This window comes from Microbacterium sp. (assembly GCF_046295495.1).
Lineage (GTDB): Bacteria > Actinomycetota > Actinomycetes > Actinomycetales > Microbacteriaceae > Microbacterium.
Window position 1 is genome coordinate 1 of the sequence record NZ_JBKBNC010000003.1, and the last position, 52,727, is coordinate 52,727.

At 69.2% G+C, this 52,727-nt stretch carries 66 protein-coding genes (1 of these 66 running past the window's edge); 47 read left to right on the forward strand and 19 right to left on the reverse strand.

The window, feature by feature from the left end; translation table 11 throughout:
- Positions 1-412: hypothetical protein (locus ACK4LS_RS01945; protein ID WP_409712556.1), on the reverse strand; the 412-nt coding region annotated here is incomplete at its 3' end.
- Positions 409-1,521 carry a hypothetical protein gene (locus tag ACK4LS_RS01950; protein WP_409712558.1) on the reverse strand — a complete coding sequence of 371 codons (1,113 nt, stop codon included), beginning with the start codon at positions 1,519-1,521 and terminating at the stop codon, positions 409-411. The genes ACK4LS_RS01945 and ACK4LS_RS01950, both read right to left, overlap by 4 nt.
- A 135-nt stretch (positions 1,522-1,656) precedes the next feature.
- Between ACK4LS_RS01950 and ACK4LS_RS01955 the strand changes: the two genes are divergently transcribed.
- The gene (locus ACK4LS_RS01955) at positions 1,657-2,985 is read left to right on the forward strand and encodes an O-antigen ligase family protein (RefSeq protein WP_409712560.1); all 1,329 of its coding nucleotides are present in this window, start codon (positions 1,657-1,659) and stop codon (positions 2,983-2,985) included.
- 4 nt (positions 2,986-2,989) lie between these two features.
- Here ACK4LS_RS01955 and ACK4LS_RS01960 read toward each other — a convergent pair whose 3' ends face one another.
- The gene (locus ACK4LS_RS01960; RefSeq protein ID WP_409712562.1) at positions 2,990-4,603 is read right to left on the reverse strand and encodes a hypothetical protein; all 1,614 of its coding nucleotides are present in this window, start codon (positions 4,601-4,603) and stop codon (positions 2,990-2,992) included.
- Between the two features lie 152 nt (positions 4,604-4,755).
- On the opposite strand from ACK4LS_RS01960, the gene ACK4LS_RS01965 reads away from it, so the two are divergent.
- From ACK4LS_RS01965 to ACK4LS_RS02130, 34 genes are all read left to right on the forward strand, one after another.
- A complete protein-coding gene (locus ACK4LS_RS01965; protein WP_409712564.1) occupies positions 4,756-6,318 on the forward strand; it encodes a sugar transferase in 1,563 nt (520 codons plus the stop codon).
- Positions 6,319-6,438: 120 nt separating this feature from the next.
- Positions 6,439-6,654: a hypothetical protein gene (locus tag ACK4LS_RS01970; RefSeq protein WP_409712566.1), complete on the forward strand. Its 216-nt coding sequence runs from the start codon at positions 6,439-6,441 to the stop codon at positions 6,652-6,654.
- 438 nt (positions 6,655-7,092) lie between these two features.
- Complete coding sequence (gene rpsJ / locus ACK4LS_RS01975; protein WP_013584016.1) at positions 7,093-7,401, forward strand: 30S ribosomal protein S10; 309 nt, start codon at positions 7,093-7,095, stop codon at positions 7,399-7,401.
- Positions 7,402-7,409: 8 nt separating this feature from the next.
- Positions 7,410-8,069 carry a 50S ribosomal protein L3 gene (rplC, locus tag ACK4LS_RS01980; RefSeq protein ID WP_013584015.1) on the forward strand — a complete coding sequence of 220 codons (660 nt, stop codon included), beginning with the start codon at positions 7,410-7,412 and terminating at the stop codon, positions 8,067-8,069.
- Positions 8,070-8,071: 2 nt separating this feature from the next.
- On the forward strand, positions 8,072-8,734 hold the full coding sequence (gene rplD, locus ACK4LS_RS01985) for a 50S ribosomal protein L4 (protein WP_409712569.1): 663 nt from the start codon (positions 8,072-8,074) through the stop codon (positions 8,732-8,734).
- Positions 8,731-9,030, forward strand: a complete 300-nt coding sequence (gene rplW / locus ACK4LS_RS01990) for a 50S ribosomal protein L23 (RefSeq protein WP_056226248.1) — start codon at positions 8,731-8,733, stop codon at positions 9,028-9,030. Before rplD ends, rplW begins: the two co-directional genes overlap by 4 nt.
- Positions 9,031-9,054: 24 nt before the next feature.
- On the forward strand, positions 9,055-9,894 hold the full coding sequence (rplB, locus tag ACK4LS_RS01995; RefSeq protein ID WP_013584012.1) for a 50S ribosomal protein L2: 840 nt from the start codon (positions 9,055-9,057) through the stop codon (positions 9,892-9,894).
- A gap of 12 nt (positions 9,895-9,906) precedes the next feature.
- Positions 9,907-10,188, forward strand: a complete 282-nt coding sequence (rpsS, locus tag ACK4LS_RS02000) for a 30S ribosomal protein S19 (protein ID WP_013584011.1) — start codon at positions 9,907-9,909, stop codon at positions 10,186-10,188.
- A gap of 22 nt (positions 10,189-10,210) precedes the next feature.
- Positions 10,211-10,609, forward strand: a complete 399-nt coding sequence (gene rplV / locus ACK4LS_RS02005) for a 50S ribosomal protein L22 (protein ID WP_013584010.1) — start codon at positions 10,211-10,213, stop codon at positions 10,607-10,609.
- A complete protein-coding gene (gene rpsC / locus ACK4LS_RS02010; protein WP_058230882.1) occupies positions 10,609-11,367 on the forward strand; it encodes a 30S ribosomal protein S3 in 759 nt (252 codons plus the stop codon). Before rplV ends, rpsC begins: the two co-directional genes overlap by 1 nt.
- Positions 11,367-11,786: a 50S ribosomal protein L16 gene (gene rplP / locus ACK4LS_RS02015; RefSeq protein WP_409712573.1), complete on the forward strand. Its 420-nt coding sequence runs from the start codon at positions 11,367-11,369 to the stop codon at positions 11,784-11,786. The genes rpsC and rplP overlap by 1 nt, the downstream gene beginning before the upstream one ends.
- On the forward strand, positions 11,786-12,100 hold the full coding sequence (gene rpmC / locus ACK4LS_RS02020) for a 50S ribosomal protein L29 (protein ID WP_058230883.1): 315 nt from the start codon (positions 11,786-11,788) through the stop codon (positions 12,098-12,100). Before rplP ends, rpmC begins: the two co-directional genes overlap by 1 nt.
- Positions 12,100-12,426 (forward strand): 30S ribosomal protein S17, encoded by a 327-nt coding sequence (gene rpsQ / locus ACK4LS_RS02025; protein ID WP_144829716.1) that lies wholly within the window; start codon positions 12,100-12,102, stop codon positions 12,424-12,426. Before rpmC ends, rpsQ begins: the two co-directional genes overlap by 1 nt.
- 35 nt (positions 12,427-12,461) lie before the next feature.
- Positions 12,462-12,830, forward strand: coding sequence for a 50S ribosomal protein L14 (gene rplN / locus ACK4LS_RS02030; protein WP_013584005.1), 369 nt, complete (start codon positions 12,462-12,464; stop codon positions 12,828-12,830).
- A gap of 2 nt (positions 12,831-12,832) precedes the next feature.
- On the forward strand, positions 12,833-13,192 hold the full coding sequence (rplX, locus tag ACK4LS_RS02035) for a 50S ribosomal protein L24 (RefSeq protein ID WP_387055721.1): 360 nt from the start codon (positions 12,833-12,835) through the stop codon (positions 13,190-13,192).
- 2 nt (positions 13,193-13,194) lie between these two features.
- Positions 13,195-13,785, forward strand: a complete 591-nt coding sequence (gene rplE, locus ACK4LS_RS02040; protein WP_409712576.1) for a 50S ribosomal protein L5 — start codon at positions 13,195-13,197, stop codon at positions 13,783-13,785.
- Positions 13,786-13,876: 91 nt separating this feature from the next.
- Positions 13,877-14,275, forward strand: coding sequence for a 30S ribosomal protein S8 (gene rpsH, locus ACK4LS_RS02045; protein ID WP_409712578.1), 399 nt, complete (start codon positions 13,877-13,879; stop codon positions 14,273-14,275).
- 6 nt (positions 14,276-14,281) lie between these two features.
- Complete coding sequence (gene rplF / locus ACK4LS_RS02050) at positions 14,282-14,818, forward strand: 50S ribosomal protein L6 (protein ID WP_409712580.1); 537 nt, start codon at positions 14,282-14,284, stop codon at positions 14,816-14,818.
- A 2-nt stretch (positions 14,819-14,820) separates the two neighbouring features.
- Complete coding sequence (rplR, locus tag ACK4LS_RS02055; protein ID WP_409712582.1) at positions 14,821-15,180, forward strand: 50S ribosomal protein L18; 360 nt, start codon at positions 14,821-14,823, stop codon at positions 15,178-15,180.
- Positions 15,177-15,857, forward strand: coding sequence for a 30S ribosomal protein S5 (gene rpsE, locus ACK4LS_RS02060; protein WP_056226274.1), 681 nt, complete (start codon positions 15,177-15,179; stop codon positions 15,855-15,857). The genes rplR and rpsE overlap by 4 nt, the downstream gene beginning before the upstream one ends.
- Positions 15,857-16,042, forward strand: a complete 186-nt coding sequence (gene rpmD / locus ACK4LS_RS02065; protein ID WP_013583998.1) for a 50S ribosomal protein L30 — start codon at positions 15,857-15,859, stop codon at positions 16,040-16,042. Before rpsE ends, rpmD begins: the two co-directional genes overlap by 1 nt.
- Positions 16,042-16,575, forward strand: coding sequence for a 50S ribosomal protein L15 (gene rplO / locus ACK4LS_RS02070; RefSeq protein ID WP_409712585.1), 534 nt, complete (start codon positions 16,042-16,044; stop codon positions 16,573-16,575). Before rpmD ends, rplO begins: the two co-directional genes overlap by 1 nt.
- Positions 16,576-16,684: 109 nt before the next feature.
- On the forward strand, positions 16,685-18,007 hold the full coding sequence (secY, locus tag ACK4LS_RS02075; RefSeq protein WP_409712587.1) for a preprotein translocase subunit SecY: 1,323 nt from the start codon (positions 16,685-16,687) through the stop codon (positions 18,005-18,007).
- Complete coding sequence (locus ACK4LS_RS02080) at positions 18,004-18,600, forward strand: adenylate kinase (RefSeq protein ID WP_409712589.1); 597 nt, start codon at positions 18,004-18,006, stop codon at positions 18,598-18,600. Before secY ends, ACK4LS_RS02080 begins: the two co-directional genes overlap by 4 nt.
- A 1-nt stretch (position 18,601) precedes the next feature.
- Positions 18,602-19,441 (forward strand): type I methionyl aminopeptidase, encoded by an 840-nt coding sequence (gene map, locus ACK4LS_RS02085; RefSeq protein ID WP_409712591.1) that lies wholly within the window; start codon positions 18,602-18,604, stop codon positions 19,439-19,441.
- Positions 19,441-20,145 (forward strand): DsbA family protein, encoded by a 705-nt coding sequence (locus tag ACK4LS_RS02090; protein ID WP_409712593.1) that lies wholly within the window; start codon positions 19,441-19,443, stop codon positions 20,143-20,145. Before map ends, ACK4LS_RS02090 begins: the two co-directional genes overlap by 1 nt.
- Before the next feature lie 141 nt (positions 20,146-20,286).
- Complete coding sequence (gene infA, locus ACK4LS_RS02095; RefSeq protein WP_013583992.1) at positions 20,287-20,508, forward strand: translation initiation factor IF-1; 222 nt, start codon at positions 20,287-20,289, stop codon at positions 20,506-20,508.
- A gap of 58 nt (positions 20,509-20,566) precedes the next feature.
- Complete coding sequence (gene rpmJ, locus ACK4LS_RS02100) at positions 20,567-20,683, forward strand: 50S ribosomal protein L36 (protein WP_005050492.1); 117 nt, start codon at positions 20,567-20,569, stop codon at positions 20,681-20,683.
- Between the two features lie 143 nt (positions 20,684-20,826).
- Positions 20,827-21,201 (forward strand): 30S ribosomal protein S13, encoded by a 375-nt coding sequence (gene rpsM, locus ACK4LS_RS02105; RefSeq protein WP_409712600.1) that lies wholly within the window; start codon positions 20,827-20,829, stop codon positions 21,199-21,201.
- Positions 21,202-21,235: 34 nt separating this feature from the next.
- Positions 21,236-21,634: a 30S ribosomal protein S11 gene (gene rpsK / locus ACK4LS_RS02110; protein ID WP_013583990.1), complete on the forward strand. Its 399-nt coding sequence runs from the start codon at positions 21,236-21,238 to the stop codon at positions 21,632-21,634.
- Positions 21,635-21,808: 174 nt separating this feature from the next.
- Positions 21,809-22,798, forward strand: coding sequence for a DNA-directed RNA polymerase subunit alpha (locus tag ACK4LS_RS02115; RefSeq protein ID WP_076673725.1), 990 nt, complete (start codon positions 21,809-21,811; stop codon positions 22,796-22,798).
- A 42-nt stretch (positions 22,799-22,840) separates the two neighbouring features.
- The gene (gene rplQ, locus ACK4LS_RS02120; RefSeq protein ID WP_409712603.1) at positions 22,841-23,383 is read left to right on the forward strand and encodes a 50S ribosomal protein L17; all 543 of its coding nucleotides are present in this window, start codon (positions 22,841-22,843) and stop codon (positions 23,381-23,383) included.
- 80 nt (positions 23,384-23,463) lie between these two features.
- Entirely contained in the window at positions 23,464-24,321 is an 858-nt protein-coding gene (gene truA, locus ACK4LS_RS02125; RefSeq protein ID WP_409712605.1) for a tRNA pseudouridine(38-40) synthase TruA, read from the forward strand.
- Between the two features lie 68 nt (positions 24,322-24,389).
- Positions 24,390-25,082 carry an endonuclease/exonuclease/phosphatase family protein gene (locus ACK4LS_RS02130; protein ID WP_409712607.1) on the forward strand — a complete coding sequence of 231 codons (693 nt, stop codon included), beginning with the start codon at positions 24,390-24,392 and terminating at the stop codon, positions 25,080-25,082.
- Positions 25,083-25,136: 54 nt separating this feature from the next.
- Here ACK4LS_RS02130 and ACK4LS_RS02135 read toward each other — a convergent pair whose 3' ends face one another.
- Entirely contained in the window at positions 25,137-25,703 is a 567-nt protein-coding gene (locus tag ACK4LS_RS02135; protein WP_409712609.1) for a hypothetical protein, read from the reverse strand.
- Positions 25,704-25,865: 162 nt separating this feature from the next.
- A complete protein-coding gene (locus ACK4LS_RS02140; protein ID WP_409712611.1) occupies positions 25,866-27,662 on the reverse strand; it encodes a DUF4012 domain-containing protein in 1,797 nt (598 codons plus the stop codon).
- Positions 27,663-27,739: 77 nt separating this feature from the next.
- On the opposite strand from ACK4LS_RS02140, the gene ACK4LS_RS02145 reads away from it, so the two are divergent.
- Complete coding sequence (locus tag ACK4LS_RS02145) at positions 27,740-28,375, forward strand: hypothetical protein (protein WP_409712613.1); 636 nt, start codon at positions 27,740-27,742, stop codon at positions 28,373-28,375.
- Here ACK4LS_RS02145 and ACK4LS_RS02150 read toward each other — a convergent pair whose 3' ends face one another.
- Both ACK4LS_RS02150 and ACK4LS_RS02155 read right to left on the reverse strand, forming a co-directional pair.
- Positions 28,376-29,494 (reverse strand): hypothetical protein, encoded by a 1,119-nt coding sequence (locus ACK4LS_RS02150; RefSeq protein ID WP_409712615.1) that lies wholly within the window; start codon positions 29,492-29,494, stop codon positions 28,376-28,378. It abuts the gene before it with no gap.
- The gene (locus ACK4LS_RS02155) at positions 29,491-31,158 is read right to left on the reverse strand and encodes a sensor histidine kinase (RefSeq protein ID WP_409712617.1); all 1,668 of its coding nucleotides are present in this window, start codon (positions 31,156-31,158) and stop codon (positions 29,491-29,493) included. Before ACK4LS_RS02155 ends, ACK4LS_RS02150 begins: the two co-directional genes overlap by 4 nt.
- A gap of 180 nt (positions 31,159-31,338) precedes the next feature.
- On the opposite strand from ACK4LS_RS02155, the gene ACK4LS_RS02160 reads away from it, so the two are divergent.
- On the forward strand, positions 31,339-32,133 hold the full coding sequence (locus tag ACK4LS_RS02160) for a fructose 1,6-bisphosphatase (RefSeq protein ID WP_409712619.1): 795 nt from the start codon (positions 31,339-31,341) through the stop codon (positions 32,131-32,133).
- Between the two features lie 16 nt (positions 32,134-32,149).
- Here the strand turns inward: ACK4LS_RS02160 and ACK4LS_RS02165 are convergent, their stop codons facing one another.
- Complete coding sequence (locus ACK4LS_RS02165) at positions 32,150-33,235, reverse strand: hypothetical protein (protein WP_409712621.1); 1,086 nt, start codon at positions 33,233-33,235, stop codon at positions 32,150-32,152.
- Between the two features lie 138 nt (positions 33,236-33,373).
- On the opposite strand from ACK4LS_RS02165, the gene ACK4LS_RS02170 reads away from it, so the two are divergent.
- Complete coding sequence (locus ACK4LS_RS02170) at positions 33,374-34,846, forward strand: glycosyltransferase family 2 protein (RefSeq protein WP_409712623.1); 1,473 nt, start codon at positions 33,374-33,376, stop codon at positions 34,844-34,846.
- Between the two features lie 91 nt (positions 34,847-34,937).
- On the opposite strand, the gene ACK4LS_RS02175 is transcribed toward ACK4LS_RS02170, so the two are convergent.
- Both ACK4LS_RS02175 and ACK4LS_RS02180 read right to left on the reverse strand, forming a co-directional pair.
- Positions 34,938-35,888, reverse strand: a complete 951-nt coding sequence (locus ACK4LS_RS02175; RefSeq protein WP_409712625.1) for a response regulator transcription factor — start codon at positions 35,886-35,888, stop codon at positions 34,938-34,940.
- A gap of 141 nt (positions 35,889-36,029) precedes the next feature.
- Positions 36,030-37,055, reverse strand: a complete 1,026-nt coding sequence (locus ACK4LS_RS02180) for a glycoside hydrolase family 6 protein (RefSeq protein ID WP_409712627.1) — start codon at positions 37,053-37,055, stop codon at positions 36,030-36,032.
- Between the two features lie 75 nt (positions 37,056-37,130).
- Here ACK4LS_RS02180 and ACK4LS_RS02185 point away from each other — a divergent pair, with 75 nt between their 5' ends.
- On the forward strand, positions 37,131-37,451 hold the full coding sequence (locus tag ACK4LS_RS02185) for an ATP-dependent DNA ligase (protein WP_409712629.1): 321 nt from the start codon (positions 37,131-37,133) through the stop codon (positions 37,449-37,451).
- A gap of 5 nt (positions 37,452-37,456) precedes the next feature.
- Here the strand turns inward: ACK4LS_RS02185 and ACK4LS_RS02190 are convergent, their stop codons facing one another.
- Complete coding sequence (locus tag ACK4LS_RS02190) at positions 37,457-37,912, reverse strand: MarR family winged helix-turn-helix transcriptional regulator (protein ID WP_409712631.1); 456 nt, start codon at positions 37,910-37,912, stop codon at positions 37,457-37,459.
- 184 nt (positions 37,913-38,096) lie between these two features.
- Between ACK4LS_RS02190 and ACK4LS_RS02195 the strand changes: the two genes are divergently transcribed.
- Positions 38,097-38,429: a hypothetical protein gene (locus ACK4LS_RS02195; RefSeq protein ID WP_409712633.1), complete on the forward strand. Its 333-nt coding sequence runs from the start codon at positions 38,097-38,099 to the stop codon at positions 38,427-38,429.
- Positions 38,430-38,469: 40 nt separating this feature from the next.
- Here ACK4LS_RS02195 and ACK4LS_RS02200 read toward each other — a convergent pair whose 3' ends face one another.
- The gene (locus ACK4LS_RS02200; protein WP_409712635.1) at positions 38,470-38,763 is read right to left on the reverse strand and encodes a hypothetical protein; all 294 of its coding nucleotides are present in this window, start codon (positions 38,761-38,763) and stop codon (positions 38,470-38,472) included.
- Positions 38,764-38,923: 160 nt separating this feature from the next.
- Between ACK4LS_RS02200 and ACK4LS_RS02205 the strand changes: the two genes are divergently transcribed.
- From ACK4LS_RS02205 to ACK4LS_RS02220, 4 genes are all read left to right on the forward strand, one after another.
- Complete coding sequence (locus tag ACK4LS_RS02205; RefSeq protein ID WP_409712637.1) at positions 38,924-39,304, forward strand: hypothetical protein; 381 nt, start codon at positions 38,924-38,926, stop codon at positions 39,302-39,304.
- A 4-nt stretch (positions 39,305-39,308) separates the two neighbouring features.
- Complete coding sequence (locus ACK4LS_RS02210; RefSeq protein WP_409712639.1) at positions 39,309-39,827, forward strand: 2'-5' RNA ligase family protein; 519 nt, start codon at positions 39,309-39,311, stop codon at positions 39,825-39,827.
- Between the two features lie 17 nt (positions 39,828-39,844).
- Complete coding sequence (locus tag ACK4LS_RS02215) at positions 39,845-40,222, forward strand: PPOX class F420-dependent oxidoreductase (protein WP_409712641.1); 378 nt, start codon at positions 39,845-39,847, stop codon at positions 40,220-40,222.
- A 216-nt stretch (positions 40,223-40,438) separates the two neighbouring features.
- Positions 40,439-41,416 carry a helix-turn-helix domain-containing protein gene (locus ACK4LS_RS02220; RefSeq protein ID WP_409712643.1) on the forward strand — a complete coding sequence of 326 codons (978 nt, stop codon included), beginning with the start codon at positions 40,439-40,441 and terminating at the stop codon, positions 41,414-41,416.
- Positions 41,417-41,450: 34 nt separating this feature from the next.
- Here ACK4LS_RS02220 and ACK4LS_RS02225 read toward each other — a convergent pair whose 3' ends face one another.
- From ACK4LS_RS02225 to ACK4LS_RS02235, 3 genes are all read right to left on the reverse strand, one after another.
- Positions 41,451-42,416: an LLM class F420-dependent oxidoreductase gene (locus ACK4LS_RS02225; protein WP_409712645.1), complete on the reverse strand. Its 966-nt coding sequence runs from the start codon at positions 42,414-42,416 to the stop codon at positions 41,451-41,453.
- A gap of 133 nt (positions 42,417-42,549) precedes the next feature.
- Positions 42,550-43,572 carry a TerC family protein gene (locus ACK4LS_RS02230; protein ID WP_409712647.1) on the reverse strand — a complete coding sequence of 341 codons (1,023 nt, stop codon included), beginning with the start codon at positions 43,570-43,572 and terminating at the stop codon, positions 42,550-42,552.
- A gap of 198 nt (positions 43,573-43,770) precedes the next feature.
- Positions 43,771-44,385 (reverse strand): TetR/AcrR family transcriptional regulator, encoded by a 615-nt coding sequence (locus ACK4LS_RS02235; protein WP_409712649.1) that lies wholly within the window; start codon positions 44,383-44,385, stop codon positions 43,771-43,773.
- A 130-nt stretch (positions 44,386-44,515) separates the two neighbouring features.
- On the opposite strand from ACK4LS_RS02235, the gene ACK4LS_RS02240 reads away from it, so the two are divergent.
- Both ACK4LS_RS02240 and ACK4LS_RS02245 read left to right on the forward strand, forming a co-directional pair.
- A complete protein-coding gene (locus ACK4LS_RS02240; RefSeq protein ID WP_409712794.1) occupies positions 44,516-47,119 on the forward strand; it encodes an MMPL family transporter in 2,604 nt (867 codons plus the stop codon).
- Between the two features lie 88 nt (positions 47,120-47,207).
- On the forward strand, positions 47,208-47,438 hold the full coding sequence (locus ACK4LS_RS02245; protein WP_409712651.1) for a hypothetical protein: 231 nt from the start codon (positions 47,208-47,210) through the stop codon (positions 47,436-47,438).
- 88 nt (positions 47,439-47,526) lie between these two features.
- On the opposite strand, the gene ACK4LS_RS02250 is transcribed toward ACK4LS_RS02245, so the two are convergent.
- Together ACK4LS_RS02250 and ACK4LS_RS02255 are read right to left on the reverse strand one after the other, a co-directional pair.
- Positions 47,527-48,969, reverse strand: a complete 1,443-nt coding sequence (locus ACK4LS_RS02250; protein ID WP_409712653.1) for a glycosyltransferase — start codon at positions 48,967-48,969, stop codon at positions 47,527-47,529.
- Positions 48,966-49,214, reverse strand: coding sequence for a hypothetical protein (locus tag ACK4LS_RS02255; RefSeq protein ID WP_409712655.1), 249 nt, complete (start codon positions 49,212-49,214; stop codon positions 48,966-48,968). The genes ACK4LS_RS02250 and ACK4LS_RS02255 overlap by 4 nt, the downstream gene beginning before the upstream one ends.
- A gap of 122 nt (positions 49,215-49,336) precedes the next feature.
- Between ACK4LS_RS02255 and ACK4LS_RS02260 the strand changes: the two genes are divergently transcribed.
- Positions 49,337-50,029 (forward strand): esterase/lipase family protein, encoded by a 693-nt coding sequence (locus ACK4LS_RS02260; RefSeq protein WP_409712657.1) that lies wholly within the window; start codon positions 49,337-49,339, stop codon positions 50,027-50,029.
- A gap of 9 nt (positions 50,030-50,038) precedes the next feature.
- Here the strand turns inward: ACK4LS_RS02260 and ACK4LS_RS02265 are convergent, their stop codons facing one another.
- A complete protein-coding gene (locus tag ACK4LS_RS02265) occupies positions 50,039-51,892 on the reverse strand; it encodes a DUF2207 domain-containing protein (RefSeq protein ID WP_409712659.1) in 1,854 nt (617 codons plus the stop codon).
- Between the two features lie 51 nt (positions 51,893-51,943).
- Positions 51,944-52,727: the 3' portion of a transglutaminase-like domain-containing protein gene (locus ACK4LS_RS02270; RefSeq protein ID WP_409712661.1), read on the reverse strand. 11 nt of this gene lie beyond the right edge of the window; 784 of the gene's 795 nt are visible here — the last part of the coding sequence; its start codon lies beyond the right edge, outside the window; it ends in the stop codon at positions 51,944-51,946.

The window sequence follows — 52,727 nt, forward strand, 5'->3', positions numbered from 1 at the left end:
GCTCACTGGCATCCAGGCCGCGGGCGAACAGCACGAGCAGGGCGATCGCGGTGGTGCCGACGATCGCCGCGTCACCCACGACCATCGAGACCGATAGCAGGACCAGGTAGGCGACGACGGCGAAGAACTCGCGGATGAGGATGAGCGCCGTCATGGTGCGGTGCGCGGCCTTCGGCTGATCGACGAAGGACTTGATGGCCAGTCCCGCCAGACCCGCGGTGAGGATGGCGGTGCCGATGCTGCCGAGGTTGGTGGCGAAGCTGAACACGCCGAAGTCCGAAAGGCTCAGCGTGCGCGTCAGGATGATGCCGGTGATGGCCGTGCTGCCCAGCGTGACGAACTGCTGGATCGTCGCCCAGACGCCGCTCTTCATGGACCGGCGCCGCGAGAACGGCGCGGTGGACTCGCTCACGCGGTCGTCCCCGATCGCACGGTCTCGGCGAAGGCGAGCAGGCGCGCCGCACGATCGCCCCAACCCATGCCCTGCGCGGCCCTCCGGCCGGCGGCGCGGGCGTCCGCGTCGGCCGTCAGCGCCTCGGACACCGCGCGCACGGCGGCGGGCGCATCGTCGTAGAGGCGGACGTTCGTGTCGGCGCGGTGGCGGAGTTCATCGGATGAGCGCGCGACGACGCTCAGGCCGGCAGCCAGGTATTCGTAGTACTTCATGGGGCTGCGGCCCGCGTTTCCGGGGTGGTCGGACAGGGGCAGGATGCCGACCGCGTGGCGGGCGAGCAGACCGGGCGCCTCCGCGTAGGGGACTCCACCGACGAGCGAGACGTTCGAGGGCAACGGGGGAACGACCGCCGGGCGTGGGCCGACGATCGTGAACCCGACCTCGGGGAGGGCGCGGGCGAGCTCGCCGAGGAGTGCCCAGTCGAAACGCGCGTCGAGTGCCCCGAGGTACACCACGCCCGCACGGTCCGGTGCATCGCCGGGGGCGGCGAATCGGTCGAACTCCACCCCGTTCTGGATGACGGTGCTCGGGCCCGTCCACCCCGTTCCCTCGGTCACCTGCTCGAGGGTGGAGGCGGAGGTGGCGGAGATACCGTGGGCGCGCTCGAGCAGTCGCACTTCGGCCGCACGGGTGCGAGGCTCGTGATGAGCGTCGGTGGGGCGGTAGATGATCGTCGCCCGCGGGAAGTCTTCGACCACCGCGCCGAGCAGGGGTTGGTCGACGAACACGACGTCCGCGTCGCGGAAACGCGCCAGCCGCCGTCGCCGCAACGGCGCGGTCGAACGCAGCTGGAGCTCGTTGGCCGCCGTCGGTACCGATCCCAGCGGGGCGGGCACGAGGGGAACCACCTGCCAGACTCCGTCGGCGTCGACCCGCGGCGCCCGCGCGGACCGCAGGCGGGCGCGCACGTCGTCGTCGCGTTTCGCCTTCGCGACGTGCGCGAGCGAGACGGGGGTCGCCACGTGGGCGACGTCGTGGCCGAGGCGCGCGATCTCGCGGGACAGATGGTGGCTGCCGACGCGGAAGACGCCGCTGGGCGCCGTGTGACTGAGGAAGACGACCTTCACCGCGCTGTCCCCGAACGACGGCCGGGGCCAGGCATCGTGGTCATGCGGTCGAGTCTATGCGTTCACCCGCGGGGTGATTTCCGAGGGAAGCGCGATCATTCGCCCGATTCGCACGTGGTTGGGTACGCTGACGCGGTGAGTGAAGTGAAAGCGCCCGTCGTCCCTCGCTTTCCGCCGACTCTCGCGTCGAAGCTGATGTTCATCGCCGTCTGCGCGGTCCCGTTCCAGCAGGCGCTCACGATCGAGGTCGGATTCCCTCTCAAGATCAGCGAGATCACGGGCATCCTCGCGGTCGTCCTCTACATGACCAGCGAGCGGACGGGGGAGCGACGACGCTACGCGGCGGCGCCCCTGCAGTGGTCCCTGCTCGCGCTGGTGTATCTGTCCACGACGGCCTGGCTCATCATGGGTCCGCCGCGCGAGACGGCGCTCGGGTACGACCGCGGCATGAACGCCGACATGCTGCTCTACTTCGTCTACGCGGCCCTCGTGCTCGTGCTCTCGTGGTTCGCCGGAACGAGGCTCGGTCCGGATTGGATCGCGCGCGGTTTCGGCCTGGCGGTCAAGCTCGCCGCGATCTACAGCCTCCTGCAGGTGGCCCTGCACGTGGTGGGCGGCACGGCCCTGCTCCGTCTGGTGAACGGCAACGTGCAGATCGGCGCGGCCTACGGCGTCGGCCTCCCTCGCAACGGCCCCTTCCTGGAGGGCAACTACCTCGGCTTCTTCGCCGGGATCGCGCTGTTCGTCGTCCTGAAGCGTCGCGACTGGTGGGGCGTCGCCGCCGCCGCGGCCTGTCTGCTCTATTCGCAGTCCACGGTCGCGCTCGTCGGCGTCGTCGTCGGCGTCCTCGCGGTCGCGGTGCTGCGGCCGGCGGGCCGTGTCGTGGGCGTGCTCGCCTTCGTCGCCCTGGTGGGTGTCATCGTCATCTCCACCGTCGACGTCGTCGCGCTGTACATCACGCGTCAGCTCGGAAAGCTCGGTCTCATCAGCGACGCGTCACTGGGCGCGAGCATCGAGTACTCGCTGCAGAACCGCACCTCGTCGATCCAGCGCTCGATCGACATGTCGGAGGTGTTCCCGTGGCTCGGGGTGGGGCCGGGACGGTACGGCTACTGGGACGACGCCTTCAGCGACACCGCCGCGGCTATCGGCAACCGCGGCATCGCGAACAACGCCTATGCGCAGATCCTCGCCGAGGTCGGCGTGATCGCGGTCGCGTGCTTCATCGGCATCGTCGCCACGCTCATCCTGCGCAATCTGCGCTCTTCGCGCAGCGTCCTCGCGATGGCGATCTTCGTCGCGGTCGGGCTCAACGCCGCGCCCAGCTGGACGGTGCTGCCCATCTGGTTCGCCATCGCGCTGCTGGCCACCACCCCGAAGCCCCAGGCGGCGCCGACGCCCCTGATGCCGGACGGATCCCTGCGCGGGGAACCGTTCACGGCGGCCCCCGCACCCGCGGGTTAGCGCGTCACAGCGCCGTGATCACGATCTCCTGAATCTGCGTCTCGCCGAGGCCGGTCTTGTCGAACAGCAAGCGCAGGCGGAAGTGGGTGGCCCACGCCGGTGCGCGGCGATCCCACGTGCCCGCGCCGAAGACGCGTCGGTAGTTCGGCGTCTTGGCGATCGTGCTCAACGGGATCGCCGTCGCTCCGCGCGCCTGGTTCCGCAGCACGTTCGGCACGCCCGCCGTGCCCTCCCCGCGGATCGCGACGAACGACTCGATCAGCTCGAGCGTGCCGCCCGAGGTCGTGGAGCCGAAGGTGATCGACATGGCGTAGACCTTGCCGTAGACGATCGGCACGTCGAAGGCGACCGTTCCGGGCTTGGTCGTGCTGACCCGTTTGATCGCGAGGTTGCCCGACGCGATGCGCAGCGTGATGCCGGGGTTGGCCGTCCGCGAGGTGCGGTCGGTGTTGTTGACGTAGGCCTCGACGACGGTGCTCTGGCTGAAGCCGCCGTCGACCAGCACATTGGCCTGCGGGCTCGGCATGAGCGCCCCCATCGACGATCCGGAGCCGCCCCCGTCGTAGAGGACGGGATCGCTGATGGTGATCTGCCCGGTGCCCCCGCAGAGATAGCCCGAGGTCGTACTCGTGCGCATGAGTCCCGTGCTGATGAGGTGGATGCCGCCTCCCCAGCTCGCGTTGCGCGTCTCGAAGATCGTGGACGCGACGGGGTCCTCGTGGAAGAAGATGTGGCCGCTGGTGATGACGATCTTGGCGCTGGAGTCCGCGCCCGTGACGAAGTGGGCGTCGGGGGAGCGTGCACCGGTCTCGTTGAACTCGATGTGGGGGGCGTCGATGAAGACACCGCCGGAGAGCGCCTCCACAGCACGGCGGCAGAAGTCGATCGAGGTCGAGACGAGGTGGAAGTTGCCGTTGGGGTTGGAGTTCTGCACGGCGAGGTCGCACGTGCCGATGCCGCCGCCGATGAACTTGATGTTCTCGCCGTAGTTGCGAAGCCCCGCGGGCATCGAGATGCCCACGTTGCACCGGTAGACATGGCAGTTGAAGAAGCTCAGGAGGAAGGCGTTCGAACGGAATTCGATGCCCGTCGCGAAGCCCGAGAGCTCGAGGCCGAAGACCCCCACGCCCCGCACGTCGGTGGTCGACCCGCCCTCGAACACGACGCCGGCGGCGGAGGTCGCGCTCGAACCCGGACCGAGGATGCGCAGACCCGTGACGGTCGCACGCGTGTTCGGATAACCGGCGTTGCTGCTGCCGGTGAAGACGAACGCGGGCTTGTTCTTCACGGTGCGCGCGTCGACCGTGCCCTGCGTGAAGTCGAGGGAGATGTAGGAGGTGTCGACGGTGATCGTGTCAGTGATCACCATGCGCCGCGACACCGTCAGGCGCACCTCCTCCCGCGCCGAGACGAAGCTCGACAGGGCGAGGCGCAGTCGGGCCTCGTCCGTCATGCTCGAGTCCCCGAACTCGAGGACGTTGCGCACGCCGTGCACCTGCTGTTTGGTCACGACGTCGGCCGGATCCGCCGCTGCGGCGCGTTCCGTCGGATTCGCGACGGCGACGGCCGTCGCGGCGGCGGCGATGCCGAGTAATGCTCGGCGACGAGTGGTGTGCATTTCAATCCCCCTGGGCATGGGGGGAGCGTAACGTGAGCCGGTCGGATTCACACAGCATTCTCTTAGCACGTGGAGGAGACATTCGGAGAGCCGTCATGGCATTCCTGGACCCCGACGTATACTCGGTGCTTCCGCCGACAACATGGGGGCACATGGTGACGCGTCACTCTGCACACGTGCGAACGCACCAAGAGGAATCCCCTTCCGGCGGGGCCTCCGGGCGGAGCGCGTCCACCGGCAGTGACCGCTCGCCCTTCGGCTCGGACGGTTCCGGTGAGCGCACAGCGGCACGGCGCACCCCGCGCTGGCCCGAGCGGTATGCGAGTCGACTCTTCTACAGCGACGTCATCGTCCTCGCCGTGTCCTTCTCCGTCTACGCGCTCCTGGCCCTCCCCGAGGTCAGCGAGCCGGTCGCCTGGGCTGGCGGGCCGCAGATCTCCTACGGCCTGGCGCTGGTCATCCTCGGCGTGATCTGGCTCATCTGCCTCGACGTCGTGGACTCCCGCGACCGACACACGGTGGGGGACGGTTTCGCCGAATACCAGAGGATCGTCCGGGCGTCCCTCTTCGCCTTCGGTATCGCGCTCGTGATCGCGTTCTTCCTGCGCATCGACCTCGCGCGCTCGCTCTTCATCCTCGCGCTTCCCATCGGCGCGATCCTTCTCATCGTTTCGCGCTCGCTCTGGCGTCGTTGGCTCCACCGCCGACAGATCCGGGGGACCGACGTCCACCGCGCGGTCGTCATCGGTGAGCGCGAGAAGGTCGGTCACATCATCCGTTCGATCCGCCGCGCCTCGCGCGCCGGCATCCACATCGTCGGTGCCGTCACCGAGCGTGGCACGCGCAACGAGATCGAGTCGGTCCCGGTCCTCGGCTCCTACTCCGAGGCCGAGCGCACGGTCGACGACGTCCGGGCCGACACCGTGATCGTCGCCGGTGCCGACGACCTCAATCCCCAGACGATGCGAGAGCTCGGCTGGGCCATGGCCGACCGCGATGTCGCCTGGATCGTCGCGCCCGCCCTCACCGACGTCGCCGGTCCGCGCATCCACGCCCGCCCGGTGGCGGGTCTGCCTCTCGTGCACGTGTCGTTCCCCAAGCTCGAGGGTGTGAACAGGATGGCGAAGCGGACCTTCGACATCGTCGGGTCGTTCCTCCTCCTCCTTCTGCTCTCTCCCGTGATGATCGTCCTGGCGCTCGCGGTGAAGTTCACCAGCAGCGGGCCGATCTTCTATTCGCAGGAGCGCATCGGCCGTCGAGGGCGGCGCTTCGGCATGTTGAAGTTCCGTTCGATGGTCGCCGACGCCGACGACCAGCTCGCCGGACTCCTCGATCTCCAGGGCACCACCGACAAGCCCTTGTTCAAGGTGACGAACGACCCGCGCATCACGCGGGTGGGTCGGGTCCTGCGCCGGTACTCCCTCGACGAGCTCCCGCAGTTGATCAACGTCCTCCGCGGCGACATGAGCCTGGTCGGACCTCGTCCGCAGCGCCAGGCCGAGGTCGAGCTCTACGACGACGCCGCCCACCGCCGCCTTCTCGTCAAGCCGGGCATGAGCGGACTCTGGCAGGTCAGCGGCCGCTCGACCTTGTCGTGGGAGGACTCCCTCCGTCTCGACCTCTACTACGTCGAGAACTGGTCGTTCACCCAGGACATCGTCATCCTGCTCCGCACGTTCCGCGCGGTGGTCGCGCCGGGCGAGACGGCGCACTGACGGCCGGATGCTCTCAGACGCGACGGCGTCGGGGACAGGGCTTCCCACGCTCCGTCGCATCGACCCACAATGATGCGAGGTTCCGGCAACACCGCCGGCCCGTCACCGAGGGAGACGCACATGGGTGTGGACGACATCATCGCCAAGGGCAAGAAGCTTCTCGATGAGAACCGCGACAAGATCGAAGAGGCCCTCAAGAGCGAGAAGGCCGAAGACGTCAGCGACAAGGTGCTCGACGGTGCAGCGGAGGCGATCAAGAAGGTGGTCCCCGCGGAGCATCACGGCAAGGTCGACGAGACGCGGGCGAACGTCGACAAGCACATCGGCAACGCCTGACGCGCAGCGACCGGCACGGCGCCGTCCCCGGGTGTCGGGGGCGGCGCCGCCGTGTTCCCAGGCTCGATCCTGAGCAACAGCCGTGCGCGACACGCCCGGGTTTGCGACACACCCGAGGGCTACGTAGACTAGACCAGTTCCACATTCCGGCGTGCGCTCGGCGCGCGCCAGGATCACTGCCAGGGCAGTGCACAGGCGGCGCGGAAGCGCAGGGTCCTGGGCCGCGGGCAGCAGAACACACACCGAACCCCCTCATCCTTCATCGGATGCGCGCGCATGCGTGCGCGGGGCGGGCCGGATGCCAGGCATCCGGTTTGACAGCTGAACAGCGGTGCAGCATCTCTCGCGCGAGCGAGGGGAAGTGCCAGGGTGCGTCAGCACCACCGTGCGTCCAATGCCCCAGGTCGGGTAAGACGCGAGAAAGAGAGAGAGCAGACAATGGCGGGACAGAAGATCCGCATTCGCCTGAAGTCGTACGACCACGCCGGACTGGACTCGTCCGCGCGCAAGATCGTCGACACCGTGACCCGTGCCGGCGCCACCGTTGTGGGCCCGGTTCCCCTGCCGACCGAGAAGAACGTCGTGTGCGTCATCCGGTCGCCCCACAAGTACAAGGACAGCCGCGAGCACTTCGAGATGCGCACCCACAAGCGCCTCATCGACATCATCGACCCGACGCCCAAGGCCGTCGACTCGCTGATGCGTCTCGACCTCCCGGCCGATGTCAACATCGAGATCAAGCTCTGAGGTTCGACATGGCTGACATCAACTCCAAGATCTCCAAGGGCCTCCTCGGCACCAAGCTCGGCATGACCCAGGTGTGGGACGAGAACGGCAAGCTCGTTCCCGTCACCGTCATCGAGGTCGCTCCGAACGTCGTGACCCAGCTGCGCTCGCTCGAGAAAGACGGCTACAACGCCGTTCAGATCGGCTACGGCCAGATCGACCCCCGCAAGGTGAACAAGCCCCTCACGGCCCACTTCGACGCCGCGGGTGTCACCCCGCGTCGCCACCTCACCGAGGTCCGCACCGCGGATGCCGCCGACTACACGCTGGGCCAGGAGCTCACCGTCGACGGCCTCTTCGAGGCCGGCCAGCTGGTCGACGTCGTCGGCACCAGCAAGGGCAAGGGCACCGCCGGTGTCATGAAGCGTCACAACTTCAAGGGTGTCTCCGCATCGCACGGTGCGCACCGCAACCACCGCAAGCCCGGTTCGATCGGCGCCTCGTCGACCCCGAGCCGCGTCTTCAAGGGCATGCGCATGGCCGGCCGTATGGGTGGCGAGCGCGTGACCGTCCTCAACCTCACGGTGCACGCCGTCGACGCCGAGAAGGGACTCATGCTCGTCAAGGGCGCCGTCCCCGGTGCTCGTGGCCGCATCGTCTACGTCCGCAACGCAGTGAAGGGTGCCTGATCATGGCTGACTCGACTCTCGCGCTCGACGTCGTGAAGGCCGACGGCAAGAAGGCAGGCTCCGTCGAGCTGCCCGCCGCGCTCTTCGACGTCAAGACGAACATCCCGCTCATCCACCAGGTCGTCGTGGCGCAGCGCGCCGCGGCTCGCCAGGGCACGCACTCGACGAAGCGTCGTGGCGAGGTCTCGGGTGCCGGCCGCAAGCCCTTCAAGCAGAAGGGCACGGGTAACGCCCGTCAGGGCTCGATCCGCGCGCCGCACATGACCGGTGGTGGCATCGTCCACGGCCCCAAGCCCCGCGACTACAGCCAGCGCACCCCCAAGAAGATGATCGCCGCCGCCCTCCTGGGTGCGCTCAGCGACCGCGCTCGGGGTCAGCGGCTGCACATCGTCGACAGCTTCGCCATCGAGGGTGCGCCCTCGACCAAGGCTGCTGCCGCCGCGCTGAAGGCCTTCGGTGCCGTCAAGAACGTCCTCGTGGTCATCGATCGCGACGACGAGCTGACGATCAAGAGCGTGCGCAACCTCGCGTACGTCCACGTGCTGACCGTCGGCCAGCTGAACACCTACGACGTGATCGTCTCCGACGACATCGTCTTCACCAAGGCCGCCTACGACGCGTTCGTCGCGTCGAAGGCTGCGGCCACCGAGGAGGTCTCGGCATGACCACCGTCAACAAGGACCCGCGCGACATCATCCTGAAGCCGGTCGTCTCCGAGAAGAGCTACTCGCTCATCGACGAGGGCAAGTACACCTTCCTGGTGGACCCCCGTTCGTCGAAGACCGAGATCAAGCTCGCGATCGAGAAGATCTTCGGCGTCAAGGTGGCCTCGGTCAACACGATCAACCGCGTCGGCAAGGCCCGCCGCACCCGCTTCGGCATCGGCAAGCGCAAGGACACCAAGCGCGCCATCGTGTCGCTCAAGTCGGGCACCATCGACATCTTCACGTCTGTCGGCTGACGGTCGGGATAGAGGACAAGAACAATGGCTATTCGCAAGTACAAGCCCACGACCCCCGGTCGCCGCGGCTCGTCGGTGGCCGACTTCGCCGAGATCACCCGATCGACGCCCGAGAAGTCGCTGCTGCGCCCGCTGTCGAAGACCGGTGGCCGCAACAACCAGGGCCGCATCACCACGCGTCACATCGGTGGTGGCCACAAGCGTCAGTACCGTCTGATCGACTTCCGTCGTAACGACAAGGACGGCATCGACGCCAAGGTCGCTCACATCGAGTACGACCCCAACCGCACCGCGCGTATCGCGCTGCTGCACTACGCCGACGGCGAGAAGCGCTACATCCTCGCTCCGGCGAAGCTGTCGCAGGGCGACGTCGTCGAGTCGGGTGCCGGCGCCGACATCAAGCCCGGCAACAACCTGCCGCTGCGCAACATCCCCACCGGTACCGTGATCCACGCGATCGAACTGCGTCCCGGTGGCGGCGCGAAGATGGCCCGTTCGGCCGGCGCCTCGGTGCGTCTGGTCGCCAAGGACGGCCCTTACGCGCAGCTGCGTCTGCCCTCCGGCGAGATCCGCAACGTCGACGTGCGCTGCCGCGCCACGATCGGCGAGGTCGGCAACGCCGAGCAGTCGAATATCAACTGGGGTAAGGCCGGCCGCATGCGCTGGAAGGGCGTCCGCCCGACCGTGCGTGGTGTCGCCATGAACCCGGTCGACCACCCGCACGGTGGTGGTGAGGGTAAGACCTCCGGTGGTCGTCACCCTGTTTCGCCGTGGGGTAAGGCCGAAGGCCGCACCCGTCACGCGAACAAGGAAAGCGACAAGCTGATCGTCCGCCGTCGCACCGCCGGCAAGAAGCGCAAGTAGGAGTAGAGGAAGATGCCTCGCAGCCTTAAGAAGGGCCCCTTCGTCGACGAGCACCTGCTTCGCAAGGTCGTCTCGCAGAACGAAGCCGGTTCCAAGAACGTCATCAAGACCTGGTCGCGCCGTTCGATGATCATCCCCGCCATGCTGGGACACACCATCGCCGTGCACGACGGTCGCAAGCACATCCCCGTGTTCGTGACCGAGACCATGGTCGGCCACAAGCTGGGCGAGTTCTCGCCCACCCGCACCTTCCGCGGCCACGTGAAGGACGACAAGAAGGGCCGTCGCCGCTAAGGCGACCGAGGAGGAGAGAGAAATGGTGGAGTCCATCGCCCGTGTGCGACACATCCGCGTGACCCCTCAGAAGGCTCGTCGTGTCGTCGCGCTCATCAAGGGCAAGCAGGCCGAAGAGGCCCTCGCCATCCTGAAGTTCGCGCCGCAGGGCGCGAGCGAGCCGATCTACAAGCTCGTCGCCTCGGCCATCGCGAACGCTCGCGTGACCGCCGACAAGACGAACGAATACCTGGATGACGCCGACCTGTACGTGAAGAACGCGTACGTCGACGAGGGCACGACGCTCAAGCGTTTCCAGCCCCGCGCTCAGGGTCGCGCCTTCCAGATCAAGAAGCGCACGAGCCACATCACGGTCGTGCTCGCGACGCCCGAGACCGCTGAGGCGGCCCCGGCTCGCGCTAACAAGAAGGCGAGCAAGTAATGGGACAGAAGGTCAACCCGTACGGCTTCCGCCTCGGCATCACCACCGACCACGTGTCGCGGTGGTTCTCGGACTCGACGAAGCCCGGTCAGCGTTACGCCGACTACCTCGCCGAGGACATCAAGATCCGTCGCCTGCTGACCACGTCGCTCGATCGCGCCGGCGTCAGCAACATCGAGATCGAGCGCACGCGTGACCGCGTCCGCGTCGACATCCACACCGCCCGTCCGGGCATCGTGATCGGTCGCCGCGGCGCCGAGGCCGAGCGCATCCGCGCCGACCTCGAGAAGCTCACCGGCAAGCAGATCCAGCTGAACATCCTCGAGGTCAAGAACCCCGAGGCCGACGCTCAGCTGGTCGCGCAGGGTGTCGCCGAGCAGCTCTCGGCTCGCGTGGCGTTCCGTCGCGCGATGCGCAAGGGTCTGCAGGGCGCTCAGCGTGCCGGCGCCAAGGGTGTCCGCATCCAGGTGTCGGGCCGCCTCGGCGGCGCCGAGATGAGCCGCTCCGAGTTCTACCGCGAAGGTCGTGTGCCCCTGCACACCCTGCGCGCGAACATCGACTACGGCTTCTACGAGGCCAAGACGACCTTCGGCCGCATCGGCGTGAAGGTCTGGATCTACAAGGGCGACCTCACCAATAAGGAGCTCGCCCGCGAGCAGGCCAACGCGCCCAAGTCGCGCGGTCGTGACGACCGCGGTGGCGACCGTCGTCGTGGCCCGCGCAACGAGGCCCCCGTGGCAGAAGGAGCGTCGGCGTAATGCTCATCCCCCGCAAGGTCAAGTACCGCAAGCAGCACCACCCCGGTCGCTCGGGCCAGGCCACCGGTGGCACGCAGGTGTCTTTCGGTGAGTTCGGCATCCAGGCGCTGACCCCCGCTTACGTGACCAACCGTCAGATCGAGTCCGCTCGTATCGCCATGACGCGTCACATCAAGCGTGGTGGAAAGGTGTGGATCAACATCTACCCCGACCGTCCGCTCACCAAGAAGCCGGCCGAAACCCGCATGGGTTCCGGTAAGGGTTCCCCCGAGTGGTGGGTCGCGAACGTCAAGCCGGGCCGCGTCCTCTTCGAGGTCGCGGGTGTGGACGAGGAACTCGCTCGCGAAGCACTGACCCGTGCCATTCACAAGCTGCCCCTGAAGGCACGCATCATCAAGCGCGAGGAGGGCGACGCGTAATGGCGATCGGCACCAAGCAGCTCGCCCCGAGCGAGCTCGACACGTTCGAAGACCAGCGCCTCGTCGAGGAGCTGCGCAAGGCCAAGGAAGAGCTGTTCAACCTGCGCTTCCAGTCGGCTACCGGCCAGCTCGAGAGCCACGGCCGCATCCGTGCAGTCAAGCGCGACATCGCGCGTCTGTACACGGTGATCCGTGAGCGCGAGCTCGGCATCCGCGCCACCCCGGCCCCGGTCGAGGCGACGACGAAGGCGAAGAAGAGCAAGGCGAAGAAGGCGGATGCCGCCGACGACGCCGCGAAAGAAGAGGCGGAGTAATGGCTACCGCGAAGAAGGCCGAGGCGCAGGTCGCCGGTCACGAGCACGCTGAGAACGATGTTCGCGATGAGAACGCCCGCGGTTACCGCAAGGCGCGTCGTGGATACGTCGTCAGCGACAAGATGGACAAGACGATCGTCGTCGAGGTCGAGGACCGCGTGAAGCACCCGCTTTACGGCAAGGTCATCCGTCGCACCTCCAAGGTCAAGGCGCACGACGAGTCCAACTCGGCGGGCATCGGAGACCTGGTCGTCATCAACGAGACCCGTCCGCTGAGCGCCACCAAGCGCTGGCGCCTGGTCGAGATCCTCGAGAAGGCCAAGTAAGCCTCGCGGCTTGCTTGGAACCCAAGGAGTAAAAAGTGATTCAGAACGAATCCCGGCTGAAGGTCGCCGACAACACCGGCGCCAAGGAGCTGCTCACCATCCGCGTGCTCGGCGGCTCCAACCGTCGTTACGCGGGCCTGGGCGACGTCATCGTCGCCACGGTCAAGGACGCGATCCCGGGTGGAAACGTCAAGAAGGGCGACGTGGTCAAGGCCGTCGTCGTCCGTGTCGTCAAGCAGACCCGCCGTCCCGACGGCTCGTACATCAAGTTCGACGAGAACGCCGCCGTGATCCTGAAGAACGACGGGGAGCCCCGCGGCACCCGTATCTTCGGGCCGGTCGGTCGTGAGCTTCGCGACAAGAAGTTCATGAAGATCGTCTCGCTCGCCCCGGAGGTCATCTGATCATGGCGAAAATCAAAAAGGGTGACCTCGTTCAGGTCATCTCGGGCGCCAAGCCCGAGCGCGGCGGCGACCGCGGCAAGCAGGGCAAGGTCCTCGAGGTCCTGTCCGAGCAGAACCGCGTCATCGTCGAGGGCGTGAACTACGTCACGAAGCACAACCGTGTGGGTCAGTCCCAGCGCGGCACCAAGACCGGTGGCATCGAGACGTTCGAAGCCCCGATCCACATCTCCAACGTCGCGCTCGTCGACCCCTCGACCAAGAAGCCGACGCGTGTCGGCCACCGGGTCGAGGAGCAGGTGAAGGACGGCGTCAAGCGCACCGTCCGCGTGCGCTTCGCGAAGAAGTCAGGCAAGGACCTCTGAACATGAGCACCGTGACTGCCGCGGAGACTGGCAAGATCCAGCCCCGCCTCAAGCAGAAGTACAACGCCGAGATCAAGAAGGCGCTGCAGGACGAGTTCGGCTACGAGAACGTCATGCAGATCCCCGGCCTGGTCAAGGTCGTCGTGAACACCGGTGTCGGCGAGGCCGCTCGCGACAGCAAGGTGATCGATGGTGCGGTCGACGACCTCACCAAGATCACCGGTCAGAAGCCCGTCGTCACGAAGGCCCGCAAGTCCATCGCGCAGTTCAAGCTGCGCGAGGGCCAGGCCATCGGCGCGCACGTTACGCTTCGTGGCGACCGCGCGTGGGAGTTCGTCGACCGCCTCGTCAACCTCGCCCTGCCCCGCATCCGCGACTTCCGCGGACTGTCGGCCAAGCAGTTCGACGGCAACGGCAACTACACCTTCGGTCTCCAGGAACAGTCCGTGTTCCACGAGATCGATCAGGACCGCATCGACCGCGTGCGTGGTTTCGACATCACGATCGTCACCACCGCCAAGACCGACGACGAGGGTCGCTCGCTGCTCCGCCAGCTCGGCTTCCCCTTCCAGTCGGCCGACGCACAGGCCTGAACCTCGGGCCCCCGGGTTTCCGGGGGCCCCTCATCGAAGGTCGACTGTCGCGTAACGGCAGCCGAAACCTCATGATCGAAAGAAGCAACACATGACGATGACAGACCCGGTCGCAGACATGCTGACCCGTCTGCGCAACGCGAACTCGGCGCACCACGACTCCGTGTCGATGCCGAGCTCGAAGCTTAAGTCGAACATCGCCGCCATCCTCAAGCAGGAGGGTTACATCGCCGACTGGAGCGTCGAGGACGCCCGTGTCGGCCAGACCCTCAACATGACGCTGAAGTACGGCCCGAACCGCGAGCGGTCGATCGCCGGCATCAAGCGCGTCTCCAAGCCCGGTCTCCGCGTGTACGCGAAGTCGACCGAGGTCCCCACGGTCCTCGGCGGGCTCGGCGTCGCCATCCTGTCCACCTCCTCCGGTCTCCTCACCGACCGTCAGGCCGAGCAGAAGGGCGTCGGCGGGGAAGTCCTCGCCTACGTGTGGTGATCTGACATGTCGCGTATTGGACGTCTTCCCATCGACATCCCCGCCGGTGTCACCGTCTCGGTGAACGGCCGGGAGGTCTCCGTCAAGGGCCCCAAGGGTGAGCTGGAGCTCACCGTGGCACAGCCCCTCGAGGTGTCGGTCGACGAGAACCAGATTCTCGTCACCCGCCCCGACGACGAGCGCGAGTCGCGGTCGCTCCACGGCCTGACCCGCACGCTCATCAACAACAACATCATCGGTGTCACCCAGGGCTACTCCAAGGGCCTCGAGGTCGTCGGCACGGGTTACCGCGTGGCGCAGAAGGGCAGCTCCATCGAGTTCGCCCTCGGTTTCTCGCACCCCGTCCTGATCGAGCCGCCCGCCGGCATCACCCTCACGGTCGAAGGCAACAACAAGGTCACCGTGAGTGGCATCGACAAGCAGGCCGTCGGCGAGGCCGCCGCCAACATCCGCAAGATCCGCAAGCCCGAGCCGTACAAGGGCAAGGGCGTGCGGTACGCGGGCGAGGTTGTGCGCCGCAAGGCCGGAAAGAGTGGTAAGTAGCCATGGCTGTCAAGACAAAGTCCGTAGCCCGCGCCCGTCGCCACCTGCGCCTTCGCAAGAAGGTCGTCGGCACCGAGCTGCGCCCCCGCCTCGTGGTGACGCGTTCCGCCCGCCACGTGTTCGTCCAGGTCGTGGACGACAGCAAGGGCCACACCGTGGCCTCCGCCTCCACTCTCGAGACCGACCTGCGCGGCTTCGACGGTGACAAGACGGCCAAGGCCCGCAAGGTCGGCGAACTCGTCGCCGAGCGCGCGAAGGCCGTCGGTGTGTCCGACGTCGTGTTCGACCGCGGCGGCAACCGTTACGCCGGTCGTGTCGCCGCGATCGCCGACGGAGCTCGCGAAGGAGGGCTGAACCTGTGAGTGACAACAAGGAGACCGAAGTGACCGAGCAGACTGCACCGGCAGAGGGTGCGGCTGCGGCTCAGGCCCCCGCCGAGCGTGAGCGGGAGCCGCGTCGCGGTGGCCGCGAGCGCAACACGAACCAGCGTGACCGCGGTTCGCGCGATCGCAACGAGAGCCAGTTCCTCGAGCGCGTCGTGACCATCAACCGCGTGTCGAAGGTCGTCAAGGGTGGCCGTCGCTTCAGCTTCACGGCGCTCGTCGTCGTGGGCGATGGCAACGGCGTCGTGGGTGTCGGTTACGGCAAGGCCCGCGAAGTCCCCCTCGCCATCTCGAAGGGTGTCGAAGAGGCCAAGCGCAACTTCTTCCGCGTCCCCCGCTCGGGCTCGACCATCCCTCACCCCGTTCAGGGTGAGGCTGCCGCCGGTGTGGTGCTCCTGCGCCCCGCCGCCGCCGGTACCGGTGTCATCGCCGGTGGTCCCGTCCGCGCCGTGCTCGAGTGCGCCGGCATCCACGACGTCCTGTCGAAGTCGCTCGGTTCGTCGAACACGATCAACATCGTGCACGCGACCGTCGAGGCTCTGAAGTCCCTCGAGGAGCCCCGCGCCGTGGCCGCCCGCCGTGGTCTGGAGTTCGACCAGGTCGCCCCGGCCCGCCTGGTGCGTGCTGAGGCCGCTGCTCAGAAGGTAGGTGCCTGATGGCCGAGCGTCTGAAGGTCACGCAGATCAAGTCCAAGGTGAGCGAAAAGCAGAACCAGCGTGACACGCTGCGTTCGCTCGGTCTCAAGCGGATCGGCGACTCGGTCGTCCGTCCCGACGACGCGCAGACGCGCGGTTACGTCAAGACCGTCGCCCACCTCGTCAAGGTTGAGGAGATCGACTAATGGCTGCCAAGAAGGACGAGACCGCAACGGTCGACGCCCCGAAGAAGGCTGCGGCCCGCAACACGGCCGACAAGAAGGAAGCCCCCGCGGCGCGCCCCGGCGTGCTCAAGGTCCACCACCTGCGTCCCGTCCCGGGCGCTCGCACCGCGAAGACCCGTGTCGGTCGCGGTGAGGGCTCCAAGGGTAAGACGTCCGGTCGCGGTACCAAGGGAACCAAGGCCCGTTACCAGGTCAAGGTCGGCTTCGAGGGTGGGCAGATGCCCCTGCACATGCGCACCCCGAAGCTCCGCGGCTTCAAGAACCCGTTCCGCGTCGAGTACCAGGTCGTCAACCTGGACAAGCTCGGCGAGCTCTACCCGCAGGGTGGCGACGTGACCGTCGCCGACCTCGTGGCGAAGGGTGCCGTCCGCAAGAACGAGAAGGTCAAGGTGCTCGGCACCGGCGACATCTCGGTCGCGCTGACCGTTTCGGTCGACAAGGTCTCCGGCTCGGCCGAGCAGAAGATCGTCGCCGCCGGCGGTTCCATCAACTGACGCCCGACCCCGGAGGGGCCGGCGGCCTTAGGGCCGTCGGCCCCTTCTGGGTTAGTCTGATTCGGTGTGCGCCCCGTCGCGCGCCGAGATCGTTCTGGAGGATTCTCCCTTGTTCAGCGCCATCGCGCGGGTTTTCCGCACGCCCGACCTGAGGCGGAAGATCGCCTTCACGCTGGGCATCATCGCCATCTATCGGCTGGGTGCCCACGTGCCGACGCCCTTCGTCGACTTCCCCAACGTCCAGCAGTGCCTGAACCAATCGGGCGGCACCGAGGGCCTCCTCTCGCTGGTCAACCTGTTCTCGGGCGGAGCGTTGCTCCAGCTCTCGATCTTCGCGCTGGGCGTCATGCCGTACATCACGGCGACGATCATCGTGCAGCTGCTGCGCGTGGTCATCCCGCACTTCGAGACGCTCTACAAAGAGGGCCAGGCCGGTCAGGCCAAGCTCACGCAGTACACGCGCTACCTGACGATCGCGCTCGCGCTTCTGCAGTCCACCACGCTGGTCACCGTCGCCCGGTCCGGTCAGCTCTTCGGGTCCGCCGGCGTCCCCGAGTGCCAGCAGCTCCTCACGAACGACATCTGGTGGGCGCAGCTGCTCATGATCATCACGATGACCGCCGGTACCGGCCTGGTCATGTGGTTCGCCGAGCTCGTCACCGAGCGCGGCGTCGGCAACGGCATGTCGATCCTCATCTTCACCTCGATCGCCGCCACGTTCCCCGGCGCGATGCTCTCGATCCTCAACGCCCGCGGTGTCGAGGTGTTCCTGCTGGTCCTCGCCGTGAGCATCGTCATCGTCGCCCTGGTGGTCTTCGTCGAGCAGTCGCAGCGGCGCATCCCCGTGCAGTACGCCAAGCGCATGGTCGGCCGCCGCACCTACGGCGGAACGAACACCTACATCCCGATCAAGGTGAACATGGCCGGCGTCGTGCCCGTCATCTTCGCGTCGTCGCTGCTGTACATCCCGGCGCTGATCGCGCAGTTCAACCAGCCGCAGGCGGGCCAGGAGCCCCAGGCCTGGGTCACGTGGATCTCGCAGTACCTCACGCGCGGCGACCACCCGCTGTACATGCTGATCTACTTCCTGCTGATCATCGGCTTCGCGTACTTCTACGTCGCCATCACGTTCAACCCGGTCGACGTCGCCGACAACATGAAGAAGTACGGCGGGTTCATCCCCGGCATCCGGGCGGGCCGCCCGACCGCGGAGTACCTCGACTACGTGCTCACCCGCATCACGCTCCCGGGATCCATCTACCTCGGCCTCATCGCTCTCCTGCCGCTGGTCGCGCTGGCGACGGTGGGGGCGAACCAGAACTTCCCGTTCGGCGGGGCCTCGATCCTCATCATCGTGGGTGTCGGTCTCGAGACGGTGAAGCAGATCGACGCGCAACTCCAGCAGCGTCACTACGAAGGGTTGCTGCGATGAGCGCGCGTCTCCTGATCGTCGGTCCGCAGGGCTCGGGCAAGGGCACCCAGGGTGTGCGCGTCGGCGACGCTCTCGGCATCCCGGTCGTCTCGACGGGTGACGTCTTCCGTGCCAACGTCAAAGACGGCACGGAGCTGGGGTTGCAGGTGAAGTCGGTCATCGACGCCGGCGACCTCGTTCCCGACGAGCTGACGAGCGCCGTCGTTCGCGACCGCCTGGGACAGCAGGATGCCGCCGAGGGGTTCCTCCTCGACGGATACCCGCGCAACCTCGCTCAGGTCATGCACCTCGACGAGTTCCTCGAGGGCCGTGACGAGTCGCTGGACGCCGTGATCGCCCTCGTGGTCCCGCGCGAGGAGTCACTGTCGCGTCTCACCGCCCGTGCGGCGGAGCAGGGGCGTGCGGATGACACCGAGGAGGCCATCGCCACGCGCCTCGGCATCTACGAGCGCGAGACGGCGCCGATTCTCGACGTCTACGGCACGCGCGGCATCGTCGACGAGATCGACGGTGTGGGCACGCTCGACGACGTCACCGCCAGGATCTTCGCGGCCCTGGAGGCGCGCGGCATCTCCGGCACCTCGGCTGTCTGACGTGGGCCTGCGCACCTCCATCTACAAGAAGCCCGCGCAGCTGCGGTCGATGATCGAACCCGGCTTGATCACGGCCGATGCGCTCGACGCGGTGCGTCGGATCGTCGAGCCGGGTGTCACGACTCTCCAACTCGACGCCGAGGCTGCACGTGTGCTCGACGCCCGGGGCGCGAAGTCGAACTTCCAGATGGTGCGGGGGTATCGGCACACGATCTGCGCCTCGGTGAACGAGCAGGTGGTGCACGGCATCCCCGGCGATCGACCGTTGCGCGCGGGCGACATCCTGTCGATCGACGCGGGTGCCGAGTTCCGCGGCTGGAACGGCGACTCGGCGTTCACGGTGATCGTCCCCGGCGATGCGCCGGAAGAACTCGTCCGTCCTCGTCGGCGTCTGTCCGAGGTCACCGAGGGGTCGCTGTGGGCGGGGATCGCCGCGTTGAGCCGCGCGTCTCATCTGGCCGAGGTCGGTGCGGCGATCGAGGAGTACATCGGAGCGAACGCGCCCGCGGGCGGCTACGGCATCCTGCGCGATTACGTCGGTCACGGCATCGGGCGGAAGATGCACGAATCGCCCAGCGTCTTCAACTACGCGGTGTCCGACCGCGGGCCGGAGGTGCGGCCCGGTCTCGCCGTCGCGATCGAACCCATGGTGGTGCTCGGCGACCAGGCGACCGAGGTCGAAGACGACGGCTGGACCGTCTCGACGGTCGACGGCACCGACGGCTCCCACTGGGAACATAGCGTCGCCGTGCATGATGGGGGCATCTGGGTCCTCACCGCTCACGATGGCGGTGCCGAGAAACTGGCGCCGTTCGGAGTGGTGCCGAAGGAGATCGATTGATGATGATGGCCGTCGCGCGGAGGTCCGCCAACTGGTTCGCGATCGGGATCACGGCGGCCGTCGTCGTGGTGGTGCTCGTCGTGGCCGGCGTGGTCTGGTTCGCCAACAGTCAGGCGACGTCGCCGGGAACCCTGCCGGAGTCGTCCGCGGTCGACACGGAGACCGGCGCCATCTCGATCGGGTCGGGGGAGAAGACCGTCGACACGTATGTCGACTTCATGTGTCCGATCTGCAACCAGTTCGAGCAGAGCTACGGACCGACCCTCGACCAGCTCGTCGAGAGCGGTGAGATCACGCTGAACATCCACCCCATCTCGATTCTCGACCGGCAGTCCCAGGGCACGCAGTACTCGACGAGGTCTGCCTCCGCCGCGTACTGCGTGGCGGTCGACGATGCGGAGAACGTCCCCGCCTTCGTCACGGCGCTCTATGCGCAGCAGCCCTCCGAGGGCACGGCTGGTCTGGACGACGCCGCGCTCACCTCGATCGCGATGTCGTCGGGGGCGTCGGATGCCGTGGCCTCCTGCATCTCCGACGGCACGTACACGCGGTACGTCACGTCGATGACGCAGAAGACGCCTCTGCAGGAGGGGGCGAGCGGCGTCTCCACCCCGACCATCGCCGTGAACGGCGACGTCCTGACGAATAAGACCGACCTGTCGGGTGACCCGCAGAAGGACATCGTCGACCGTCTGAACGGCTGACGTCTCCACCGGCGAGTTGCCGGGTCGAGCGATACCACGTATGATTGATCTTTGGTGCGTTGCGCCTTCATTGGCGTGTCGAGGCACCGAACCCCCATCCACCGCAGACCGGCCGGTCTGCAACTGAGCGTGAGCGAGTATATGGCGAAGAAAGACGGTGTCATCGAGATCGAGGGCACGGTGTCCGAGGCACTGCCCAACGCGATGTTCCGTGTCGAACTGACCAACGGTCACAAGGTGCTCGCCACCATCTCCGGCAAGATGCGGCAGAACTACATCCGCATCATCCCCGAAGACCGAGTCGTCGTCGAGCTGAGCCCGTACGACCTCACCCGCGGTCGCATCGTTTACCGCTACCGCTGAGCCCGGCCGAGAAGTAACGACCGCATCCGCGGATCGAAGACAGCGAAACAGGAACATCATGAAGGTCAACCCCTCCGTCAAGCCCATCTGCGACCACTGCAAGGTGATCCGTCGCCACGGGCGCGTGATGGTGATCTGCAAGAGCAACCCGCGCCACAAGCAGCGCCAGGGCTGATCTCTTCCAGTTCGAATCCCTCCAACTGAATACACAACGGCAGGATCAGATCCCACCGGCGCGAGCCGGTGGGGGACACCTCGGGTCGGAGGCCCGAGCACCGATCCTGCTCCACACCTCCACGACACTCTGAGGAGAGCCGCATGGCACGTCTCGCCGGCGTCGACATCCCGCGCGACAAGCGCGTGGTGATCGCACTTACTTACATCTACGGCGTGGGTCGCACCCGCTCCGTCGAGATCCTCACCGCGACCGGCATCAGCCCGGACGTCCGCGTGAAGGACCTCACCGACGACCAGCTGGTCGCGTTGCGCGACCACATCGAAGGCACCTACAAGGTGGAGGGTGACCTCCGTCGCGAGGTCGCCGCCGACATCCGCCGCAAGGTCGAGATCGGTTCCTACGAGGGCCTGCGCCACCGCCGCGGCCTCCCGGTGCGCGGTCAGCGTACGAAGACGAACGCTCGCACCCGCAAGGGCCCGAAGCGCACCGTCGCCGGCAAGAAGAAGGCGCGCTAGGCCTCCGCCGGCGCAGGATTCAGGAGAACCGCACATGGCACAGGCCAAGTCCGCCGCGCGCAAGCCGCGCCGCAAGGAGAAGAAGAACATCGCCGTGGGTCAGGCCCACATCAAGTCGACGTTCAACAACACCATCGTTTCGATCACCGACCCCTCGGGTGCCGTCATCAGCTGGGCTTCGTCCGGCGGTGTCGGGTTCAAGGGCTCGCGCAAGTCGACGCCGTACGCCGCCGGCATGGCCGCGGAGTCGGCGGCTCGCCAGGCGCAGGAGCACGGCGTCAAGAAGGTCGACGTCTTCGTGAAGGGTCCGGGTTCGGGTCGCGAGACCGCGATCCGCTCGCTCACGGCGGCCGGCCTCGAGGTCGGCTCCATCCAGGACGTGACGCCGCAGGCCCACAACGGCTGCCGTCCGCCCAAGCGCCGCCGCGTCTGACGCATTCGTTCCCGGGGAGTGTTCTCACTCCCCGGGAACGTCGCGATCACGCGACACAGACTTCCGGATGCCGTGACGCCCCGTCGAGGGCGCGCGGCATCCCGCGAGTACAACTCAACACCTCACCCCATTACACGTGTCATATAGCGGGCACGTGATCGAAAGGAACACATAGTGCTCATCGCACAGCGTCCCACTCTGACCGAGGAGAAGATCGGGGAGTTCCGCAGCCGTTTCATCATCGAGCCGCTGGAGCCCGGTTTCGGTTACACGATCGGCAACGCGCTGCGTCGCAGCCTCCTGTCGTCGATCCCCGGCGCGGCCGTCACGAGCATCCGCATCGACGGCGTGCTGCACGAGTTCAGCACCATCCCGGGCGTGAAGGAAGACGTCACCGAGATCATCCTGAACATCAAGCAGCTGGTCGTCTCGAGCGAGCGCGACGAGCCCATCACGGCGTACCTGCGCAAGACCGGCGCCGGTGAGGTCACCGCCGCCGACATCTCCGCTCCCGCGGGTGTCGAGGTGCACAACCCCGAGCTGGTCATCGCGACGCTCAACGACACCGCGAAGTTCGAGCTCGAGCTCACCATCGAGCGCGGTCGCGGTTACGTCTCGGCGACGCAGAACCGCAACGAGTACGCCGAAGCCGGTCAGATCCCGATCGACTCGATCTACTCGCCGGTCCTGAAGGTCAGCTACCGCGTCGACGCGACCCGCGCCGGTGAGCGCACCGACTTCGACAAGCTCGTCCTCGACGTCGAGTCGAAGGCGTCGATCGCCCCGCGCGATGCCGTCGCTTCGGCCGGACGCACCCTCACCGAGCTGTTCGGTCTCGCCCGCGAGCTGAACGTCGAGGCCGAGGGCATCGAGATCGGCCCCGCGCCGGTCGAGACCGTCCTCTCGAACGAGCTGTCGATGCCGATCGAGGACCTCGATCTGTCGGTCCGCTCGTACAACTGCCTCAAGCGCGAGGGCATCAACACCGTTTCGGAGCTGGTCGCCCTTTCCGAGACGCAGCTGATGAACATCCGCAACTTCGGTCAGAAGTCGGTCGACGAGGTGCGCGACAAGCTCACCTCCCTCGGCCTTTCGCTCAAGGACTCGGTGCCCGGCTTCGACGGCGCCCAGTTCTACAGCGGCTACGACGAAGAGACCGTCTGACCCCGTCGGACCCGACCGAACCTTCCACTGGAGTAACACGACATGCCTAAGCCCACGAAGGGTCCCCGCCTCGGAGGCGGCCCGGCCCACGAGCGTCTGCTTCTCGCGAACCTCGCGGCAGCTCTCTACACGCACAAGTCCATCAAGACGACCGAGACCAAGGCCAAGCGCCTGCGTCCGCTCGCCGAGCGCCTCATCACCTTCGCCAAGCGCGGCGACCTGCACGCGCGTCGTCGCGTGCTGAGCGTGATCGGCGACAAAGAGGTCGTGCACACCCTCTTCACCGAGATCGCGCCCCTGGTGGCCGAGCGTGACGGCGGATACACCCGCATCACCAAGGTCGGCAACCGCAAGGGCGACAACGCCCCCATGGCCGTGATCGAGCTCGTCCTCGAGCCGGTGGCGAAGAAGACCTCGAACAAGACCGCTGCGACCCCTGCCGCCGCTGCGCCGGCTGCCGAGGAGCCCGCCGCCGAGGAGACCTCGAACGACGAGGATGCCGACGCCGGTGCCGAGTCGCCCGAGGAGGGGGCGGCCGCCGAGGCCGCCGCCGACGACGCCGTCCAGGACGACGCCAAGGCCTGAGCCTTCTCGATCGCACGACGCCCCCGCCCCTTCGGGCGGGGGCGTCGTCGTTGCGCCGACATCGCTCGTAGGCTGGTGGGGTGCGCCTCCGTCTCGATATCGCCTACGACGGCACCCACTTCCGCGGATGGGCGCGCCAGCCCGGCCTCCGCACGGTTCAGGGAGAGCTCGAGGGGGCCCTCGCGCGGATCGTCGGCGGAGCACCGCGCCTGGTCGTCGCAGGACGGACCGACGCGGGAGTGCACGCGTCGGGGCAGGTCGCCCACGTCGATCTCGATGACGACCAGTCGAGCAGGTTGCCGCGGCGACGCCGAGACGACGATGAGGCTGACGCGATCGGGGCCCTGGCCGGTCGTCTCCGCGGTGTTCTGGGCACCTATCCCGACGTGACCGTACGGCGCACGTCGCTGGCGCCGGAGGGGTTCGATGCGCGGTTCTCAGCGGTGTGGCGTCGCTACAGCTATCGACTGGCCGACGCTGCGACCGGGTACGACCCGCTCGACCGCCTCCGCACCACGACGGTGCGCTCCACTCTGAACGTCGAGGCGATGGATGCCGCAGCGGGTCGCCTCATCGGCCTCCACGATTTCGCGGCCTACTGCAAGGCGCGCGAAGAAGCGACGACCATCCGCACGCTGCTCGAGTACGACTGGCGCCGGGACGCCGGCGGCGTGCTCGTGGCCAATGTCCGCGCTGATGCGTTCTGCCACAGCATGGTGCGCGCGCTCGTGGGGGCGTGCGTGGCCGTGGGTGAGGGCCGGATCCCCGTCGACGACGTCGTCGCGGTCCGCGACGCGCGCCTGCGCATCCCCGAGACGAAGGTCCTCGCCGCACGTGGACTCGTGCTCGCCGAGGTGGGCTATCCCGCCGACGACCTGCTGGCCGCACGGGCGGAGCAGACACGCAACCGACGGGATGCCGAGGACACGGCATCCTGATCCGTCCGCGGTGGGAGTTCGCAACCCCTCACGGCGCACATCATCACCGGACGTAGGCTTTTCTCGCCATGAAGGTCATCTCGTACAACCTCAACAAGCACCGCGCCGCCGGTGAGCTCGACGCGCTCGTCGGGAAGCACGAGGTGGACGTGCTCTGCCTGCAGGAGTGCGACGCCGCGGACATCCCGGAGCGTATCGGCGGGCTCCGCCTCGCCGACGCCACTCAGCGCAACCGCCTCGGGCTCGCGCTCTACTACCGGGAGAACACCTTCCGCGCGGAGGATGTGCGGGCGATCGGCCTCAAGAAGTCGCTGCACGACTACGTGCTCAAGCCCGCCGAAGAGCGCATGCTGGGGGTGAAGTTGCGCGACATCGACCACGGCCGCGACGTGATCGTCGCATCGTTCCACGCGGCACCCCTCACCGCGCTGAACTCGCTGCGGCGACACCAGATCCGCACGGCTCTGAGCGAGCTGCAGAACCTCGGGCCCGGTCTCCCCGCTCTCATGGTCGGCGACTACAACTACCCGGTGTTCAAGGAGAACCTGGGGCAGAAGGTGCGCGACCAGGGATACGAGTTGACGCTCAGTGACACCCGCACCTATACGCGATATCGGTTCTTCCGTGGTCACTACGACTTCGCGACGTCGGTGGGTTTCGACATCGCCCACATCAAGACGCTTCCGCAGGGCCAGAGCGACCATCTGCCCATTCTCGTCACCGCTGAGGTGACGCAGCCCCGCACGGGAGCAACCGGCTGAGACACGGGATGGGGGGACCGTCCTGAGACGGTCCCCCCTTCCCGTGTTCGAGAATTACGCCTTCGAGGAACGGCGCCGGCGTGCGATCGCACCGATGGCCACGGCGGCACCCGCCGTGACGAGTGCTCCGCCCGTGAGCCACAGGCCGGTGGTGCTGCCCGCGTCGAATCCGGTGACGGCGAGACCGCCGTTGGCCGGCGCGGTGGGGGCGCCGACGACGGCGGTGGGCTCGCCGACCGTGACGCCGGCGTGCAGAACCACCTTGCTCTCCACACCCGTGAAGGTGAAGGTGTACTGCCCCTTCGCGTTCGCGGGGAAGCGGACCGGGGTGTTCAGGAAGCCGCCGGCCGCGCGGGAGCGGAGGGAGGTGTTCGTCTCGACCGCGACGGATGCCAGCGTGACGCTGTTCGCGGCGGCACCCGTCACCGAGACGAGGACCTCCTCGTCTCCCTGGAACGCGGCGCTGGCCGTGGTGAACGTCGCGACGCCGCCGGCGACGGGGACCGACGGCGTCACCAGGACGACGGCCGGATCGGTGTAGGCGTTCGCGGTCGTGGGAGTCAGCAACGCGGCTGCGGCGAGGGAGAGCGCGGCGACGGCCCGGACGATCGTGGTCTTCATGGTGTGCCCCATCTGCTTGGCGTGGTCGAGCCGGAGGCCGCATGACGGAGTGCGTGACGGCCCGCGTCCTCAGGTGTGGACGGCTCCTTCCCGAAGTCTGCTGGAGCGGACGAGCGCGGCACGGGGAGCGCCGGACTCTTTCACGTGCACCAGCCGCGGACTTCACCAGGGATCCGTGTGGACGACGCCACCCTCGCCGGAGCAGGTCCCGATCCGAGGCGCGTCATGGGGGTCGCGAGTCGGCGTCGCGACGATGTCCAGGCCCGGGGTCCACGGCATCCTGACGTCGAGGTCGAGGGAGGCGGACCGACCTCGGCTCAGCCGCACCGACCACTTCAGGACGGGGCGTCCGTCGTGCGTCCCCGCCGCGAACGCCGGGGCGCTGTCATGGTCGGAGGCGGTGCGGTGGTCGATGACCTCGGCCCCGGGTGGGAGATAGACGTACACGCCCGTCAACGTCTCCCCGACGGGGACGCCGTGCTCTCCGGCGCCCGTCACGTACGGAGGAAGCGCGCTGGGGTCGGGGGCCTCGTCGCGCAGCTCGACGTGCACCCGCGCCGTGGCGTCGCTGCACCACGCGGCGGCGATCGAGGGGCGGAGGTAGTAGTCCATCTTGGAGCCGGTGCCGTCGTTCAGGTAGACGCCGATCGCGCTGTGCGCGGCGTCGGACTCGGGCAGGGCGCCCTGAATCGTCGTGCCGGCGAGGATGGCCTGATCGTCGGCATCCGCGTTCCAGAGCAGGAGACGGTGTTCGGCCCCAGCCCTCGCGAGCGCCTCGACCAGCGCGGAGGGATCCGCGCGCCCGTCCGAGAGGGCGTGGAAGACCGACGCGGATGCCGTTTGGAAGAACGCATCCTGATCCCGCGGATCAGCGTGACGGCGGTAGACCTGGTCGAGCAGAAGGGAAACGGCGTCGTCGGCGGTGAGCTGATCGCCGGACGGCAACGTGACGGGCCCCGTCGCCCGCAGGAGGTACGACAGGGCGACCGGGTCGACGGCGAGCACGGAGTCCACGGCAGCGCCGTGGACCCTCTCCCACATGTCTCGCGCGACGGCGGCGCCCACGGCGAAGTCCGGCACCTGAGTGGTGTTCTGCATGTAACGCGCCGGTCGGGTGTCGTAGATCTCGCGCACGTCGTCGGGGAGAGCGCGCACGGGGTCGTCGGCGAAGGCGACGAAGTCGGCACTGGATCCCTGGGCTGTCAGGGAGAGGCGACCGTCTCGGGCGTCGAGCTGCGCGACGGCCCCGACCACGCCGCCCAAGGACCGCCACTCCGCGTTGTTCTGGAACAGGACCAGGGTCGAGCGGGGTCCGTCCGCGCCCAGCATGCGCGGGATCAACTTCGTCGCGCGCTGCACCGCATCCGCGGCGTCTGCCGCCGCCTCCAGCTGCGCGGCCGCGGACGACACGGCCTCGGCGAGCGTCCCCAGCAGCGGGGTGCGGTCGATCGCCGACACCCGCTCGGCGGCTGCGCGCAGACGTGTCGCGCCCTCGGCGGCGGCGGGTGCGGCCGCGGCGATCCGAGCGATATCGACGACTCCGTCGACCGGACGCAGCGCCGCGGGCGACATCGCGGAGGCCGCGGCCTCCAGCGACGCAGCGGCACCCGTGACGGCGTCGTCCACGGCGGAGGCGGTCGAGCCGACCGCCGCGAGCTGCGGGCCGACCCAGGGCAGGAGAGTGGCCGCCTCCCACACGGGGTCGCTCGTGAGCGATCGCGCCATCGCCGTGTCGGGGGACGCCCGCGCGAGTCGCTCCACGGCCTCGGACGGGGTGCCGAGGTCGAGACCCGCCGCCGCGACCGTCGCCTGCGCGGCGAGGAGATGATCGCGCGCCAGCGCGCCGCGGATGCCGATCCAGACACCACCGCCCGCGCCCAGGACGAGGATCGCGAGCATCGACCAGGAGAAGATCGCAGAAGCGCGGCGCGACGGCCGGGAGGCACGGGAGTCGATCACGCCGAAACCCTAGACGGGCCGCGACGGGTGGCCGATCCGGGCACCTACACTGGGGGAAAGGATCCGGGGGAGGACGCATGGGGTTCGCAACGAGGCGCGGCGCGACGTTCGGTGGTGCGGCGATGCTCGTTGCGGGGGCTCTCGCGCTCTCAGGGTGCGGCGCTCCGCCGTGGGCGCAGGGCGGGGGGCAGGCGACGGCCTCGGCGGCACCGTCGCCCTCGATCAGCGTGGCACCGCAGCCCGTCCGCAACGATCTCTCGAGCGGGTCGACGCAGCGTCCGCTCACGGCCGGAGCCGTGAGCGCCACCGTGGACTACTGGTCGACGCTGTCGATGGACCGGTGGACCCCGACGGCCCTCAAGCCGGTCAGCCTGTCGATGGTGACCACCGTGTCGCCCGACGACGGGCAGAAGGTGTACCTGCAGCGGGCCACGATGACGGCGGTTCCGGGCAACTCCGCGCAGTCCTTCGCGCCCCTCTCCGCGCAGACGGATCAGACCGACGCGCCGGGATACCTCGTCCTCGCGCCCTACAGCTACTCGCAGACCTTCAACGTCGGCGAGGTGCCGGCGGAAGCGACGTTCGTCACCCTGCAATTCACCTTCGAGTTCCTGGTGCAGACCACCCCGACGTCGAATGAATTCGCGAAGCAGACCGCCAGCGACACCCTCACGGTCGCTATCGCGGGCACGGCGGAGACGCCCGCGGGCTGATCACAGACGCACGCGCTCCCAGCGGTCCCCGCCGCGGCGCGTCGCCTCCGCGGCCGCCTCATCGGCGGCGGCGATCAGCGGGACGAGGTCGTACCCCGCGGCCTCGGCCGGGACCCATCCGACGCTCGCCGACAGCTGGATGTCGACGTAGGCCGAGACGTCGAGTTCGGTGATGCGCCGCAGGGCGAGGCGGACGTGTTCGCGGAGCACGGAGTCGGGGCGGGCGAGCACGACGACGACGCGGCCGCGCGATGCGCGGCCGAGGTCCGCCTCGGCGGGGAACGACTCCGCCACGATCGCCTCGAAGTCGGCGACCAATCGCATCCAGGTGTTCTCCCCGGCGGCGCTGCGAAGGTGCTCCGGGTCGTCCAACCTCACGGTGAGGACGGCCCAGGACTGCTCGCGAGCCAGGGCCGCTCGGCGCAGGCGGTCAGATGCCGTGACGACGAAATGCGGCCACGACGAAGCCGCCCGTCGTCCGCTGGGCGAGACCGACGTGAAGTAGAGCAGCGACACGGTCGCGCACACGAGATAGACCAGCATGGCCAACCCGTTCAGCACGCGGGGAAGGGCGAGGTCGCCCAAGCCGGACGGCGCGGACAGCCCCGAGACGAGGATCGCGACGCCGAGGGCGACGAACGCCGCCGAGACGATCGTGAGCGGGAGCGCGAGGCGCTCGAGGCGGTCGGCGGCGTGGCGCATCTCGACGAGGGTCAGGCCGGCGAAGACGGCTGCGCCGACGAAGGCGAGCCGGAACGCGAGTCCGTAGGCGTTGACGTCGGTCACGGCGACGAAGATCGCCGCCGTCGCGACGGCCTGCACCGCGCCGAGCCAGGGAAGGGCGAGGACACCGCGGCGCTCGCGGAATCCGGACCAGATCAGGGCGGGCGCCCCCAGCATGAGACCGAGACCCGCGCGTCGCACGGCTTCGTCGCCCAGGATGGTGCCGGTCACCGACACCCAGGTGCTCGTCATGGCCAGGACGAAGGCGAGCGACCACAACAGCGCCGATCGGGAGGGGCGATGCAGGAAGCCCAGCCCGATGATCATCACCGTACCGAGCGTCGACACGGTCGCCTGGGCGAGGCCGAGATTCGACAGGACGTCGTCGGGGATCACGCGACCTCGTCTTCCTGACGGACGGGCAGCACGACGGTGACGGTCGTCCCGGCACCGAGTTCGCTCTCGAGGAAGAGGGAGCCCCCCTGCTCCTCGACGATGCTGCGGATGATGCCCATACCCAGCCCCGTTCCCGGAGTCGCGCTGTCGCGGACGGTCTGGGCCCGGAAGTACGGGTCGAAGACCCGGGCGAGGTCGTCGGGATGGATGCCGATACCGGTGTCGGCGAAGTGGAGGATGACGTCGTCGGGGGAGACCTCGGCGGTGACGCGGATCGTCCCGCCGGCGGGCGTGTACTTGATCGCGTTGCTGAGGATGTTGTCGAACGCCTGGCGGAGGCGGAAGGCGTCGCCGACGACCTCGGCCGTGGCGGGCAGGTCGTCGATCACGCTCACTCGACGTGCCGCCGCGGCCGGGCGGAAGGACGCCAGGGACGAGGCGATGATCCTGCTCGCATCGGTGGTCGTCGCGGCGCTTTGGTCGCGGAACACGTTCCGCGAGTTCGCCAGGATCTCGGAGATGAGCTGTTGCATCCGCTCACCCGCACCGGCGATCACCTCGAGTTGCTCGCGGACCTTGGGGTCGAGGTCGGGGCCGTCGAGTGCGAGGTCGGCGTGACCGATGATGGCCGTCAGCGGGTTGCGCAGCTCGTGCGAGACGGTTGCGGCGAGGCGCTCGCGGGCGCGCTCCGACTCGATGAGGGCCGTGATGTCGTGCACGATGAGGAGCGTGCTCTCGGGCTCGTCGGAGGAGATCAGTCGACGTGTCGACACCGAAAGGGCGTGCCAGTCGCCGTGGGTGTCGAAGAGCCAGACCCGCTCGTCGTCGAACTGCTCCCCCCGCGCTGCGCGGGCGAAGGGACGCTCCGACTCGGGGAGCGGCTCACCGCGGAGGGTCGCGTACTCCACGGCCCCACCCGGGCGCTGCGGTTCGTCGCGTTCGACACCGTAGAGCGCGACGTAGGTGTCGTTGAGGGCGAGCACCTCGCCGTCGACCGACAGGCGGGCGATGCCCGTGTCGAGGCCGTTCAGCATCTGCGAGACCCGGCGCTCCTGCCCCGAGACCCGCTGCAGGGTGCCCTGCAGACGACTCGCCTGGCGGCGGAGGAGCTGTTTGAAGGCGCGGGTCTGACGCGCCGAGAGGAAGGAGGTGATCGCGATGAACGTCAAGGACAGCAGGACCACGATCAACCGCAGCGCGGTCACCGGGCCCGTCGCATTCACCGTGGCGTCGACGACGATCAGGACGCCGACGGTGCCGAGCGCCGACATGAGGTAGGACAGGGCGAAGTGGGTGGCGATCCAGATGATGGGGAACACCCAGAAGAAGCCGAACCGGAGGTCCGTTCCGAAGCTGAGCAGACCGATGCCGATGATGTCGCCGAAGGGGATCGCGGCGACCGCCGGCCGCGGAAGGCGGTGCCAGGGCACCACGATGGCGACGGCGGTGAGGGCGATGACCACGCCCACCCCGGAGGAGAAGGACCACAGTGAGAAGAGCGACGGCTCCAGGGCCTGCACCAGCAGGACCGTGATCACCACGCTCGCGCCGAGCACGAGCTGGAGCAGCCACACGGAACGGGTGCGACTACTCGGGCTCGCGCCGTCGTCGTCTTGTCCGCCGGCCGGAGCAACCACCGGTGGGACGCTCCGCAGGGATGCCATGTCATCGAGTGTATAGAGAGTGGTGTAGTCTTCTGCGCGCCATCCTGTCTCTGCTCGCCGCTCGTGAACCCGCGTCACGACGCCCGGTCAGACTCCCCCTGAGGCCTGCATCCCGCAGCGTGATGGTCGTTTATCGACCTCTGCGCACCCAGCGCTGATTCCTCAGGAGAAACCGTGAGCATGACCACCCGTCGCGCGCGCGCGACCGTCATGGCCGTCGCCCTCGCCTTCATCGCACCCGTGACGTTGACGGGCTGCGGCCAGATCGCCGACGTCTTCAACTCCATGCCCGGTCAGGGGGGCGGCGCGCAGTCCGTCGTCGTCTCGACGCCGGCGCCGGCGTCCTCGTCGGATGCCAAGCCTTTCGACTCGCAGTTCACCTACGACGGATCGGTCTCGCTGACCTCCGAGGTCGCCGATGGACTCGATGTGCGCCTCGACGTCTGGGCGGTCGACCCGAAGCGCACCATGGAGTGGACGGCGACGAACGAGAAGCAGTTCGGCTTCGCCCTCAACGTCGTCGACAACCGCGTCGACGAGAAGGCCGTCCTGGCGCAGAAGCGCCGCGTGTACGTCTCGTCCGTGTCGATCACCTCGCAGACCGCGCAGACCGGAGGGCAGGTGTCGAACCCCTTCCAGTTCACCGCCGACCCCCGCACCCTCGTGCCCTCCGACACCCTCCGCTCCGACCGCGGCCTGCTGCTGAACAGCTTCCAGGGCGGTCTGCTCGTGCCCACCACCTCCATCCGGCAGCTGCCCAACGACACGTACGGCATCACGCTCGAGTTCGCGCTGAACGTCGCCGTCGAGGGGACGGCGAACACCGACTCGTCGTTCTCGCAGCAGACGGTGTACCAGTACCTGCCGATCGCGATCTTCGCCGACGACGGCCAGGCCAGCGCGGGGACCGGCACCGCTCCCTCGTCGAGCACCGGTCGCGCGCCGGGGTGGGGCCAGACCAGCGGCCAGGGGTGACTCGACCGCCCGGTGATCAGCCGCAGCTCGAGTGATCCTGCCGGGGTCGCAGTCGGCGGCTCTCCATGAGCAGGGAGACGTCGTCGACATCGCGGACGAGGTGGTGTTCGAACACGAGATCGGGCACGTCGGCGTACTGGATGCCGGGCATGCGGCGGGCGAAGGCCACTCGCACGGCGTCTTCGACCTCCTCGGTGTCCAGCGGAGCGGGGGCGACGGCGAAGATCGTGTCCCGAGCCGGCATCCCCGTGACCGCCTCCGGCACGGCGTCCTCGACGGCTTGCATCACGGTGCGCAGCATCGTCTCGCCACGCTCGGTGCTGTGGGCGGCGCGGATGAGGTCGATCTCGGGAACACGGATGAGGCTGACCCGCACGGGCTGCGTGGTCGCGAGCAGACGCGCGGTCTCGCGTCGCACCGAGCCGCGGTCGTGGGCGCGCGTGCCGGGCGCGGGGTCGTCGTCGAGCTGGCGGCCGATGCGGACCGCGGCGACGCAGACGAGGGTGATCGCGACCGCGCTCACCGCAGCCGTGGTCTCGGCCGAGACCGGGCCGCGGCCGTCGAGGGGCCCGACGCCCACCGCGGCGACGACGGCGAGCCGTGAAAGGTTGTACGCGGCGTAGACGCCGAGCGTCCACGACAGCAGGCGGGACCCCGGGAGCTCGCCGAGTGGCCGTCGCGTCAGTTCGAGAGCGCCGATGGCGGAGAAGACGACGAGACCGGCGGTCTTGAGTAGCGTCGCGTCGTCGAGGGGGATGAGGAACGACACCCCGAGGAGCAGGATGCCACCGGCCCCCGTGGTGACGGCGCCGATGGCCCGCCGGCCGTTCAGGCGGCGGGCCCCGGCCCAGATGAGACCGACCGCGGTGACGTTCGTGGCATTGCCGACCGCTGCCGCGGCGTTCCCGCCTCCGGCCGTCTCGAGCATGTTCATCCCGCCGCACAGCAGCGCCGCGATGGCCGACATGCCGAAGTAACGCACCATGTCCGCCCGCGGCCCCCCGCGGTCGTCGTCGGGGCGGCCGTGCGTGAGGAAGAGCAGGGTGAGCGCGACACCCGCGGCCGCGATGGCGGCGAAGAGGGCGAGGACGATCACGCTCAATCGTCTCCTTCAGATGCCCGTCGCGAATCTTGAGGCAATCTTGCGGGGACGGTGTTCGCGCGCGGTGGTCGCCTTGCGGTGAACCTACCAGAGTAGGACTCGGCTGATACGCCGATACACCGACAGGAAGACACCGCCATGACCGATGCGCGCAGCTTCACCCCGCAAGCCCGGGACTTCAACCTCCACGGCGAGCTGGCGACGGCGACCGTCGAGGAGCACGGGTTCGCCGACGACTTCGCCGCGGTCCTCGAGAACACGTCGGTCCACCGTTCCACCATCGGATGCGTCATCCCCGCCTACAACGAGGAGGAGTCGATCGCCGACGTGATCGAGGCCCTCCTGGCGCAGACCCGCGTTCCCGACGTCATCCACGTGGTCGTCAACAACACCTCCGATGCGACGGTCAAGATCGCCTCCGAGTACAGCGGCCCCCACGAACTGCACACCGAGCTCGGCGAGCAGTTCACCGAGGTCTTCGTCCACGACATCGGCAAGAACCCCGACAAGAAGGTCGGCGCGCTCAACTACGGCTACTCGCTCGTCGAGGGCTACGACTACCTTCTGGGCGTCGACGGCGACACCATCGCCGACACCAAGGCCGTGGAGTACCTCGAGACCGAGGCCGTGTCGGACTCCCGCATCGGCGGAATCTCCGCCATCTACACGATCGACGACAAGCCGATCAAGGGCGTCATTGCCCGCTTCCTCACGGCCGGCCAGCGCACGCAGTTCGCGGCCTTCAACCTGCAGAACATGCTCCGCGGCCGCAACATGGCGGTCCTCGGCGGACAGTTCTCGATCTTCTCGACCAACGCGCTCCGCGATGCGATGAAGCAGAACCACCAGAACACCCCCTGGGTCAAGGACTCGGAGGTGGAGGACTCCCTGCTGTCGCTGCAGATCAAGAGCGCGGGGTACCTCACGAAGATCAGCCCCTACGCCCGCGCCGACGTGGGTGGCATGACGACGCTCTCCGGGTACGACGCCCAGCAGGTCAAGTGGACGTACGGCGCCATCGAGCTCATGTGGCCCGGTCAGCGCGGCGACACCAAGGGTCAGCCGTTCCACCCCAACCTGCGTCTGCGCTGGTTCGAGAACTTCGGGATGCTGACCAACCTGTTCGTGCGCGTCGCGTTCCTGACCCTGTTGGCGGGATCGCTGTCGATCGGCGCCTTCGTCTTCTCGCCGCTGTGGCTGATCCCCCCGGTGATCGCCATGCTCCTGAACCTGCGCATCGCCCGCACGATGAAGAACGTCAACCGCACCGACGTCCTCTTCGCGATCCTGTTCTTCCCCGCCGAGCTGTTCATGTGGATCCGGATCAGCCACTTCGTGCGCTCGTGGACCCGCTTCCTCTCGCGCAAGAAGGTCGACAACTGGGCTATGCAGGCCAAGGCGGAGCGCGGTGGTGGTCTCGGTCACTGGACGCCCATGGTCGTGCTCATCGCCGTGGCCATCGCCCTCGCCGTCATCTGGGTCATGGTGGGCCCGATGGTGCAGTCCTCGATCCTGTGGATCGGGTGGCCGATCGTCGGCGTCGTCACCGTGCTGCAGACCCTCCTGATGTTCTCCAAGCTCGTCCGTCGCCAGCACGGCTTCAAGGTCTGACGGACCACAGATCTGATCGCCCGAACGCATCAGAGACACGGATGCCTCGGCCCTGGGGAGGGTCGAGGCATCCGTTATTGGCGTGTGCGGATCAGGGAGCGGCGAGCAGCTCCGAGGTCAGGCGGTAGCCGACGCCTCGGACGGTCTCGATGTACCGCGGGTTGGCCGGGTTGTCGCCGAGCTTGCGGCGGAGGTTGGTCATGTGCGCTTCGATGGCGCGCTTGTCGGCCTCGCCGACGAAGTAGCTCGTGACGTACGACTCGCCGCGCAGCACGAGCGTGAGATCGGCCTTGCTGCGCACGCGCCGCTTGGATTCCATCAGCGTCGCCAGCAGGTCGAACTCGGTGCGGGTCAGCTCCAGTTCCTCCCCGCCGACGCGGACGAGCCGGCTGTCGGGATCGAGCTGCAGATCGCGGTGGGCCACCCACGTGCCACCGGTCGGTGTCAGGTCTCCCGCGGCGGGTCGAGGCACGATCTCCGTGCGGGACGGGGTGCTCCGGGGCTCCGGGCCCTGCGAGGAGGGGACGATGACGGGCGCGCTCGCCGCCGGCACCTGAGCCGGAGCGGGCGCCGGGGGAGTGGGGGCGTCCGCCCGCGCGTTCGGGAACGACGGGCCCACGCTGTCCTGTCGCGGAGCGGAGGGACCGTGCGCCTCGCCCCCGCGCGGACGGCGCAGCAGGGCTTCGATGCGTGCGCGGAGCTCCCGGGGACGGAAGGGCTTGACGACGTACTCGTCGGCGCCGGCGCCGAGGCCGAGGACGACGTCCGCCTCCTCCTCGAGGCCGGTGAGCATGATGATGTACGTGTCGCTCTGCTGGCGGATGCGTCGTGCGGCCTCGAAGCCGTCGATGCCGGGCATGTTGACGTCGAGCGTCGTGATGAGGGGCTGGTACGCGATGACGGCGCGGACGCCGTCGATGCCGTTGCCGACGGACACCGTGGAGAAGCCGGCCGATTCGAGGACCTCGACGAGGAGGTGTCGAATGTCGGGATCGTCCTCGACGATGACGGCTGTCTTCAGCAGCTCGGTGCTGTCGCTCATCTCACCCACTCTTCCGGCTTGCACGAGACCGTGCCCGCGTTCTCCCCCGAGACACGGTGTCGCACAGCGACGAGCGCAATCCTGACACATTTCTCGGCCTCACCGGGCCTCGAGCCGCGCTCGGTGCCGATCCCGGCCGGATCAGCGCTGCTCGCGCGTGAGCTCCGTGGCCGCGGCGGGCCACCACGTGCCGGCCGCCGGCCCGCCGTTGCAGTCGCCGTCGCTCTCGCCCGGCGGCTTGATCCACAGGTTGGTGTCGACGACGCCGTCACCGTACGATCCGCCGGGGCTGCCGACGAGACGTCCCGCGGGGTTGCACCATTCGGAGCCGGCCGGGCCCGCCCCGTTGCGCGAGGTGTCGACGACCGCGTGGATGCCGCCCAGCTGGTCGGAGAGCGCGTGCGCGTAGTCGAACTCGGCGGCGGTGTCCTGGTAGTTCGAGACGTTCAGCGCGACTCCGCGAACCTCCGACAGGAGGCCGGTGGAGCGCAGGAGGTCCGCCATCTCGGCGACCGGATGCCAGGACGAATGGCCGCCGTCGATGTAGATCCACGTGTTGGTTCCGCGGATGTTGTCCACGGCTTCGCGCAGATATCCGGCCCGCTCGCTCGGTGAGCCGCACGTGGAGGACAGGGCGATGCTGTCCGGTTCCAGGACGACGATCTTCTGGATGTCGGAGGCGTTGCCCAGCGCGTCACCGATGCGCTGCGTCCACTCCCGGTAGGAGTCGGGGTCCAGCCCTCCCGCGGAGTGGTTTCCGCAGTCGCGGTCGGGGAGCCCGTACACCGCGACCGAGAGGGCGGCATCCTGGTCCCTCGCCTCGGCGGCCAGGTGGGCCACTCGGTCCCAGACCTCGTCGACGGGGTCGATCTCGGGGGTGAGCCAGTACGTGGTGGGCTGGGTGGAGAGCCAGTCCGCGGCGGCGTTCGCGTCCGCGTCGCCGTCGGCCGCGCGCGCGGCCTGGGCGGCCTTCGATTCGTCGGGGGCGACGATGCGCGTGTCGACGGCGGGGGGACGAGCGGAGAGGGTCTGGAAGAGCGTCGTCACGAGGTTGCCGACCACCGCGACGACGGCGATGACGGCCACGACGGCGAGAACGGCCCCCAGCACGATCACCGCGCGCGGGACCCGGCGCCGGGAGCGGGTGAATCGGTGCGTTCTCGCCACGTGAGGACTCTAGTCGAGGTGGGATGAGGGGTGGCGCGCGGTAGTTAACCGGGTGAAGCGCTGTACATTCATCTGGTGGGAAAACTGGTTTACAACACCCTGGGCCACTCGTTCGACATCGAGGACCGCGCGCTCTCCCACCTCCGCATGGTGTTCATGAACAAGCTGCGCCGCGGCGAGCCGTTCATGTTCCATTTCCCGCTCGGGGACGGCAGCGGAACCCGGAGCCTCTGGATCTCTCCGTCGATCCCTCTCGTGTTCCACTTCTACGGCAGTCGGGCGCCGCAGCTGAACCGCCGGTGGATCGACGACCTCATGAACGAGGCCAGTTCGCCGAACGGCCTGAGCATCACGGCCGAGCCGGATCCCGAGGCGGCCTCGGCCCCCGTGGCCTGACGCGTTCAGGAGCATTCGGCGTCGACCACTTCGCGGACGCGGTCGAGGAAGAGGGCGAGCTGGTCCGCGGCGTCGGTCGGCAGATCGAGGGCGAACTCCCTGATCCGCGCTGTCACGGGGTCGATGGCATCCGGGTCCGTGTCCCGGTCGAAGGGGACGACGAACTTGCTGCGGCGATCGGAGGGGTTGGCGACGAAACCGATGAGGCCACCCGCGTGAAGGCGATCGAGCATCCCCGTGACGGAGGCGGTCGAGATGGCGAGGGCCTGGGCGATCTCGGTGGGGGTGACGGTCGTTCCGGCGTCGGCGCGTTCGAGGATGAGGCGCATCGCCGCGCGCGCGTTCTCGCTGGGGCCGCACTCCGTCTGACGCCTCCGGGCCAGACGGGCCTCGGCGAGTCGAAGCCGCTCCACGGCCCGCGCCGCGGCCGTCGCGGGGTCGTTCTCGGTCTCGATCGTCATGCGTCTCCTCGGTCTCGTCCCCCGTCGCGCCATTCTAGTTAGGTGACCGAGATTCCAGTCGTACAAGGCATTTCGGATCAGCGTCCAAGAACCCTCTTCTCCGCAGTTTTCCGGGCGTCCATCTTGCGGTAGTTAGGTAACTTAGTAAAATAAAAGGTGTTCGCATCGTTCGAAGGAGGGGCTCATGGGGTCACTGTTCTACGGCTCCTCGCACGACCCGATCGAGATCCCGGACCGGGTGCTCGCCCACGTGAAAGTGGTCATCGCGACCAAGCTCCGGCGCGGGGAGAGCTTCACCATGTCGTGGCGGCACCCCTCGGGTGAAACCGCCGGCCGCAGCACCCTCTGGATCCAGCCGTCGATTCCGCTGCGATTCGTCTTCGGCGGGGTCGAGCCCGAGGTCCTCGATCCGGCCGTCCTTCAGACCTACGCGAACTCGGCCAACTCCGCGAGCGGTCTGACCGTGGACGTCGAGGAGCACGCCTCGCCCTTCGCCGCGCCGGTCGAGGCGTCCTGAGACGCGGCCCGGTCGCACGCCACCGCCGGGGTCAGGTGCGTCAGCGCCGGCCGGACGCGTGGCGGTGCGCGATCGCCGTCATCCACTGCATCCCGGGACACGGGGGAGCGGAACGACCGCGCATGCGTTCCCATGCCTCGACGTAGATGCCCTCGAGAAGGACATCGGCCGCGGCGGCCGTGCCGGTGAGGGATCGCAAGACCGCGTAGATCCGCGGAGCGGTCGCGTCGTAAAACGCCACGAAGGCGTCGCAATCGCCCGACGCGGCGCGAACCAGGAGGGCGTCGAGGTCGTCGCCGCGCATCGATGAGGTTTCGATCTCGGTCATCGTCACGGGCACCTCCTTCGTCGCGGTGTGTCCAGTCAATCCGGGTGGGTCATCGGCGGCCCGGGGTTGCGTAATGCGGACGGGTGTCGTAGCAGCCCCCGGCAGTCCCGGCGGGCCGGTCGTCAAGCCCGGGCGGTGGCGGAGCGGCGATGCGTATCGTGACGCCATGAGATCTGTCGTGCGCTGGGCACTGGCCCTGGCAATGATGTTCGCGGGCATCGCCCACCTGACCTTCGCTCGTCAGGACTTCCAGGCGCAGGTCCCCGACGCCCTCGTCGAGCATGGCCCTCTCGATCGCGACGCGGTCGTCGTGGCATCCGGGGTCGTGGAGGCGGCGTTCGGGCTCTCGTTGATCGCTCTCCCGAGGGAGCGACGCCGGATCGGTGCCGCCCTGGCGGCCTTCTTCGTCGCGATCTTCCCGGGCAACGTCGATCAGTGGCGCAAGCGTCGCTCGGCGTTCGGTCTCGACAGCGATCGCAAGCGGCTCGTGCGCCTGTTCTTCCAGCCGGCGCTCGTCGCCGCCGCGTGGTGGTCCACCCGGCGATGACACGATGACCGACCTCGTCAGCCTCGAGATCGTCTTCGACGACGAGACGGATGCCGCGATCCGAGCGGAATGGGACGCGCTCGCCGCGGCGGGGCTACCCAGTCAGGCCCGGCATACGGGGGAGACCAATCGCCCGCACATCACCATGCTCGTGCGCCCCGAGCTCGGCGCCCTCGAGGCGGGCCCTCTCTCGGCGGCGCTGCCGCTGGAGCTGCGGCTCGGTGCTCCGCTCCTCTTCGGCGTGGGGCGCTCCCGGGTGATCGCCCGGTCGGTCGTCCCCTCGTCGCGCCTGCTCGCCCTGCACGAGCGGGTGCACGCTCAGGCGGGGCCCGGGGGTGACGTCGATCACACCCGGCCGGGAAACTGGACGCCGCACGTGACGCTCGCGCGCCGGGTCGCTCTCGACCGCGTCGGCGAGGCGCTGCAGGTGTGGGCGGAGAGCAGCCCCGTCGAGGTGCCCGCGCGGGCGGTCGCGATCCGTCGCTGGGAGACCGCCACCCGAACGGTGTCGGCCGTCGCGTGACGTGGCACGCTGGGGAGGTGCTGACCGATGAAGCGATCTCCTTCCTGAGCGACTACCACCTCGCGACCCTCTCGACCGTCGGACGATCCGGACGTATCCACGCCGTTCCCGTCGGCTTCACCTACGAGAGCGGTGTCGTGCGCGTGATCGGATCGCGCGGCACGCAGAAGTTCGTCAACGCCGAACGCAGCGGCCGTGCCTCGATCTGCTCGGTCGACGGCGGCCGCTGGATGAGCTTCGAGGGAGCGGCCCGGGTCACGGACGATCCGGATGCCGTCGCGCACGCCGTCGAGCTGTATGCCGCGCGCTACCGCCAACCCCGCGTCAATCCCGAGCGCGTCGTCCTCGAGATGACCGTCGAGCGGGTCCTGGGGTCGGCGGGCTTGCGCGGCTGACGGGCGACGTCCCGTCTCGCCCGTTCGCCGATCCGCGCACGGCCGGACTCGCGGGTCGGACCTTCGCCTCCCTTCGGGATTCACCCCGGATAGCGGTCGGGGAGGCCGGGTACTCCGTCGCCGCCATCGCGCGCCTGTTCCGCATCCGGGCGTGGCGTCTGCCACAGTGGTTCGACGAGGCTCGGGGCGGGCCTCGCGCGACACCGGGAGAGTGGGATGACGGAAGCGCCAGCGGACGGCGGCCTGGACGAGGTGCTGCGCACGCTCGCTGAACGCGTGCGACGACTGCGCGAGGAGCGAGGGCTCTCGGTGGTCGCCCTGTCGTTCGAAGCGGGGTTGTCGGAGTCACGGGTGCGGGCGCTCGAAGCGGGTCGCACCACCGCGTCGTTGGCGACCCTCGTGGCCCTGGCCGAGACCTTCGGCGTCGATGTGGCGGAGCTCTTCGGCGACGCCGACCGCGTGCCCGCGGGCGCCGAGGCATCCCGGTCCGCGGAGAGCCCCTACGTCGTTCCCAGCGACGTCGTCTGGGGCGGGGAGCTCCCCTCGGCACCGTGGATGGCGCCCGCTGCCCCTTCCGCGTCGACGAGCCCGCACGTCGTGCCGAGCGAGGTGGTGTGGGGCGGCGACCTCCCGCCGGCGTCCTGGACCTCTGCGACCGCCGAGCCGGGCCTGCGCGAACAGCCCGCCACCCGGCGTGACGTGACCGACCGAGGGGCCCCCGGCGCGACGAACGCCGCCGCGGTGACAGCTCCGGCCCCGATCGCAACGCCCGCACCCGGGAGGGGGAGGGATGCCGTCCCCCCGACGCACCGTGCGACCGAGGTCACGTGGGGCGGCGCCCTTCCGCCCGCTTCCTGGTCGGTGCCCTCTTCCGGGCACAGGGGTCCGGCATCCCCGGTCGAGGTGCGCCCGCCTGCCCCGCTCGACGCGCATCCGACGTCGTCCGCCGACCCCGTGCACACGTCGCCCTACGTCTTCGTCGGCTCCGGGCCCGCGGCGCCGCGGCAGCCGCGGACCTTCGCCGAACTCCGCGACGGGGCACTCGCCGGTCGCGAGTTCTCCTCGCTCCGGGAGTTCGCCGTAGCGGCGGTCGTCGAGGGTGGCTTCACAGCCGTCGCGGTGGCGCGGGTGTTCCGCCTGCCCGTGTGGCGTCTCGAGCAGTGGGTCCTCGAAGCGGGACACGTGCGCCGCTGATCGTGGGGCGCGCGTCCGCACGCCCCACGATGTCTCACAGAGCGCGGAGCTTCTCGAGGAGCGGTGCGGCGATCTCGTCGACGAACCGCTGCTGCTGCGCGTCGCCGACCTGCACGATGGCGATGTCGGTGAAGCCCGCGTCGATGAACGGACGCACGCTCTCGGCGAGTTCGTCGAGGTCGGGTCCGCACGCGATGGAGTCCGCGACGTCTTCGGGGCGCACGAACTGCGACGCTCCCGCGAAGCCGGCGGGCGTGGGCAGATCGGAGTTGACGGCCCACCCACCGGCGAACCAGCGGAACTGGTCATGCGCGCGGGCGATCGCGGCATCCTTGTCGGGGTCCCAACTGATCGGGATCTGGCCGATCTTGCGCGACTCGCCCTCGTGGTGCTCGTCCCAGCCGGAGATGAGGTCGGCCTCGGGCTCCGTGGTGATGAGGTGGTCGCCGAGCGGGGCGAAACGCTTGATGGAGTGCTCGCCCGACACGGCGACGCCGATGGGCACGCCGCCGTCGGGAGCGTCCCACACGCGCGCGGAGTCGACGCGGAAGTACTCTCCGTCGTAGGTGACGAGATCGCCGGTGTGCAGGGCGCGGATGATCTCGATCGCCTCGACGAGCATGTCCTGCCGCGCGTGCACGGCCGGCCACCCCTCACCCACCACGTGTTCGTTGAGATTCTCGCCCGATCCGAGACCGAGCGTGAAGCGCCCCTCCGACAGCAGCTGCAGGGTGGCCGCCTTCTGGGCGACGACGGCGGGGTGATAACGGATGGTGGGGCAGGTGACGTACGTCATGAGCTCGACGTCGGTGGTCGCCTGGGCGACGGCACCGAGCACGGTCCACGCGTAGGGGGCGTGTCCCTGGCTCGTGAGCCACGGCGAGTAGTGGTCGCTGGAGACGAGGAAGTCGTAGCCGGCGCGCTCGGCGCCGACGGCGTAGTCGACGAGGGCCCGGGGGCCGCTCTGCTCCGTCATGAGGGTGTAGCCGAATCGCGTCATGTCGGCCACGGTAGGGCGCGGCGGTCGGGTGGTGGCCGGGGTTGCGCTCACCCCGGGATACGGCAGACGGGCCCGCGGCCGGGGCCGCGAGCCCGTCGGCGGCCGCCCGCGGGGCGGGTCGGCCGGGGAGGCGTCAGTCCTCGGGCGCGTGGATGACCTTCTCGCCCTCGAAGGTCTCGCGGTCTTTCTTCTCGCCGTCGTTGCGGGTCTTGCGCAGGCTCGCCACGGTGGCGACGGCGACGGTCGCGGCGATGAACAGCAGCGAGAACCAGATCGGGATCTCGGGCACCCACAGCAGCGGCTCGCCGCCGTTGATGAAGGGCAGCTCGTTCACGTGCAGCGCGTGGAACACGAGCTTGACGCCGATGAAGGCGAGGATGACGGCCAGCCCCTGCGCCAGGTAGACGAGGCGCTCGAGCAGACCCCCGATGAGGAAGTACAGCTGTCGCAGGCCCATGAGCGCGAAGGCGTTCGCCACGAACACGATGTAGGCCTCGTTGGTCAGGCCGTAGATGGCGGGGATGGAGTCGACGGCGAAGACGAGGTCGATGAACCCGATCGCGATGATGACCAGAAGCATCGGCGTCACGAAACGCTTGCCGTTCTTCACGACGGTCAGCTTGTCGTCGTTGTACTCCTCGCTCACGGGGAGGATGCGGCGCACGAGTCGCATGAACTTGCCGTTCGCCGGATCGCTCTCGCCGTGCGAGAACGCCTGGCGGTAGGCCAGGAAGAGAAGCAGTGCGCCGAAGATGTAGAAGATCCACGAGAAGTTCTCGATGAGGGCGGCGCCCACGGCGATGAACGCGCCGCGCATGATGAGCGCGATCACGATGCCGATCATGAGCACCTTCTGCTGGTACTTCTTCGGAACCGCGAACCCGGTCATGATGATGAGGAAGACGAACAGGTTGTCGATGGACAACGCCTTCTCGGTCAGGTACCCGGCGAAGTACTCACCGCCGTAGGTCCAACCCGACACGACGCCGATGCCGACCCCGAACAACAGCGCGAGGCCGATGTAGAACGCCGACCAGCGGGCGGACTCGCCGATGCTGGGCTCGTGGGGTTTGCGCACATGCGCGAAGAACTCGAAGACGAAGAACGCGATCGTGATCGCGATCGTGATGATCCAGATCAAAGGGGTGACGCCCAAGGCGACCTCCAAGGGAAATAGGTGTACGACGAGACACCAAGGTCTCCTCCACCCGGCGAGATGGGCCGACGTCCCGGGTTCACGATGGCGTGAACCGTATTGACGAGATCGTCGCGATGGGAGTACTCCCCTTGCTCCGCACGATTGTACGGGACGCGGCTGTGCGCGGGTGGACTGGACGCCGTCTTCGACGCTGTGCTATTGCGTCGAGGGGATGCCGGTCGTCAGTCGGCCCGGTGCTTCACCGTCGGCGTGGGCCGGGCCCACCACCGCGTCGACGAGGGCGACCATGTCGTCGGCGCCGAACTGTTCGCGGCTGAGCGCGCGGAGGATCACGCCCCCGACGAGTGCGTCGGCCGCGGACTCCAACCGGGGTCCGGTCGCGCCGCCCATCGCCGTCGAGAGGCGCCCCATCAGGGGGGCGGCGAGGATCTCGGCCCGCAGGCGACGGCCGGTCTCGGCGCTGCCGGCGGCCGCGGCGACCAGGGAGCGCAGGAGCGCCTCCCCGTTCGGGCTCGCCCGCAGGGCGAACAGGTCGGTGAGCCACCGCGCCAGGTCGGCGCGCGCGTCCCCCGTGTCCGGCAGAGCGCGCTGCCCCCCGAGGAGGCGCCCATCGAGGATCGCCTCGGCGATGACGTCGCCCTTGGACGGCCACCAGCGGTAGATGGTCTGCTTGCCGACGCCGGCGAGACGGGCGATCCCCTCGATCGTGAGGTGGTCGTATCCGCGCTCGACGAAGAGCGCGACGGCGGCGTCGAGGATCGCCCGGCGCGCCGCTTCGCTGCGGACGGGGCCACTGCGCGGAAGAGACATGCCACACATTCTGCGGGATGTCGACCACTGCGAACGCAGAAACAAGACGAGACGGTGCGTGTTATCTTTGCCCGACATGTCGGAGCCGACGGTGCTCCTCCCCGTGCACCGCACGAGAGGAACACCCGCGATGGCCGAATTGCTGCACCGCCTCGGAACCTTCGCCGCGCGGCGCGCGTGGACGGTGATCGTCGCCTGGGCGCTCATCCTCGGCATCGTCGTCGGGGGGTTCGCCCTCGGCTTCCGCGGCCTGAGCTCGAGCTTCGACATCCCGGGCACGGCATCCGGGGACGTCATCGCGGACCTCCAGGACGAGCTGCCCGACTTCAGCGGCGCAGCCGGCACGGTCGTCTTCCGCACCGACGACGGCTCCGCCCTCACCGACGAGCAGCGGGCCGACATCTCGGCGCTCGTCGCCTCGGCCGACGGCCTGCCCGACGTCGCCCGCGTCACCGACCCGTTCGCGACCCAGCAGCAGCTCGACGACCAGCGGCGACAGGTCGTCGACGGTCGACAGCAGCTCGCCGACGCCCGCGCCCAGGCCGAGTCGGGGCAGGCGCAGCTCGACACGGGGGCCGCACAGCTCGACCAGGGTCGGCAGCAGCTCGACGCGGCCCGCGCGCAGGTGGAGGCGGCCTCGCTCTCGGCGGCGCAGAAGGCGGCGCAGCTCGCCGCCCTCGACGCGCAGCAGGCGCAGCTCGATCAGCAGCGCGCCGCGCTGGAGTCGCAGCAGACGCAGGTGGCCGACGCCCTGGAGCAGATCTCGGCCCAGGAGTCGCAGCTGAGCGACGGCGCGGAGCTGCTCTCGTTCGCGGATGCCATCCGCCTGGTGTCCGACGACGGCTCCACCGCCATCGTCAACGTGTCGTTCGACACGCCGCGGCTCGAACTGCCTCAGGAGGCGAAGGACGCGGTCGTCGAGCATTTCACGGTGGACCCGGTGGCGGGCGCGTCGGCCGCCTTCAACACCGAGATCTCACAGGGCGTGCCGGAGATCCTCGGCGTGGGCGAGGCGATCGGCGTCGCGGTGGCCGCGATCGTGCTGATCGTCGTGCTGGGCTCGCTCCTCGCGGCTTCCTTCCCGATCATCACGGCCCTCGTGGGGGTGGCGATCGGAGCGATGGCGACGCTGTCGTTCTCGGGTCTCGTGCAGATGGCATCCGTCACCCCGATCCTCGGCGTCATGCTGGGGCTCGCGGTGGGCATCGACTACGCGCTCTTCATCCTCTACCGGCACCGGCGGCAGCTGATCCAGGGGGCCGAGGTCGACGACTCGATCGGTCTGGCCAACGGCACCGCGGGAAACGCCGTCGTCTTCGCCGGGACGACGGTGATCGTCGCGCTGCTCGCGCTGAACATCACCGGCATCCCGTTCCTCGGTCTCATGGGCACCGCGGGCGCGGTGAGCGTCCTCGTCGCCGTGCTGATCGCCGTGTCGCTGACCCCGGCGCTCCTGGGCCTCGCGGGGATGCGCGTCCTCGGGCGGCGGGCGCGTGGGCGCGCGGCGGCCGCGGCGGGCGGAGAGCATCCGCGCCGCGCCGCCCGTCTCGGCGCGACGACCGCCGTCGCCGACGATCATCCTCGCCGGGCGGCGCGTACCGGGGCCGTTCCGGATAGGGCGGCCGTCGCGCCGATGTCCTCGGTGCGCGCGGTCGTGACGATGATCGTGACGATCGTCGCCCTGCTCGTGGTGGCCGTCCCCGCTCTCTCGATGCGTCTCGGGCTTCCGGACGGCGGGTCCGAGGCGGAGGACTCCACGGCCTACCGGGCCTTCACCTGGACGGACGAGGCGTTCGGAGCCGGGGCGAATGCTCCGCTGCTGGTCACCGCGGCGCTGCCGGAGGGGACGGCCGAGGCCGACGTGCAGCGGCTCCAACTCGACGTCGCGCGGGAACTCTTCGCACAGGACGACGTGGCCGCGGTCGCTCCCGTGGCGCTCTCCGACGATCGCGCACTGGCCGCGTTCCAGGTGATCCCCGCCGAGGGGCCGAACGCCGTCTCGACCGAGCGACTCGTGCGCGATCTGCGCGCGCTCCCCCCGGTCGACGGTGACATCGCCCTGGGCGTCGCGGGAGCGGCGGCGATCAACATCGACATCTCCGAGGGCCTGGCCGACGTGCTGCCGCTGTACCTCGTGGTCGTGGTGGGCCTGTCGTTCCTCATCATGGTGATGGTGTTCCGCTCGCTGCTCGTACCGCTGATCGCCACGGCCGGCTTCGTTCTCTCGCTCTTCGCCACCTACGGCGCGGTCACCGCGGTGTTCCAGTGGGGCTGGCTGGGGGAGGTGCTGGGCGTGCACAACCCCGGGCCGATCCTGAGCTTCCTGCCGGTGATCCTCGTCGGCATCCTGTTCGGACTGGCCATGGACTACCAGTTGTTCCTCGCGACGGGCATGCGCGAGGCGTGGGCGCACGGCGCGGCGCCCCGTCTGGCCGTGGCGCAGGGCTTCCGCGCGGGGCGCACGGTCGTGGCCGCCGCGGCGGTGATCATGATCGCGGTGTTCTCGGGCTTCATCGCCTCGGAATCGGTGATCATCAAATCGATGGGGCTCGGCCTCGCCCTCGGCGTGCTGTTCGATGCCTTCCTGGTGCGGATGCTGCTGATGCCCGCGGTCATGCACGTGCTCGGGGGAGCGGCATGGTGGCTGCCACGCTGGCTGGACCGCGTCATCCCGGACGTCGACGTCGAGGGGTCGGCGCTGGAGCGCCGTCACCCGGCGCAGCACGGCGCGTGAGCATCACCCGCCGTCGAGCGCAAGCCCCGGTGCCCGGCCCGTCGCGGTTGTCAGGATGCCGGAACGACCCGTTCCGAGGAGGACGACGATGACCGACCGCGAAGAGACCCAGGACGCCCCCGTCATGGACGGGGCCACCGACGCCGGTGTGGAGGAGAAGAAGGATGGTGCCCGCGATCAGCGCGCCGCCGACGTCGCCGTGCACGGGGAGGCGGCGACCGACGGGGGAGAGCACGACGACGCCGCGACCGACGGCGCCGTGCAGGAAGACCTCCAGGACGACCTCCGCAGCATCCGCGGCTACGGCGAAGACCGCTAGCGCGATCCAGGTCCCCCGCCGGGATCCCGGCGGGGGATCTGGATCTCTCGGACGCGAGCCATCGGACGCGAGCCCTCGGGTGGGGGTCTCAGCCGAGCCGGAGCCGCCGTCGGAGCACCTCGCGAGACCGCCAGGTCCCCCGTCGCAGGCGATGCCGTCCGGCCGCGCGCGACAGCGTGAGGGCCCACCTCTTCACCACCACGTTCTCGTCGAGCGCTCGCGCGCGTTCGACCGCGTTCCGGCGCATGCGGGCGAGGGCCGCGGGATCGAGGGATGCCGCATGCTCGAGAGCCTCCGCGAGGGCCTCCACGTCGCCAGCGGGTACGAGCCAGCCCGTGCGGGAGTCGGCGATGAGTTCGCGTGGACCGTACGGCACGTCGTAGGCGATGGGGAGGCAGCCGGCCGCCATGGCTTCGGCGACCACCAGTGAGAAGGCCTCGGACCGGCTCGTCAACAGGAGTACCGACGCCGTTCGGAGGGCGTCCTTCGCTGCGGGATCGAAACCGTGGAAGCGCACCCCGTCACCCGATCGGCCCTCGAGGCCGGCTCGCGCCGGCCCGTCGCCGTAGACGTCGAGGGTGAGCGACGGTCGTCGCCGCTGGGCGAGTTCGACGGCATCCACCGCGTGTCCGACCCGCTTGATGGGTTCGAGACGGGCGAGCACCACGGCCCCGTCCCGGGGTGTCTCGGTGTCCACCTCGCGCGCGATCGCGACCGGATGCGGGACGACGGACAGAAGGGGGAGGGGGCCGACCTGGCGCCTCACATCGCCCGCTTGGCGTGCGGTGCAGAACACGACGGCATCGAAGGCGCTGAGGCGGGAGAACACCTCGGCGCGCGAGGAGCGGATCGCGCTGCCGTCGTCGGTCAGGTGGGAGCCGTGCACCACGTGCAGGACGACCACGCGCGGCCGACGATACCCGGCGGCGAAACGCGCCATGGCTTTGCTGTCGACGAGCAGGAACGACCGCTCCCCGGCGGTGAGGCGGTCGAGCCAGGCCGCGTAGAGCTCGCGTACCCCGCGCCACGCGGCCCGCGGGGCGCCGTCGGCGCCGCAGGTCACGATCACGCGGCGCGGACGGTTCGAGGGGTGCGGAACGTCGCGCCGGTCGGTCGCCGCCAGCGTCCCGTCGGCACGGAGGTGATCGATCTGGCGCACCACGCCCTCGGCATCCGTCCGGATGCGACGCACGAGCGTCCCACCGGAGTACTCCTCGTCCGCGGTGTCGGGCAAGGGCGCGAATCCCGCCCCGGCGCCCACGGCGCGCCCCCGCAGGTCGTTGTGGTGCAGCCACTCCCACAGGTTCGTCAGCCGAACGCCCTCACCGAGCGCATCGCGGCGGGAGGTCTCGGCGGCCACCGCCGCCGGGTCGTCCCGGTCGTCGCACGTGAGCACGTGCACCGGGGAGCCGTTGCACGCGAACAGGCGCGATCGCTCCAGGAGCGCCGCGGTCAGACCGCCGTACCCCCGCGGGACGCCCCACGTGAGGACGAACTGCCGACCAGGGGGGAGGATCGAGCTGCGTCTCATCCGGCGTCGTCGGTGGGGATCTCCCCCGCGGCGATCGCGTCGGCGTAGGTGCGGATGTCGGGGCCCGGCTCGTAGTCGATGAAGCGGTCCTTGATACGCGCATTGATCTGCGCGAAGGCCTCGTCGGAGGAGATCCCCTCGCTCTCGCGGGCGATCGAGACCACCGCTTCGCGGAGCACCCGGTCCGCGTCGTCGAGGATCTTCTTGCGAGCGGGCTCATTCCATGCGATGTCGGAGATTTCCATGGGCACACCCTACGGGGGTGGATGGGCGCCCCCTTTCGGGGTTGCGCCGTGCGCTCCTGTGTGCGGAGCGGTCCGACCGCAACCCTGTCGGCGATCGGGTCGCGCGAGGTCATGATGGGCCCATGTCGACGGATGCCCTGACCTCCCTCCGCGCGGGCCTCCGGAACCTGGGGTGGTGGGCGCGCGATTACGCGTACGCCGTCCGCGGCCAGGCGAGGGCCGCGATGGGTCGGGGTGCTCCGGACGATCTCGCCACCGGCGAGGGGACGGTGATCGTCCTGCTGCCCGGCATCTACGAGACCTGGCGGTTCCTCGAGCCGCTGGCCCGCGCTCTGCACGAGCGCGGCCACCCCGTGCACGTCGTGACCGAACTCGGCGACAACCGTCGCCCCATCGTCGAGGCCGCCTCGCGTGTCGCCGCCCTGCTCGCCGCCCGCGGGCTCGACGACGTGGTGCTCGTCGCCCACAGCAAGGGCGGGCTGATCGGAAAGCACGTGATGGCCTTCGACCCGGCGGGGGGGCGGGTGCGGGCGATGGTGGCGATCGCGACACCGTTCGGCGGATCCCGGTACAGCCGCCTGATGCCGGCACCCTCGCTGCGCGCGTTCGCGTCGGGCGACGCGACCATGCGGGCGCTCTCCGCCGCCGCCGAGGCCAACGCCCGCATCGTCTCGGTGTACGGCGCGTTCGATCCCCACATCCCCGAGGGCAGCGAGCTCGCGGGGGCGCGCAACGTGCGTCTCGCGACCGGCGGGCACTTCCGGGTGCTGGCCGATCCGCGGGTGATCGCCGAGGTCGTACGCGTCGCGGAGTGACGCGGTCGGTCAGCGCCCGCCGCCGCCCCCTCCGCCCGACCCGCCGCCCGAGAAGCCGCCGCCGAAGGACCCGCCCGAGAAGCTCCCCGACCCGCTGGTGGTCGTCGTGACGGGGGAACTCGCGGTGCGCATGGTGTTCATGGTGGTGAGGAAGGCGGCCGTCGAGAAGCCGTTCGTGCCGCGATACCAGTGCACCTCGCTCCCGGTTTCGCGGACGCGCGTGTCGAGCTGCTCCGCCCACTCCTTCTCAACGCCCCAGACCACGGCCCACGGCAGCAGCCGCTCGTACAGGTGCAGTACCTGTGTCGCATCCCCGGGATCGATCCGGCGACCCTCAGCCCCTTCCGGGCTCTGCAGGACGCGCAGCCGATCGGCCTCGGCGAGCTGCAGGTAGTCGCGGAGGCCGCGCAGGTGGTCGCGCGCGGGTGCTCCGGCATCCGTGACCCGATCGCGGTAGCGCAGCAGCAGGAACGTGAGGATGCCGACGGCGACCGTCGCGGGGATCGCGGCGATCTGCCACCAGGCGGGGGGCGTGCCGAACGCCGCGAGGATCAGGGCGAGGACGGCGACGACGAAGGCGCCGACGGCGATGAACCCGGCGGTGACGGAGGGACCGACCCGCTGCGTCTTTGTCCAGCCACGCGCGCGCAGCTGGTCGGCCGCCGCGGGGGAGAGTCTGCGCAGCGCCTTCGCGATGTCGGGGCGGTCCGGGCCGAGGGCCACCCGCGCGCCCGGTCGGGCGTCTGCACCGAAGACCGCCGTCAACACCGCCGCGTGCAACTCCTCTGCGCCGTCGGGCGAGACGAGTTCGAGTTCGAGGGTGCGCGCCGCGTCGGCGGACTCGATGATGCGCAGGTGCCCGGCGATGGCGGTGTCGAGCAGAGCGGCCGGGATGCCGGTCCCCCGGCGGTGCGCCAACTCCGCGCCCTGCAGCACGTCCACCCCGGGCGGGGGATCGTACTCGGCGACGATGGCGCCGCGCCCCTCGGCGTCGCGGCCACGTCGACGGGCGGAGAGGGCCGTCCCCACTCCCGCGACGGCGAGGACGACGGCGCCCACTGACGTGCCGGCGAGCACCGGGGCGGCATCCGTCGAGAACTGTTCCATCGGGGTGCGCACGACCTCTCCGGGCACGAACGTGCCGCGGGCGAAGCCGACCGCGATCGTCACGTTCTCGCCGGCGCGCAGATCGCCCGCTCCCGCCTCGAAGACGACGGCACCCGCGTCGTCCGCGCGCGTGATGTCGCACGACGTCGTCGACCCCTGGGCGCCGACGTAGCAGGCCTGGGCCTCGTCGAGGACGGCGTCGCCGAGGGCGGGATCCATCCGCAGGCGAGCCGTCACCCGGCCGAACGGCTGATCCCACTGCGTTCCGTTGATGTCGCGGTAGAACTCGTCGGCGTCCGTGTCGGTGAACGAGCGGATCGCGTCGCGCTGCGTATAAGAGATGACATACGTCTGCGCGCCGCGCACATAGGAGTCATCTCCGGTGAGGACGCGCACCTCGCGCCGATCGGTCTCCACCTCGTAGGGCACCGCGGCGCCCGCCGCGTCGGTCACCGAGACGACCCGCGTGTGCAGGGGCACGCCGTCGTAGTCGTCGGGGATCGCGCGGATGATGCCCCGGTTCTGGTCCTCCTCGGGAAACCGCGCGACGAGGGTCTCGGTCACGGCGAGTTCGGCGTGCCCGTCCGCGGCGCGGGAGAGCGCCATGTCGGCGTCGAACGCGTCGAAGGAGAAGTCGCTCACGTCGGCCCGGGCCGGGGGCGCGAGGGCGGCGATCGCGGCGAAGACGATCGCGAACGCGACGACGACCAGGGACACGCGGGGGAGGGGACGAGACCGCGACGGGAGGAGGTCCATGCCTCGACGCTATCGGGGCGCGAGGCGCGGCGACTCCGTCGCCGGACGGATTCAGCGCAGCAGAACGGCCGCGGCGTGGTCGTCGTGGCGCAGATCCGCGCGCGCCACCGCTGTCACCTCGACCGACCGCAGCATCACGGCTCCGGAGAGCGTGGTCAGGAAGGCGGTGTCAGCCGCGTCTCGACCCGTCGCGATCCGCACGAGGTGCGTGCGTGGTGCCAGGCGGGTCGCATCCACGACCTCCCAGCGCCCCTCGACGAACGCCTCGACCACGGCGTGGAAGTCCATCGGTTCCAGACCCGGTGCGAACACCGACACGAGCCGGGCCGGTACCCCCGCCGCACGGAGGAGGGCGATCGTCAGGTGCGCGTAGTCGCGGCAGACGCCCTCGCGTTCGCGAAGGGTGTCGAGAGCCGAGTGGGTCGGGCCGCTCGCCCCGGGGACGTACCGCAGGTGGTTCGAGACCCATTCGGGCACCCGCTGCACGAGCTCGCGAGGTGCGGCGTCGCCGACGTCCAGCACGTCGACCATCCGCTGATCGTCGGAGGGGACGTAGCGACTCGGTCGCAGGTAGCGCACCGGGTCGAGCTCGTCGGACGGGGCGGGGGTGGCGGGCGCCGCGACCTCGCCACGGTACTGGATCGACGCCTCCCCGCGAGGGAGCGAGAGGCGGTGCACGCGGGTCCCGTGCGCATCGAGAAGCTCCACCGGCGGAACCGGACGCCCGTCGACGGTGACCGAGAGCGTCTCGTCCACGGCCCACCCCGTTGCGGGCACGATGGAGAGCACGACATCGGCAGCGCTCTCGGCGTGAAGCGAAAGGTCGACTCCGACG

Excerpts from the sequence above, each read along its gene's own strand:
- ACK4LS_RS01960 (WP_409712562.1), bottom strand. The coding sequence starts at position 4,603 with ATGCACACCACTCGTCGCCGAGCATTACTCGGCATCGCCGCCGCCGCG.
- ACK4LS_RS01965 (WP_409712564.1), top strand. The coding sequence starts at position 4,756 with ATGGTGACGCGTCACTCTGCACACGTGCGAACGCACCAAGAGGAATCC.
- ACK4LS_RS01970 (WP_409712566.1), top strand. The coding sequence starts at position 6,439 with ATGGGTGTGGACGACATCATCGCCAAGGGCAAGAAGCTTCTCGATGAG.
- rpsJ (WP_013584016.1), top strand. The coding sequence starts at position 7,093 with ATGGCGGGACAGAAGATCCGCATTCGCCTGAAGTCGTACGACCACGCC.
- rplC (WP_013584015.1), top strand. The coding sequence starts at position 7,410 with ATGGCTGACATCAACTCCAAGATCTCCAAGGGCCTCCTCGGCACCAAG.
- rplD (WP_409712569.1), top strand. The coding sequence starts at position 8,072 with ATGGCTGACTCGACTCTCGCGCTCGACGTCGTGAAGGCCGACGGCAAG.
- rplW (WP_056226248.1), top strand. The coding sequence starts at position 8,731 with ATGACCACCGTCAACAAGGACCCGCGCGACATCATCCTGAAGCCGGTC.
- rplB (WP_013584012.1), top strand. The coding sequence starts at position 9,055 with ATGGCTATTCGCAAGTACAAGCCCACGACCCCCGGTCGCCGCGGCTCG.
- rpsS (WP_013584011.1), top strand. The coding sequence starts at position 9,907 with ATGCCTCGCAGCCTTAAGAAGGGCCCCTTCGTCGACGAGCACCTGCTT.
- rplV (WP_013584010.1), top strand. The coding sequence starts at position 10,211 with ATGGTGGAGTCCATCGCCCGTGTGCGACACATCCGCGTGACCCCTCAG.
- rpsC (WP_058230882.1), top strand. The coding sequence starts at position 10,609 with ATGGGACAGAAGGTCAACCCGTACGGCTTCCGCCTCGGCATCACCACC.
- rplP (WP_409712573.1), top strand. The coding sequence starts at position 11,367 with ATGCTCATCCCCCGCAAGGTCAAGTACCGCAAGCAGCACCACCCCGGT.
- rpmC (WP_058230883.1), top strand. The coding sequence starts at position 11,786 with ATGGCGATCGGCACCAAGCAGCTCGCCCCGAGCGAGCTCGACACGTTC.
- rpsQ (WP_144829716.1), top strand. The coding sequence starts at position 12,100 with ATGGCTACCGCGAAGAAGGCCGAGGCGCAGGTCGCCGGTCACGAGCAC.
- rplX (WP_387055721.1), top strand. The coding sequence starts at position 12,833 with ATGGCGAAAATCAAAAAGGGTGACCTCGTTCAGGTCATCTCGGGCGCC.
- rplE (WP_409712576.1), top strand. The coding sequence starts at position 13,195 with ATGAGCACCGTGACTGCCGCGGAGACTGGCAAGATCCAGCCCCGCCTC.
- rpsH (WP_409712578.1), top strand. The coding sequence starts at position 13,877 with ATGACGATGACAGACCCGGTCGCAGACATGCTGACCCGTCTGCGCAAC.
- rplF (WP_409712580.1), top strand. The coding sequence starts at position 14,282 with ATGTCGCGTATTGGACGTCTTCCCATCGACATCCCCGCCGGTGTCACC.
- rplR (WP_409712582.1), top strand. The coding sequence starts at position 14,821 with ATGGCTGTCAAGACAAAGTCCGTAGCCCGCGCCCGTCGCCACCTGCGC.
- rpmD (WP_013583998.1), top strand. The coding sequence starts at position 15,857 with ATGGCCGAGCGTCTGAAGGTCACGCAGATCAAGTCCAAGGTGAGCGAA.
- rplO (WP_409712585.1), top strand. The coding sequence starts at position 16,042 with ATGGCTGCCAAGAAGGACGAGACCGCAACGGTCGACGCCCCGAAGAAG.
- ACK4LS_RS02080 (WP_409712589.1), top strand. The coding sequence starts at position 18,004 with ATGAGCGCGCGTCTCCTGATCGTCGGTCCGCAGGGCTCGGGCAAGGGC.
- ACK4LS_RS02090 (WP_409712593.1), top strand. The coding sequence starts at position 19,441 with ATGATGATGGCCGTCGCGCGGAGGTCCGCCAACTGGTTCGCGATCGGG.
- infA (WP_013583992.1), top strand. The coding sequence starts at position 20,287 with ATGGCGAAGAAAGACGGTGTCATCGAGATCGAGGGCACGGTGTCCGAG.
- rpmJ (WP_005050492.1), top strand. The coding sequence starts at position 20,567 with ATGAAGGTCAACCCCTCCGTCAAGCCCATCTGCGACCACTGCAAGGTG.
- rpsM (WP_409712600.1), top strand. The coding sequence starts at position 20,827 with ATGGCACGTCTCGCCGGCGTCGACATCCCGCGCGACAAGCGCGTGGTG.
- rpsK (WP_013583990.1), top strand. The coding sequence starts at position 21,236 with ATGGCACAGGCCAAGTCCGCCGCGCGCAAGCCGCGCCGCAAGGAGAAG.
- rplQ (WP_409712603.1), top strand. The coding sequence starts at position 22,841 with ATGCCTAAGCCCACGAAGGGTCCCCGCCTCGGAGGCGGCCCGGCCCAC.
- ACK4LS_RS02130 (WP_409712607.1), top strand. The coding sequence starts at position 24,390 with ATGAAGGTCATCTCGTACAACCTCAACAAGCACCGCGCCGCCGGTGAG.
- ACK4LS_RS02135 (WP_409712609.1), bottom strand. The coding sequence starts at position 25,703 with ATGAAGACCACGATCGTCCGGGCCGTCGCCGCGCTCTCCCTCGCCGCA.
- ACK4LS_RS02145 (WP_409712613.1), top strand. The coding sequence starts at position 27,740 with ATGGGGTTCGCAACGAGGCGCGGCGCGACGTTCGGTGGTGCGGCGATG.
- ACK4LS_RS02155 (WP_409712617.1), bottom strand. The coding sequence starts at position 31,158 with ATGGCATCCCTGCGGAGCGTCCCACCGGTGGTTGCTCCGGCCGGCGGA.
- ACK4LS_RS02160 (WP_409712619.1), top strand. The coding sequence starts at position 31,339 with ATGACCACCCGTCGCGCGCGCGCGACCGTCATGGCCGTCGCCCTCGCC.
- ACK4LS_RS02170 (WP_409712623.1), top strand. The coding sequence starts at position 33,374 with ATGACCGATGCGCGCAGCTTCACCCCGCAAGCCCGGGACTTCAACCTC.
- ACK4LS_RS02175 (WP_409712625.1), bottom strand. The coding sequence starts at position 35,888 with ATGAGCGACAGCACCGAGCTGCTGAAGACAGCCGTCATCGTCGAGGAC.
- ACK4LS_RS02190 (WP_409712631.1), bottom strand. The coding sequence starts at position 37,912 with ATGACGATCGAGACCGAGAACGACCCCGCGACGGCCGCGGCGCGGGCC.
- ACK4LS_RS02195 (WP_409712633.1), top strand. The coding sequence starts at position 38,097 with ATGGGGTCACTGTTCTACGGCTCCTCGCACGACCCGATCGAGATCCCG.
- ACK4LS_RS02205 (WP_409712637.1), top strand. The coding sequence starts at position 38,924 with ATGAGATCTGTCGTGCGCTGGGCACTGGCCCTGGCAATGATGTTCGCG.
- ACK4LS_RS02210 (WP_409712639.1), top strand. The coding sequence starts at position 39,309 with ATGACCGACCTCGTCAGCCTCGAGATCGTCTTCGACGACGAGACGGAT.
- ACK4LS_RS02220 (WP_409712643.1), top strand. The coding sequence starts at position 40,439 with ATGACGGAAGCGCCAGCGGACGGCGGCCTGGACGAGGTGCTGCGCACG.
- ACK4LS_RS02225 (WP_409712645.1), bottom strand. The coding sequence starts at position 42,416 with ATGACGCGATTCGGCTACACCCTCATGACGGAGCAGAGCGGCCCCCGG.
- ACK4LS_RS02235 (WP_409712649.1), bottom strand. The coding sequence starts at position 44,385 with ATGTCTCTTCCGCGCAGTGGCCCCGTCCGCAGCGAAGCGGCGCGCCGG.
- ACK4LS_RS02240 (WP_409712794.1), top strand. The coding sequence starts at position 44,516 with ATGGCCGAATTGCTGCACCGCCTCGGAACCTTCGCCGCGCGGCGCGCG.
- ACK4LS_RS02245 (WP_409712651.1), top strand. The coding sequence starts at position 47,208 with ATGACCGACCGCGAAGAGACCCAGGACGCCCCCGTCATGGACGGGGCC.
- ACK4LS_RS02250 (WP_409712653.1), bottom strand. The coding sequence starts at position 48,969 with ATGAGACGCAGCTCGATCCTCCCCCCTGGTCGGCAGTTCGTCCTCACG.
- ACK4LS_RS02255 (WP_409712655.1), bottom strand. The coding sequence starts at position 49,214 with ATGGAAATCTCCGACATCGCATGGAATGAGCCCGCTCGCAAGAAGATC.
- ACK4LS_RS02260 (WP_409712657.1), top strand. The coding sequence starts at position 49,337 with ATGTCGACGGATGCCCTGACCTCCCTCCGCGCGGGCCTCCGGAACCTG.
- ACK4LS_RS02265 (WP_409712659.1), bottom strand. The coding sequence starts at position 51,892 with ATGGACCTCCTCCCGTCGCGGTCTCGTCCCCTCCCCCGCGTGTCCCTG.